Source organism: Streptomyces sp. BK79, assembly GCF_044142145.1.
Classification (GTDB): domain Bacteria; phylum Actinomycetota; class Actinomycetes; order Streptomycetales; family Streptomycetaceae; genus Streptomyces.
The window spans coordinates 111,035-166,341 of the sequence record NZ_JBHVOC010000016.1; the positions used below are offsets into that span (position 1 = coordinate 111,035).

54 protein-coding genes (2 of these 54 running past the window's edge) are annotated in these 55,307 nt (G+C 73.3%); 30 read left to right on the forward strand and 24 right to left on the reverse strand.

All coding sequences use genetic code 11. The features are described from left to right. The 5 genes from ACFIF2_RS21150 to rhaI form a co-directional block, all read right to left on the reverse strand. Positions 1-543: the beginning of a LutB/LldF family L-lactate oxidation iron-sulfur protein gene (locus ACFIF2_RS21150; protein ID WP_395574750.1), read on the reverse strand. Its footprint begins 936 nt before the window's first position; 543 of the gene's 1,479 nt are visible here — the first part of the coding sequence; its start codon is at positions 541-543; the stop codon falls past the left edge of the window. Continuing rightward, positions 540-1,295, reverse strand: coding sequence for a (Fe-S)-binding protein (locus tag ACFIF2_RS21155; RefSeq protein WP_395574751.1), 756 nt, complete (start codon positions 1,293-1,295; stop codon positions 540-542). Before ACFIF2_RS21155 ends, ACFIF2_RS21150 begins: the two co-directional genes overlap by 4 nt. 85 nt (positions 1,296-1,380) lie before the next feature. Then, complete coding sequence (locus ACFIF2_RS21160) at positions 1,381-2,835, reverse strand: rhamnulokinase family protein (RefSeq protein ID WP_395574752.1); 1,455 nt, start codon at positions 2,833-2,835, stop codon at positions 1,381-1,383. Further along, on the reverse strand, positions 2,832-4,871 hold the full coding sequence (locus tag ACFIF2_RS21165; RefSeq protein WP_395574753.1) for a bifunctional aldolase/short-chain dehydrogenase: 2,040 nt from the start codon (positions 4,869-4,871) through the stop codon (positions 2,832-2,834). The genes ACFIF2_RS21160 and ACFIF2_RS21165 overlap by 4 nt, the downstream gene beginning before the upstream one ends. A 135-nt stretch (positions 4,872-5,006) precedes the next feature. Then, positions 5,007-6,167: an L-rhamnose isomerase gene (rhaI, locus tag ACFIF2_RS21170; RefSeq protein ID WP_395574754.1), complete on the reverse strand. Its 1,161-nt coding sequence runs from the start codon at positions 6,165-6,167 to the stop codon at positions 5,007-5,009. A gap of 295 nt (positions 6,168-6,462) precedes the next feature. Here rhaI and ACFIF2_RS21175 point away from each other — a divergent pair, with 295 nt between their 5' ends. The 10 genes from ACFIF2_RS21175 (at position 6,463) to ACFIF2_RS21220 (ending at position 16,748) form a co-directional block, all read left to right on the forward strand. Continuing rightward, positions 6,463-7,980 (forward strand): sugar ABC transporter ATP-binding protein, encoded by a 1,518-nt coding sequence (locus ACFIF2_RS21175; protein WP_395574755.1) that lies wholly within the window; start codon positions 6,463-6,465, stop codon positions 7,978-7,980. A gap of 43 nt (positions 7,981-8,023) precedes the next feature. Then, positions 8,024-9,064, forward strand: a complete 1,041-nt coding sequence (locus ACFIF2_RS21180; protein ID WP_395574756.1) for an ABC transporter permease — start codon at positions 8,024-8,026, stop codon at positions 9,062-9,064. Further along, positions 9,057-10,070, forward strand: coding sequence for an ABC transporter permease (locus ACFIF2_RS21185; RefSeq protein WP_395574757.1), 1,014 nt, complete (start codon positions 9,057-9,059; stop codon positions 10,068-10,070). Before ACFIF2_RS21180 ends, ACFIF2_RS21185 begins: the two co-directional genes overlap by 8 nt. 31 nt (positions 10,071-10,101) lie before the next feature. After that, positions 10,102-11,187, forward strand: coding sequence for a rhamnose ABC transporter substrate-binding protein (rhaS, locus tag ACFIF2_RS21190; protein WP_395574758.1), 1,086 nt, complete (start codon positions 10,102-10,104; stop codon positions 11,185-11,187). Between the two features lie 17 nt (positions 11,188-11,204). Then, the gene (locus tag ACFIF2_RS21195; protein ID WP_395574759.1) at positions 11,205-11,525 is read left to right on the forward strand and encodes an L-rhamnose mutarotase; all 321 of its coding nucleotides are present in this window, start codon (positions 11,205-11,207) and stop codon (positions 11,523-11,525) included. A 122-nt stretch (positions 11,526-11,647) separates the two neighbouring features. Continuing rightward, positions 11,648-12,673, forward strand: coding sequence for a LacI family DNA-binding transcriptional regulator (locus ACFIF2_RS21200; protein WP_395574760.1), 1,026 nt, complete (start codon positions 11,648-11,650; stop codon positions 12,671-12,673). A 114-nt stretch (positions 12,674-12,787) separates the two neighbouring features. Further along, positions 12,788-14,089, forward strand: a complete 1,302-nt coding sequence (locus ACFIF2_RS21205; RefSeq protein ID WP_395574761.1) for an alpha/beta fold hydrolase — start codon at positions 12,788-12,790, stop codon at positions 14,087-14,089. 57 nt (positions 14,090-14,146) lie between these two features. Next, positions 14,147-14,890, forward strand: coding sequence for a PIG-L deacetylase family protein (locus ACFIF2_RS21210; RefSeq protein WP_395574762.1), 744 nt, complete (start codon positions 14,147-14,149; stop codon positions 14,888-14,890). 54 nt (positions 14,891-14,944) lie between these two features. Beyond that, the gene (gene sigJ, locus ACFIF2_RS21215; RefSeq protein WP_395574763.1) at positions 14,945-15,856 is read left to right on the forward strand and encodes an RNA polymerase sigma factor SigJ; all 912 of its coding nucleotides are present in this window, start codon (positions 14,945-14,947) and stop codon (positions 15,854-15,856) included. Between the two features lie 43 nt (positions 15,857-15,899). Beyond that, entirely contained in the window at positions 15,900-16,748 is an 849-nt protein-coding gene (locus tag ACFIF2_RS21220) for a pentapeptide repeat-containing protein (protein ID WP_395574764.1), read from the forward strand. Here ACFIF2_RS21220 and ACFIF2_RS21225 read toward each other — a convergent pair. Continuing rightward, positions 16,710-18,260 (reverse strand): cytochrome P450, encoded by a 1,551-nt coding sequence (locus ACFIF2_RS21225; protein WP_395574765.1) that lies wholly within the window; start codon positions 18,258-18,260, stop codon positions 16,710-16,712. The genes ACFIF2_RS21220 and ACFIF2_RS21225 overlap by 39 nt on opposite strands. Positions 18,261-18,381: 121 nt before the next feature. Between ACFIF2_RS21225 and ACFIF2_RS21230 the strand changes: the two genes are divergently transcribed. Next, positions 18,382-18,990 carry a TetR/AcrR family transcriptional regulator gene (locus tag ACFIF2_RS21230; protein ID WP_395574766.1) on the forward strand — a complete coding sequence of 203 codons (609 nt, stop codon included), beginning with the start codon at positions 18,382-18,384 and terminating at the stop codon, positions 18,988-18,990. 115 nt (positions 18,991-19,105) lie between these two features. Beyond that, complete coding sequence (locus ACFIF2_RS21235; protein ID WP_395574767.1) at positions 19,106-19,831, forward strand: DUF2470 domain-containing protein; 726 nt, start codon at positions 19,106-19,108, stop codon at positions 19,829-19,831. 15 nt (positions 19,832-19,846) lie between these two features. Here the strand turns inward: ACFIF2_RS21235 and ACFIF2_RS21240 are convergent, their stop codons facing one another. Further along, positions 19,847-21,103: an aromatic acid exporter family protein gene (locus ACFIF2_RS21240; protein ID WP_395574768.1), complete on the reverse strand. Its 1,257-nt coding sequence runs from the start codon at positions 21,101-21,103 to the stop codon at positions 19,847-19,849. A 113-nt stretch (positions 21,104-21,216) separates the two neighbouring features. Then, positions 21,217-21,711, reverse strand: a complete 495-nt coding sequence (locus ACFIF2_RS21245; protein ID WP_395574769.1) for an FBP domain-containing protein — start codon at positions 21,709-21,711, stop codon at positions 21,217-21,219. 230 nt (positions 21,712-21,941) lie between these two features. Between ACFIF2_RS21245 and ACFIF2_RS21250 the strand changes: the two genes are divergently transcribed. Both ACFIF2_RS21250 and ACFIF2_RS21255 read left to right on the forward strand, forming a co-directional pair. Next, positions 21,942-23,231: an ROK family protein gene (locus ACFIF2_RS21250; protein ID WP_395574770.1), complete on the forward strand. Its 1,290-nt coding sequence runs from the start codon at positions 21,942-21,944 to the stop codon at positions 23,229-23,231. 72 nt (positions 23,232-23,303) lie between these two features. Next, positions 23,304-23,645, forward strand: a complete 342-nt coding sequence (locus tag ACFIF2_RS21255; RefSeq protein ID WP_395574771.1) for a hypothetical protein — start codon at positions 23,304-23,306, stop codon at positions 23,643-23,645. An 82-nt stretch (positions 23,646-23,727) separates the two neighbouring features. Here ACFIF2_RS21255 and ACFIF2_RS21260 read toward each other — a convergent pair whose 3' ends face one another. The 4 genes from ACFIF2_RS21260 to ACFIF2_RS21275 all read right to left on the reverse strand — a co-directional run bounded on the left by ACFIF2_RS21260 (position 23,728) and on the right by ACFIF2_RS21275 (position 28,079). Next, positions 23,728-24,759 (reverse strand): SDR family oxidoreductase, encoded by a 1,032-nt coding sequence (locus ACFIF2_RS21260; protein ID WP_395574772.1) that lies wholly within the window; start codon positions 24,757-24,759, stop codon positions 23,728-23,730. Between the two features lie 334 nt (positions 24,760-25,093). Then, positions 25,094-26,284, reverse strand: coding sequence for an aromatic acid exporter family protein (locus tag ACFIF2_RS21265; protein ID WP_395574773.1), 1,191 nt, complete (start codon positions 26,282-26,284; stop codon positions 25,094-25,096). 61 nt (positions 26,285-26,345) lie between these two features. Continuing rightward, complete coding sequence (locus ACFIF2_RS21270; protein WP_395574774.1) at positions 26,346-27,002, reverse strand: HAD family hydrolase; 657 nt, start codon at positions 27,000-27,002, stop codon at positions 26,346-26,348. Positions 27,003-27,047: 45 nt separating this feature from the next. Further along, on the reverse strand, positions 27,048-28,079 hold the full coding sequence (locus tag ACFIF2_RS21275; RefSeq protein ID WP_395574775.1) for a PHP domain-containing protein: 1,032 nt from the start codon (positions 28,077-28,079) through the stop codon (positions 27,048-27,050). 201 nt (positions 28,080-28,280) lie between these two features. On the opposite strand from ACFIF2_RS21275, the gene ACFIF2_RS21280 reads away from it, so the two are divergent. Both ACFIF2_RS21280 and ACFIF2_RS21285 read left to right on the forward strand, forming a co-directional pair. Further along, positions 28,281-29,090: an SDR family oxidoreductase gene (locus tag ACFIF2_RS21280; protein WP_395574776.1), complete on the forward strand. Its 810-nt coding sequence runs from the start codon at positions 28,281-28,283 to the stop codon at positions 29,088-29,090. A 67-nt stretch (positions 29,091-29,157) separates the two neighbouring features. Beyond that, positions 29,158-29,394, forward strand: coding sequence for a hypothetical protein (locus tag ACFIF2_RS21285; protein ID WP_019327704.1), 237 nt, complete (start codon positions 29,158-29,160; stop codon positions 29,392-29,394). A 28-nt stretch (positions 29,395-29,422) separates the two neighbouring features. Here ACFIF2_RS21285 and ACFIF2_RS21290 read toward each other — a convergent pair whose 3' ends face one another. The 4 genes from ACFIF2_RS21290 to otr(A) all read right to left on the reverse strand — a co-directional run bounded on the left by ACFIF2_RS21290 (position 29,423) and on the right by otr(A) (position 34,122). Next, on the reverse strand, positions 29,423-30,670 hold the full coding sequence (locus ACFIF2_RS21290; protein ID WP_395574777.1) for a ricin-type beta-trefoil lectin domain protein: 1,248 nt from the start codon (positions 30,668-30,670) through the stop codon (positions 29,423-29,425). A gap of 166 nt (positions 30,671-30,836) precedes the next feature. Continuing rightward, positions 30,837-31,376 carry a VanZ family protein gene (locus ACFIF2_RS21295; RefSeq protein ID WP_395574778.1) on the reverse strand — a complete coding sequence of 180 codons (540 nt, stop codon included), beginning with the start codon at positions 31,374-31,376 and terminating at the stop codon, positions 30,837-30,839. A gap of 87 nt (positions 31,377-31,463) precedes the next feature. Then, positions 31,464-32,126, reverse strand: a complete 663-nt coding sequence (locus ACFIF2_RS21300) for a DUF4230 domain-containing protein (protein ID WP_395574779.1) — start codon at positions 32,124-32,126, stop codon at positions 31,464-31,466. Between the two features lie 106 nt (positions 32,127-32,232). Continuing rightward, complete coding sequence (gene otr(A) / locus ACFIF2_RS21305) at positions 32,233-34,122, reverse strand: tetracycline resistance ribosomal protection protein Otr(A) (RefSeq protein ID WP_395574780.1); 1,890 nt, start codon at positions 34,120-34,122, stop codon at positions 32,233-32,235. Between the two features lie 191 nt (positions 34,123-34,313). Between otr(A) and ACFIF2_RS21310 the strand changes: the two genes are divergently transcribed. Next, positions 34,314-35,267 carry a ribose-phosphate diphosphokinase gene (locus ACFIF2_RS21310; protein ID WP_395574781.1) on the forward strand — a complete coding sequence of 318 codons (954 nt, stop codon included), beginning with the start codon at positions 34,314-34,316 and terminating at the stop codon, positions 35,265-35,267. Here ACFIF2_RS21310 and ACFIF2_RS21315 read toward each other — a convergent pair. Further along, on the reverse strand, positions 35,233-35,622 hold the full coding sequence (locus tag ACFIF2_RS21315) for an anti-sigma factor antagonist (protein WP_395574782.1): 390 nt from the start codon (positions 35,620-35,622) through the stop codon (positions 35,233-35,235). The two genes, ACFIF2_RS21310 and ACFIF2_RS21315, sit on opposite strands and share 35 nt — an antisense overlap. A 178-nt stretch (positions 35,623-35,800) precedes the next feature. Continuing rightward, entirely contained in the window at positions 35,801-36,751 is a 951-nt protein-coding gene (locus ACFIF2_RS21320; RefSeq protein ID WP_395574783.1) for an NADP-dependent oxidoreductase, read from the reverse strand. A 253-nt stretch (positions 36,752-37,004) separates the two neighbouring features. On the opposite strand from ACFIF2_RS21320, the gene ACFIF2_RS21325 reads away from it, so the two are divergent. Genes ACFIF2_RS21325 through ACFIF2_RS21345 form a run of 5 tightly spaced genes read left to right on the forward strand, consistent with a single transcriptional unit; the run spans position 37,005 to position 41,391 of the window. Continuing rightward, a complete protein-coding gene (locus ACFIF2_RS21325; protein WP_395574784.1) occupies positions 37,005-38,777 on the forward strand; it encodes an ATP-binding protein in 1,773 nt (590 codons plus the stop codon). 5 nt (positions 38,778-38,782) lie between these two features. Next, the gene (locus tag ACFIF2_RS21330) at positions 38,783-39,193 is read left to right on the forward strand and encodes a roadblock/LC7 domain-containing protein (protein ID WP_019327713.1); all 411 of its coding nucleotides are present in this window, start codon (positions 38,783-38,785) and stop codon (positions 39,191-39,193) included. Next, positions 39,190-39,561: a DUF742 domain-containing protein gene (locus tag ACFIF2_RS21335; protein ID WP_395574785.1), complete on the forward strand. Its 372-nt coding sequence runs from the start codon at positions 39,190-39,192 to the stop codon at positions 39,559-39,561. Before ACFIF2_RS21330 ends, ACFIF2_RS21335 begins: the two co-directional genes overlap by 4 nt. Beyond that, positions 39,542-40,147, forward strand: a complete 606-nt coding sequence (locus ACFIF2_RS21340; protein ID WP_395574786.1) for a GTP-binding protein — start codon at positions 39,542-39,544, stop codon at positions 40,145-40,147. The genes ACFIF2_RS21335 and ACFIF2_RS21340 overlap by 20 nt, the downstream gene beginning before the upstream one ends. Beyond that, entirely contained in the window at positions 40,144-41,391 is a 1,248-nt protein-coding gene (locus ACFIF2_RS21345; protein WP_395574787.1) for a cytochrome P450, read from the forward strand. The genes ACFIF2_RS21340 and ACFIF2_RS21345 overlap by 4 nt, the downstream gene beginning before the upstream one ends. A gap of 126 nt (positions 41,392-41,517) precedes the next feature. On the opposite strand, the gene ACFIF2_RS21350 is transcribed toward ACFIF2_RS21345, so the two are convergent. After that, on the reverse strand, positions 41,518-42,549 hold the full coding sequence (locus ACFIF2_RS21350; protein ID WP_395574788.1) for a 7-epi-alpha-eudesmol synthase: 1,032 nt from the start codon (positions 42,547-42,549) through the stop codon (positions 41,518-41,520). Between the two features lie 337 nt (positions 42,550-42,886). Here ACFIF2_RS21350 and ACFIF2_RS21355 point away from each other — a divergent pair, with 337 nt between their 5' ends. Continuing rightward, positions 42,887-43,282, forward strand: a complete 396-nt coding sequence (locus ACFIF2_RS21355; RefSeq protein ID WP_395574789.1) for a VOC family protein — start codon at positions 42,887-42,889, stop codon at positions 43,280-43,282. 56 nt (positions 43,283-43,338) lie between these two features. Here the strand turns inward: ACFIF2_RS21355 and ACFIF2_RS21360 are convergent, their stop codons facing one another. Together ACFIF2_RS21360 and ACFIF2_RS21365 are read right to left on the reverse strand one after the other, a co-directional pair. After that, positions 43,339-43,641, reverse strand: coding sequence for a DUF4235 domain-containing protein (locus ACFIF2_RS21360; RefSeq protein ID WP_395574790.1), 303 nt, complete (start codon positions 43,639-43,641; stop codon positions 43,339-43,341). A gap of 77 nt (positions 43,642-43,718) precedes the next feature. After that, on the reverse strand, positions 43,719-44,744 hold the full coding sequence (locus ACFIF2_RS21365; RefSeq protein ID WP_395574791.1) for a glutathione S-transferase family protein: 1,026 nt from the start codon (positions 44,742-44,744) through the stop codon (positions 43,719-43,721). 244 nt (positions 44,745-44,988) lie between these two features. On the opposite strand from ACFIF2_RS21365, the gene ACFIF2_RS21370 reads away from it, so the two are divergent. Then, positions 44,989-45,909, forward strand: a complete 921-nt coding sequence (locus ACFIF2_RS21370) for a cation diffusion facilitator family transporter (protein WP_395574856.1) — start codon at positions 44,989-44,991, stop codon at positions 45,907-45,909. Between the two features lie 64 nt (positions 45,910-45,973). Here ACFIF2_RS21370 and ACFIF2_RS21375 read toward each other — a convergent pair whose 3' ends face one another. Continuing rightward, positions 45,974-46,423 (reverse strand): nitroreductase family deazaflavin-dependent oxidoreductase, encoded by a 450-nt coding sequence (locus tag ACFIF2_RS21375; RefSeq protein ID WP_395574792.1) that lies wholly within the window; start codon positions 46,421-46,423, stop codon positions 45,974-45,976. Positions 46,424-46,569: 146 nt separating this feature from the next. Between ACFIF2_RS21375 and ACFIF2_RS21380 the strand changes: the two genes are divergently transcribed. Both ACFIF2_RS21380 and ACFIF2_RS21385 read left to right on the forward strand, forming a co-directional pair. Then, complete coding sequence (locus tag ACFIF2_RS21380; RefSeq protein WP_395574793.1) at positions 46,570-47,103, forward strand: flavoprotein; 534 nt, start codon at positions 46,570-46,572, stop codon at positions 47,101-47,103. A 76-nt stretch (positions 47,104-47,179) separates the two neighbouring features. Continuing rightward, entirely contained in the window at positions 47,180-48,148 is a 969-nt protein-coding gene (locus tag ACFIF2_RS21385; protein ID WP_395574794.1) for an aldo/keto reductase, read from the forward strand. Between the two features lie 15 nt (positions 48,149-48,163). On the opposite strand, the gene ACFIF2_RS21390 is transcribed toward ACFIF2_RS21385, so the two are convergent. Both ACFIF2_RS21390 and ACFIF2_RS21395 read right to left on the reverse strand, forming a co-directional pair. Next, entirely contained in the window at positions 48,164-48,853 is a 690-nt protein-coding gene (locus tag ACFIF2_RS21390) for a DUF4232 domain-containing protein (RefSeq protein ID WP_395574795.1), read from the reverse strand. Between the two features lie 129 nt (positions 48,854-48,982). Continuing rightward, a complete protein-coding gene (locus ACFIF2_RS21395) occupies positions 48,983-51,361 on the reverse strand; it encodes a SpoIIE family protein phosphatase (RefSeq protein WP_395574796.1) in 2,379 nt (792 codons plus the stop codon). 422 nt (positions 51,362-51,783) lie between these two features. On the opposite strand from ACFIF2_RS21395, the gene ACFIF2_RS21400 reads away from it, so the two are divergent. The 4 genes from ACFIF2_RS21400 to ACFIF2_RS21415 form a co-directional block, all read left to right on the forward strand. Continuing rightward, complete coding sequence (locus tag ACFIF2_RS21400) at positions 51,784-54,027, forward strand: glycoside hydrolase family 9 protein (protein ID WP_395574797.1); 2,244 nt, start codon at positions 51,784-51,786, stop codon at positions 54,025-54,027. A gap of 98 nt (positions 54,028-54,125) precedes the next feature. Further along, a complete protein-coding gene (locus tag ACFIF2_RS21405; protein ID WP_030975726.1) occupies positions 54,126-54,374 on the forward strand; it encodes a hypothetical protein in 249 nt (82 codons plus the stop codon). A gap of 3 nt (positions 54,375-54,377) precedes the next feature. Next, positions 54,378-54,755 carry a toxin Doc gene (locus ACFIF2_RS21410; RefSeq protein WP_395574798.1) on the forward strand — a complete coding sequence of 126 codons (378 nt, stop codon included), beginning with the start codon at positions 54,378-54,380 and terminating at the stop codon, positions 54,753-54,755. A gap of 298 nt (positions 54,756-55,053) precedes the next feature. After that, positions 55,054-55,307 carry the start of an RICIN domain-containing protein gene (locus tag ACFIF2_RS21415; RefSeq protein WP_395574799.1) on the forward strand. It continues 1,354 nt past the right edge of the window, so 254 of the gene's 1,608 nt are visible here — the first part of the coding sequence; its start codon is at positions 55,054-55,056; its stop codon lies beyond the right edge, outside the window.

Genomic DNA, 55,307 nt, shown 5'->3' on the forward strand with positions numbered 1-55,307 from the left:
TGCAGGGCGGCCCCACGCGCCCATCTCGGAGCGGAAGATGTCCCGGATCTCCCCGCGGTTGCGGTGGATCGCCGGCACCAGGATGTGCGAGGGCCGGTCCTTGCCCAACTGCACGATCAGCTCGGCGAGATCGGTCTCGTAGGCATGGATGCCGCGGGCCTCCAGTGCCTCGTTGAGGGCGATCTCCTGAGTCGCCATCGACTTGACCTTCACGACCTCGCGCTCGCCGGTCTCCTCGACCAGCCGGGTGACGATCTCGTTCGCCTCGTCGGCGTCGGCGGCCCAGTGGACGGTCCCGCCGGCCGCCGTGACCGCCTCCTCCACCTGCACCAGGTACCGGTCCAGGTGGCGCAGTGTGTGGTCCTTGATCTGCTTTCCGGCCTCGCGCAGCTGTGCCCAGTCGTCCAGTTCCGCGACCGCGCGGGCCCGCTTGTCGCGGATGGTGTGGGTGGCGTGGCGCAGGTTGCCGCGCAGCGTCGTGTCGCGCACCGCCGTGCGCGCCGCCTCGGGGAAGGCCGGCATCCCCAGATACGTACCGCTCATACGGCCACCGCCTCCCGAGTGCTCGCCAGGATCTCCGCGAGGTGCACCGGCCGCATGCCGGTCCGCAGCCGGGTCATGGTGCCGCCGATGTGCATCAGGCAGGAGTTGTCGGCCGCGCACAGCACGTCCGCGCCCGTCGACTCCGCGTTGCGCACCTTGTCCGCGCCCATCGCCGCCGACACGTCCGCGTTCTTCACCGCGAACGTGCCGCCGAAGCCGCAGCACTCCTGCGCCCCGGGCAGCTCGACCAGCTCAAGCCCCTCGACCGCCTCCAGCAGCCGCCGGGGCCGGTCGCCCAGCCCGAGGCTCCGCAGCCCGTGACAGGTCGGGTGGTACGTCACGGTGTGCGGGTAGTACGCCCCCACGTCCGTCACACCCAGCACGTCCACCAGGAACTCCGTCAGCTCGTACGTCTTCGGCACCACCGGCGCCAGGGCGGCGGCGAGCGTGTCCCCGCGGCCCTCCGCCCGCGCCCGCTCGCCCAGGCGCGGATACAGCTCCCGCACCATCGCCCCGCAGGAACCCGACGGCGTCACGATCGCCTCGTAGTCCTCGAAGACCTCCGCGAAGTGCCGGGCCAGCGGCTCCGCCTCCTGCCGGTAGCCCGTGTTGTAGTGCGCCTGCCCGCAGCAGGTCTGGCCCATCGGGAAGTCGACCTCGACGCCCAGCCGGGTCAGCAGCTTCACCACGGCACGGCCGGTGTCGGGATAGAGCGTGTCGTTGACGCAGGTCAGGAACAGGGCGACACGCATCGCGGCTCCTTGTGATCGGTGGAACTTCTTGATCATCGGGTGAAACGCAGGGTAGTCGGCGGGCGGGGGCCCGGACAGACCCCGTTCACCGGTCGGTGAGCCGGGCCTCGGCCGCCCGCCAGCGGGCCGTCCCGCCGCGCGGCTCGTACCGGGTCAACGACTGGGTCCGCACGAGGAGGGCACGCATCCCGGCGAGGTCGCCGGCCAGTCCGTGGGCGCGGGCCTGCACCAGGACGTTGCCGAGCGCGGCGGCCTCCGTCGGCCCCGCCACCACCGGCAGCCCGCAGGCGTCGGCGGTCAGCTGGCACAGCAGCGCGTTGCGGGTGCCGCCGCCCACGACGTGCACGACGTCGACCGGGTGCCCGGCGAGCCGCTGGGCGTCCTCGACGGCTCTGCGGTGGGCCAGCGCCAGCGAGTCGAGGATGCAGCGCGTCACCTCGGCGGGGGTGTCCGGCACCGGCTGCCCCGAGGCACGGCACGCCTCGGCGATCCGCTCCGGCATCCGGCCCGGCGCGAGGAACGCCGCGTCGCCCGCGTCCACCACCGACCGCAGCGCCGGCACCTTGGCCGCCGCGAGCAGTAGCCCGCCCAGGTCCGGGTCGCCCCACGCCCGTACGCACTCCTGGAGCAGCCACAGCCCCATGATGTTGCGCAGGTAGCGGACGGTGCCGTCCAGCCCCAGCTCGTTGGTGAAGTTGGCGGCCCGGCTCTCCTCCGTCAGCACCGGAGCGGTCAGCTCCAGACCGGCCAGCGACCAGGTGCCGGTGCAGATGTACGCGAACCGCCCGCCCGGAGCCGGGACGGCGGCCACCGCGGACGCGGTGTCGTGCGAACCGACCGCGGTCACCGGCACGGGCCCGGCGAGCCCCGTCTCCTCCAGCACCGCCGGCCGCAGGACACCGGCCGGATCGCCGGGCCGCCGCAGCGGCGCGAACAGGCCGAGGTCGATCCCCAGCCGGTCCGCGACCTCGTGCGACCAGGTGCGGGTGCGGGGGTCGATGAGCTGGGTGGTGGAGGCGTTGGTCAGCTCCGTGCCCTGCTCACCGGTCAGCCAGTACGTCAGCAGGTCCGGGATCAGCAGCAGCCGCCGGGCCTGCGCGAACTGGGCCGTGCCGCGGGCGGCGACGAGCTGGTACAGGGTGTTGAAGGGCGCGTACTGCAACCCCGTCGCCGCGTACAGCTCCTCGGCGGGCAGCGTGGCCCACACCTTCTCCGCGACGCCCTCGGTGCGGGCGTCGCGGTAGTGCGCGGGGTTGCCGAGCAGCGCCCCGTCCGCGTCCAGCAGACCGTGGTCGACGGCCCAGCTGTCGACGCCGACCGAGTCCACCGGTCCCGCCGCCCGCAGCCCGTCCAGGACACCGGCGTACAGCGCCAGGACGTCCCAGCGCAGCCCCTCGGGCGTCCGGACCGGCCGGTTGGGGAAGCGGTGCGCCTCGGCCAGCTCCAGCCGGTCCGGGCCGACGCGGCCGACCATGACGCGCCCGCTGGACGCGCCGAGGTCGACCGCGGCGTACGACTTCACGTCCACGGCCGCGCTCATCGCAGGAACGCGGCGGCGACGCCGGCGTCGACCGGGACGTGCAGGCCGGTGGTGTGGGTCAGGTCGCCGCCGGTCAGCGCGAACACGGCGTTCGCGACGTGCTCGGGCAGCACCTCGCGCTTCAGCAGCGTCCGCTGGGCGTAGAACTCGCCGAGCTTCTCCTCCGGCACCCCGTACACCGCCGCCCGCTTGGCGCCCCAGCCGCCCGCGAAGATCCCCGAACCCCGCACCACGCCGTCCGGGTTGACGCCGTTGACGCGGATGCCGTGCTCGCCCAGTTCGGCGGCGAGGAGGCGCACCTGGTGGGCCTGGTCGGCCTTGGTGGCGGAGTAGGCGATGTTGTTCGGGCCCGCGAACACCGCGTTCTTCGAGACGATGTAGACGATGTCGCCGCCCAGCTCCTGCGCGGTCATCACCCGGGCGGCCTCCCGCGAGACGAGGAAGGAGCCGCGGGCCATGATGTCGTGCTGGAGGTCCCAGTCCCCGGCGGTGGTCTCCAGCAGCGGCTTGGAGACGGAGACGCCCGCGTTGTTGACCACCAGGTCGACCCCGCCGAAGGCGAGGACGGCCGCCCGGAACGCCTCGGCGATCTGCTCCTCGGACGTCACGTCGACGGTCACGGCGACCGCCTTGTCCGGTCCGCCCAGCTCCTCGGCGACCCGTGCGGCGTTCTCCGCGTTCAGGTCGGCCACGACCACACACGCGCCCTCGGCGGACAGCCGCCCCGCGATCGCCTTCCCGATGCCGCTGCCGGCGCCGGTGACGAGCGCGACCCGCGTCGCCAGCGGCTTGGGCCTCGGCATCCGCTGGAGCTTGGCCTCCTCCAGCGCCCAGTACTCGATGCGGAACTTCTCCGACTCCTCGATCGGCGCGTACGAGGAGACCGCCTCGGCGCCGCGCATCACGTTGATCGCGTTGACGTAGAACTCGCCGGCCACCCGGGCGGTCTGCTTGTCCTTGCCGAAGCTGAACATGCCCACGCCCGGCACCAGCACGATCGCCGGGTCGGCACCGCGCATCGCCGGGGAGCCGGGCTCGGCATGCCGCTCGTAGTAGGCGGCGTACTCCTCGCGGTACGCGGCGTGCAGCTCCTTCAGCCGGGCGATCGTCTCGTCCAGGGGCGCGGTCGGCGGCAGGTCCAGGACCAGCGGCCGGACCTTGGTGCGCAGGAAGTGATCCGGGCAGGAGGTGCCGAGCGCGGCGAGCCGCGGGTGCTCGGCGCGCGCCAGGAAGTCCAGCACCACGTCGGAGTCGGTGAAGTGCCCGACCTGCGCCCGGTCCTGGGAGGCGAGGCCGCGGACGTACGGTGCCAGCGCCGCGGCGCGCTCCCGCCGCTCGGCCTCGGGCAGCGCCGCGTAACCGTCGATCACCGCGCCGAACGGCTCCGGCCTGCCGCGCTCGGCGAGGAAGGCCTCCGCCGTGCGGATGATGTGCAGCGAGTTGCGCTCGCACTCCTCGGAGGTGTCGCCCCACGCGGTGATGCCGTGGCCGCCCAGCACACACCCGATCGCCTGCGGGTTCGCCGCCTGCACGGCCGCGATGTCCAGGCCCAGCTGGAAACCGGGCCGCCGCCACGGCACCCACACCACGGTGTCGCCGAAGCACTCGGCGGTCAGCTTCTCACCGTCCGCCGCGCAGGCCAGCGCGATCCCGGAGTCGGGGTGCAGGTGGTCGACGTGCGCGGCCTCGACGAGACCGTGCATCGCCGTGTCGATGGAGGGCGCGGCGCCGCCCTTGCCGTGCAGGCAGTAGTCGAAGGCGGCGACCATCTCGTCCTCGCGCTCGACGCCCGGGTAGACGTCCCTGAGCGCCCGCATCCGGTCCAGCCGCAGCACGGCGAGCCCCGCCTCGGTGAGCGTACCCAGGTCGCCCCCGGACCCCTTGACCCACATCAGCTCCACGTCACCGCCGGTGACGGGATCGGTGGCGGTTCCTTTGGCGGACGCGTTGCCGCCCGCGTAGTTGGTGTTCCGGGGATCGGAGCCGAGCCGATGGGAACGGGCGAGGAGTGCGGAGGCCTCAGGGTGAGATGCCATGACGGTGCCCTTTCGATGGAGGGGGGTGAAGTGCCTTCAGGGGCGCGGGGTTGCATGAAGGTGCGGCTTCGCCGCTTGGGCGCGACCAGCCACAACCGGCCCGCGGCCGCGGAACGACGGGAACTGGGCGGACGCCTACGCCCCCCACCCGGCCTGCTGACCACCGACGCGCTCGGCGACGACCTTCTCGCCGTACCCGGACGCCGCGTACGCCTTGAGGGGCTCGGGGTGCAACCCCATCTCCTGACGCACCTCACGAAGAAGCGGCCGCACGTCCGTGTCGTACGCGTCCATCAGCACCGCGTTGGCCTCCAGCACATCCCCTGAAGCCTGCGCGGCGGACAGCGCCTCCGCGTCGACCAGCAGCGCCTTCGCCGTCGCCTCCTGCACGTTCATCACCGACCGGATGATCGCCGGGATCTTCGCCTCGATGTTGTGGCACTGGTCGAGCATGAACGCCACGTCGGCGGTGAACCCGCCGCCGCGCACCACCTCGTACATGATCCGGAACAGCTGGAACGGATCGGCGGCCCCCACCATCAGGTCGTCGTCCGCGTAGAACCGCGAGTTGAAGTCGAAGCCGCCGAGCCTGCCCTCCCGCAGCAGCGTCGCCACGATGAACTCGATGTTCGTGCCCGGCGCGTGGTGCCCGGTGTCGACCACGACCCGCGCCTTGTCACCGAGCTTCAGGCAGTGCGCGTACGCCGTGCCCCAGTCCGGCACGTCCGTGGTGTAGAACGCCGGCTCGAAGAGCTTGTACTCAAGGAGCATCCGCTGCTCCTCGCCGAGCCGCTCGTACACCTCGGCCAGCGCCTCGGCCAGCCGGTCCTGCCGGGACCGCACGTCGTCCTGCCCGGGGTAGTTGGTCCCGTCGGCGAACCACAGCTTGAGGTCCCGCGACCCGGTGGCGTCCATGATGTCGACGCACTCCAGCAGGTGGTCCACGGCCTTCCTGCGCACCGCCGCGTCGGGATGGCAGACGCTGCCCAGCTTGTAGTCGTCGTCCTGGAAGGTGTTGGAGTTGATCGCGCCGATCCGCACGCCCCGCTTCTCGGCGTGCTCGGCCAGCGCGGCGTAGTCCTCGACCCTGTCCCACGGGATGTGCAGGGCGACGGTCGGGGCCACGCCGGTGAACTCGTGCACCTTCGCCGCGTCGTCCAGCTTCTCGAACGGATCGCGCGGCACGCCCGCTTGGGCGAACACCTTGAACCGGGTGCCGGAGTTCCCGTACGCCCACGACGGCGTCTCGACTGCCTGGGTCCTGAGCGCGGCCTTCACCGCGGCGAGCTCGGTCACTTCGGCGCTCCTGTGACATCGGGTCGCGACCAGCGCTGAGCACGGCTGAGCACGGCTGGACGCGACCATGTGTGAAACGATTCAGAACGTGAAGCTATGAGCCGCCTGAAGGGGTGTCAACCCTTCTGCCGGACCCCGTTCTCCGTGACTCGGTCGTGACCATCGGCTTTCGAAAGTTTTTCGATCCGGACCCATTGACGTGACATGCCCTGCCTGCCTAACGTCCCGGCAACCCAGTTGAAACCTTTCACGATGCCGTGAGGGCCGTCCCGCCCGGTGTCGTCGAGGAGCCCCCATGACCCACCCGTCCGACACGGGTACGGCCCCGGTTCTGGCGCTCAGGGACGTCTCCAAGTCCTTCGGCGCGGTCCGCGCCCTGCGGGACGTCTCCCTGGAGCTGTTCCCCGGCGAGGTGCACGCCCTCGCCGGCGAGAACGGCGCCGGAAAGTCGACCCTCATCAAGACGCTCGCCGGAGTGCACCGGCCGGACGCCGGCCAGGTCCTGCTCGACGGCGCGCCGGTCGTCTTCCACGGCCCCGGCGACGCCCGCGACGCCGGCATCGCCGTGATCTACCAGGAGCCGACCCTCTTCCCCGACCTGTCGATCACCGAGAACATCTTCATGGGCCGGCAGCCCCGGCGCGCCCTCGGCCGCATCGACCACAAGGCGACCCGCGCCGCCACGGCCGCGCTGATGCGGCGCCTCGGCGTCGAACTCGACCCCGACCGCCCCGCGCGCGGCCTGTCCATCGCGGACCAGCAGATCGTGGAGATCGCCAAGGCCCTCTCCTTCGACGCCCGCGTCCTGATCATGGACGAGCCGACCGCCGCCCTCACCGGCAGCGAGGTGGCCCGCCTCTTCGGCGTCGTACGCACGCTGCGCGAACAGGGCGCCGCCGTGCTGTTCATCTCCCACCGCCTGGAGGAGATCTTCGAGATCTGCGGGCGGGTCACCACCCTGCGCGACGGCGCCCGGATCGCCAGTGAACCCCTGGCGGGCATGACCGAGGACGACCTGGTCCGCCGCATGGTCGGCCGCGACCTCGACGAGCTGTACCCCAAGCAGGAGGTCACGCCCGGCGAGATCGTCCTCAGCGTGCGCCGGCTGACCCGGGAGGGCGTCTTCACCGACGTCTCCTTCGACGTACGGCGCGGCGAGATCGTCGCCCTCGCCGGACTCGTCGGCGCCGGGCGCACCGAGGTGGCCCGCGCCGTGTTCGGCGTTGACCGCCATGACGCCGGGGAGGTCGAGGTCGACGGACACAAGCTCGTCAACGGCGCCCCGTCCGCCGCGATGGCCGCGGGCCTCGCCCTCGTCCCCGAGGACCGGCGCGCCCAGGGTCTGGTGATGGACATGTCCATCGAGCGCAACATCGGCCTCACCGGACTGCGGACGACCGTGCGGGCCGGCCTGATGGACCGGGGCGCCGAGCGCAGCCGCGCCCTCGACTGGGCCGTCAGGCTCCAGGTCAAGTACGCCCGCGTCGCCGACGCCGTCTCCACCCTCTCCGGCGGCAACCAGCAGAAGGTCGTCCTCGCCAAGTGGCTCGCCACCGGCCCCAAGGTGCTGATCGTCGACGAGCCGACCCGCGGCATCGACGTCGGCACCAAGGCCGAGGTGCACCGGCTGCTGAGCGAACTGGCCGCCGACGGCGTGGCCGTCCTGATGATCTCCTCCGACCTGCCCGAGGTCCTCGGCATGGCCGACCGCGTGCTGGTGATGCACGAGGGCCGGCTGACCGCGCAGATCGACCGCACCGACGCCACCGAGGAGACCGTGATGGCCGCAGCCACGGGGAGGGCAGCCGCATGACCGCCGCCCCCACGCCCCCGCACGTCACCGGGAGGGCTGCCGCATGACGGTCACCGCACCCGACCAGGCCCCCGTCGCCGGCGTACCGAAGGCCGGCGCCACCCGGCTCGTCGACCGCGTCTTCAAGATGCGCGAACTGGCCATCCTGCTCGTCTTCCTGGTGATGATCGCCGTCACCCAGGCCGGCAACAGCGAGTTCCTGTCCGAGCAGGGCATCAAGGACCTGCTGCTCAACGCGACCATCCTCGTCCTGGTCGCCACCGGCCAGTCCCTCGTCGTCCTCACCCGCAACGTCGACCTGTCGGTCGGCTCCACGCTCGGCATCAGCGCCTTCGCCGCCGGTACCTACCTCCAGGGCGGCGGCGACGGTGCCGTGGCCGTCCTCCTCGCGGTGCTGATGGGCGTCGGCTTCGGCCTGCTCAACGGCCTGCTGGTCAGCCTCGGCCAGGTGCCCGCGCTGGTCGTCACCCTCGGCACCCTCTACGTCATCCGCGGCATCGACTCCATCTGGGTCGGCTCCCGCCAGATCACCGCCGCCGACCTGCCGGGCGGCTTCGTCGACTTCGGCTCGGGCGGGATCTCGGCCGTGCCGTGGCCGGCGATGATCGCCCTCGCGGTGCTCGTCGCCACGGCGTACTACCTGAAGCACTTCCGCAGCGGACGCGAGCTGTACGCGCTCGGCTCCAATCCGGAGGCCGCGCGCCTGGCCGGCATCCCGGTCCGCAAGCGGATCCTCACCGCCTACACCTTCTGCGGCGCCCTCGCCGGACTCGCCGGCGCCCTGTACCTGGCCCGGTTCGGCAACGTCGACTCCGGGACCGGGAACGGCTACGAACTGACCGTCGTCAGCGCCGTCGTGGTCGGCGGCGTCGTCTTCACCGGCGGCTCCGGCAGCGTCTACGGCGCCGCCCTCGGCGCGCTGCTGCTGACCTCGATCAACAGCGTGCTGCCCGCCCTCGGCGTCAGCTCCGTGTGGGTGCTCGCCATCAACGGCATCCTGCTCATCCTCGCCATCGCCGTCGACCGGATCGTCGCGCTGCGCGTGGCCGACGCCCTGAAGAAGAGGAACGCCCGCCATGGCTGACCGCTCCCTGACGCGCGCCGTCCGCTGGGACACGGTGGTGGGCGCCCTCCTCGTCGTCGTCCTGCTCCTGTCCTTCGGCTTCGTCGACGGCTTCGGCAACGCCCTGAACCTGTCCTTCCTGATCGGCAACACCCTCCCCATCGCGCTCATCGCCCTGCCGATGACCCTGCTGGTCGTCTCCGGCGAGATCGACCTCTCGGTCGCCTCCACCGCGGGCCTGTCCGGCGCGGTGATGGGCGCCCTGTGGAACCAGGGCATGGCCATCGAGGCGATCATCCCGGTCTGCCTGCTGCTCGGCGTCGTGTGCGGTCTGGTCAACGGCCTGCTCGTCACCCGGCTCGGCCTGCCCTCCCTCGCCGTCACCATCGGCACCATGGCCGCCTACCGGGGCATCGCGCAGATCGTGCTCGGCTCCGACGCGGTGACCGACTTCCCCGCCCAGTACCTGGACTTCGCGGCCGGACGCCTCGACGGCACCTTCGTGCCGTACGCCTTCCCGCCGTTCCTCGTGCTGCTCCTCATCGCCGTGGTCGCCCTGCACGCCATGCCGCTGGGCCGGTCGCTGTTCGCCATCGGCGCCAACGAGGAGGCGGCGCGCTTCGCCGGCATCCGGGTCAGGCGGCAGAAGCTGATCCTGTTCACGCTGACCGGCCTGATGTCGGCGCTCACCGGCGTCTTCTGGGCCCTGCACTACGCCAGCGCCCGCTACGACAACGCCACCGGCCTCGAACTCTCCGTCGTCGCCGCCGTACTGCTGGGCGGCATCGACTTCGACGGCGGCAAGGGCACGCTCGGCGGCGCGATCGCCGGGGTGTTCCTGCTCGGCACGCTGCAGAACGTGATGAGCCTCCAGGACGTGTCCGCGCAGTCCCAGATCGTCGTGACCGGCGTGCTGCTCGTGCTGTCCGTGCTCGGCCCCCGGGTCGCCCGGCAGATCTCCGCCGCCCGGGCCGGACGCCGGGCCGCACCCCCACCCCTGCCCAAGACGCCCGCGCCGGCGCCGTAACCACTCCGCCCACCCTCCTAAGGAACCCACCATGCGCAAGTCGTCGCTCCGCCACACCTGCGCGGCCCTCGCCGCCGTCACCTCGCTCGCCCTGGCCGCCACCGCCTGCGGCGGCACCACCAAGGAGGACGTCAAGGAGGAGGGCGGCGGCGCCGCCGCGTCCGCCGGCAAGGCCGACCCGAACGCCGAGACCAAGAAGGGCCTCACCGTCGGCTTCCTGCCCAAGCAGGTCAACAACCCCTACTTCACGGTCGCCGACAAGGGCGGCGAGAAGGCCCTGAAGGAGCTGGGCTCCAGCTACAAGGAGGTCGGCCCCTCCAGCGGCACCGACACCGCCGGCCAGGTCTCCTACGTCAACACGCTCACCCAGCAGCAGGTCGACGCCATGGCCGTCTCCGCGCAGGACCCGGGCGCCCTGTGCACCGCGCTCAAGCAGGCCATGAAGAACGGTGTCAAGGTCGTCACCTACGACTCCGACACCAACCCCGAGTGCCGCAACGCCTTCGTCTCCCAGGCGTCCGCCGACGCCCTCGGCCGCACCCAGGTGCGGCTGCTCGCCGAGCAGATCGGCAACAAGGGCGAGATCGCGATCCTGTCCGCCGCGCAGACCGCGACGAACCAGAACGCCTGGATCGAGATCATGAAGGACGAGCTGAAGGACCCGAAGTACAAGGACGTCAAGCTGGTCAAGGTCGCCTACGGGGACGACGACGCCCAGAAGTCCTTCCAGCAGACCCAGGGCCTGCTCCAGGAGTACCCGAACCTGAAGGGGATCATCTCCCCGACCACCGTCGGCATCAAGGCCGCCGCCCAGTACCTGTCCGGCTCCAAGTACAAGGGCAAGGTCAGCCTGACCGGCCTCGGCACCCCCAACGACATGCGCAAGTACGTCAAGAACGGCACCGTCGAGGCGTTCGAGCTGTGGGACCCGGCCAAGCTCGGCGAACTGGCCGCGCGCACCGCCGTGGCGCTGGCCTCCGGGCAGATCACCGGCAAGGAGGGCGAGACGTTCGAGGCCGGTGCCATGGGCGAGTACACCATCGGCGAGGACGGCGTGATCGACCTCGGCGAGCCCACCGTCTTCAACGCGAAGAACATCGACCAGTTCAACTTCTAGTGGGGGAGCGGTACTTCATGCAACGCGTCTGTTTCCTGCTCAAGGTCCGCCGGGACCGGATCGCGGAGTACCGCGAACGCCACGCCGCCGTGTGGCCGCAGATGTGCGAGGCGCTCTCCGCCACCGGCTGGCACAACTACTCGCTCTTCCTGCGCGACGACGGCCTGCTCGTCGGCTACCTGGAGACCGAGGACTTCGCCGCCGCCCGGGCCGGCATGGAGGCCACCGAGGTCAACGCCCGCTGGCAGGCGTGGATGGGCCCCCTGTTCGAGTCCCTGGACGGGGAGCGCCCCGACGAGGCGATGAAGCCGCTCACCGAGGTGTTCCACCTCGCCTGAGGACCGGGCCACCGTCGCCCCGGGCTCCCCGCCGTCCTGGGGCGGCGCGGGTAATGTGAAGGTCTCCCGCCGCCCGCGTCCCTGGCGCCCGCTCCCGTCCCGACCCTGGAGGTCCCTGCCCGATGGCCCATTCGGTGGGTATCAAGGACGTCGCCCGCGCCGCCGGAGTCTCCGTGGGCACGGTCTCCAACGTCATCAACCGTCCCGACACCGTCGCGACCGAGACCCGCGCGCGCGTGCTGTCCGCGATCGACCGGCTCGGCTACGTCCGCAGCGAGTCCGCGCGCCAGTTGCGCGCGGGCCGCAGCCGGATCATGGGGCTGCTCGTCCTGGACATGGGCAACCCCTTCTTCGTCGACGTCGCGCGCGGCGCCGAGCGGGCCGCGCGCGACGCCGGACTCGGCGTGATGGTCTGCAACAGCGCCCAGAACCCGGGGGAGGAGGCCGAGTACCTCTCGCTCTTCGCCGAGCAGCGGGTCCGGGGCGTCCTGCTGACCCCGGCCGACGCCACCGGCCGCAACATCGAGGGCTTCCGGCGCCACAACATCCCCTTCGTGCTGGTCGACCGGGTCGCCGAGGGCACCACCGAATGCTCCGTCTCCGTCGACGACGTCGCCGGCGGCGCGCTGGCCGTGCGCCACCTGGTGGACGCCGGGCACCGCTCCCTCGCCTACGTCAGCGGACCGCCCGGCCTCAACCAGGTCCGCGACCGCCGCACCGGCGCCCTGAACGCGCTCGCCGAGGCCGGGCTCGGCCCCGACGCGCTGCGCGAGCTGCCCACCGAACGCCTCGACGTCGCCGCCGGCCGCGACGCCGGCGCCCGCCTGCTCGGCCTCGCCGACCGGCCCACCGCCGTCTTCTGCGCCAACGACCTGCTCGCCCTCGGTGTCCTCCAGGCCATGTACGCGGCCGGGGTCGGCGTCCCCGACGACCTCGCGATCGTCGGCTACGACGACATCGAGTTCGCCGCCGCCGCGGCCGTCCCCCTCACCTCCGTGCGCCAGCCCGCCGTCACCATGGGCGCCCTGGCCGCCGAACTCCTCCTGGAGGAGACGGAGCCGCAGGGCCCGGACCGGCCCCACACGCACCGGCGGGTCGTGCTCCAGCCCGAACTGGTGGTGCGGCGCTCCAGCCTCGCCGCCCGCTGAGCGGCCGTTCAGCACGATCTTCCGATCCCGGGGCCCTCCGGCCGAGGGACCATGTGCTGAACTGGGGCCCGGCCGAAAACACGACCGCAGGATCCGTCCGTCCCGGGAGCCCCGTTGAGCGTCACCTACCGTCAGCCCGGCGTCGTCCTCACCGACCGCCGCTTCACCGTGCCCCTCGACCACGCCGATCCCGGCGGCGAGACCATCGAGCTGTACGCACGCGAAGCCGTCGCGAGCGACAAGGCGCACCAGGACCTGCCGTGGCTGGTCTACCTCCAGGGCGGCCCCGGCTTCGGGGCGAACCGTTTCGTCGGCCGTCCCGCCTGGCTCGGCCGGGCCCTCAAGGAGTTCCGCGTCCTGCTCCTGGACCAGCGCGGCACCGGCGCCTCCACGCCGGCCAACCGCCAGACGCTCCCGCTGCGCGGCGGCCCGGCCGAGCAGGCCGACTACCTCACGCACTTCCGCGCCGACGCCATCGTCCGCGACTGCGAGGCGATCCGCCCCCAGGTCACCGGCGGCGCCCCCTGGACCGTCCTCGGCCAGAGCTTCGGCGGCTTCTGCACCGTCGCCTACCTGTCCCTGGCCCCCGAGGGCGTCGCCACCGCCCTGATCACCGGCGGCCTGCCCTCCCTGGACGCCCACGCCGACGACGTCTACCGAGCCGCCTACCCCCGCATCGCACGCAAGGTCGCCGCGCACTACGCCCGTTACCCGCAGGACGTCGAACGCGCCCGGCGCATCGCCGACCACCTGCTCACCCACGACGTGGTCCTGCCGAACGGCTACCGGCTCACCGTCGAGGCCTTCCAGTCCCTCGGCGCGATGCTCGGCAGCGGCGACGGCAGCCACCGCCTGCACTTCCTGCTGGAGGACGCCTTCGTCCCCACCCCGCACGGGCCCGAACTGTCCGACGCGTTCCAGGAGCAGGCGCAGAACCTCCTCTCCTACGCCGGCCACCCGCTGTACGCCCTCGTCCACGAGGCCATCTACGGCCGGGACACGCGCCCCACGGACTGGTCGGCCGAGCGGGTCCGCGCCGAGTTCCCGCGCTTCGACGCCGCCAAGGCCCTCGCCGGCGACGAACCGCTCCTGTTCACCGGCGAGTCGGTCCACCCCTGGATGTTCGACTGCGACCCGGCGCTGCGCCCGCTGCGCGAGACCGCCGAACTGCTCGCCGCCCGCACCGACTGGACCCCCCTGTACGACCCGGCCCGGCTCGCCGCCAACGAGGTGCCCGCCGCCGCGGCCGTCTACCACGACGACATGTACGTCGACACCGCCCACGCGCTCACCACCGCCCGCGCGATCCGCGGCCTGCGCACCTGGGTCACCGACGAGTTCGAGCACGACGGCGTACGGACCGGCGGGCCGCGCGTGCTGGACCGGCTGCTCGCGCTCGCCCGCGACGAGGCCTGAAGGACGCCGTGCCGAATACCGGGTGAGATGTCGGTGGCGCGGGGTTAGTGTGCGGTCATGACCGAGCCGACGATCACCCCCCTGGAGCCCATGCCCGGCGACTGGCGGCGCGCCCTGGCCGTCGTCGCCCACCCGGACGACCTGGAGTACGGCTGCTCGGCGGCGATCGCGGCCTGGACCGACGAGGGCCGCGAGGTCGCCTACGTGCTGGCGACGCGGGGCGAGGCGGGCATCGACACCGTGGAGCCCGGCGAGTGCGCCGCCCTGCGCGAGCGGGAACAGCGGGCGAGCGCCGCCGTCGTCGGGGTGAGCGAGGTCGAGTTCCTCGACCACCGGGACGGCGTCGTCGAGTACGGCGTCGCCCTGCGCCGCGACATCGCCGCCGCCATCCGCCGGCACCGGCCCGAGCTGGTCATCACCCTCAACCACCGCGACACGTGGGGCGGCGCCGCCTGGAACACCCCGGACCACGTCGCCGTCGGCCGGGCCACCCTCGACGCGGCGGGCGACGCGGGCAACCGCTGGATCTTCCCCGAGCTGGCCGAGCAGGGCCTCGAACCCTGGGACGGCGTGCGCTGGGTCGCGATCGCCGGCTCCTCCTCGCCCACGCACGCCGTGGACGCCGCACCGGGACTGGAGCGCGCGGTCCGCTCCCTGCTCGAACACCGCACGTACATCGAGGCGCTGACCGACGAGGACCCGGAGACGTACGTGCGCGGGTTCCTCGTCGGGTACGCCGAGGCCGCCGGCGAGCGGTTCGGCGGGAAGCCGGCGGTGGCCTTCGAACTCTTCGCACGGTAGCGGCGGGACGGGACGGGGCGGGGCGGACGGGTGCGGCGGAACGGGGAGCGGGAGATGCGGGAGCGGCAGGGGGACCAGCGGCTGGCGGAGCGCTTCGAGGAGCACCGCGGGCAGCTGAGGGCGGTGGCCTACCGCATGCTCGGTTCACTGACCGAGGCGGAGGACGCGGTGCAGGAGGCGTGGCTGCGGCTCGACCGCACCGGCGCGGACGGCATCGCGAACCTCGGCGCCTGGCTGACCACGGTGACCGGCCGCGTCTGCCTGGACCTGCTGCGCTCGCGCACCGCGCGCCGCGAGGAACCGATGGCCGAGGGCTTCGACACCTTCGTACCGGACCCGGTGCTGCGGGCGCTGCCGCAGGGCGACCCGGAGGCGGCGGCCCTGCACACCGACTCGGTGGGGGTGGCCCTGCTGGTCGTCCTGGAGGCCCTGGAACCCGCCGAGCGGCTGGCGTTCGTGCTGCACGACATGTTCGCCGTGCCCTTCGACGACATCGCGCCGATCGTGGAGCGCAGCCCCGCCGCCACCCGGCAGCTGGCCAGCCGGGCCCGGCGCCGGGTGCGGGACGCGACCCCGGCGGCCGACCCCGACCTCGGCCGGCAGCGCCGGGCGGTCGAGGCGTTCCTGGCCGCGAGCCGCGCCGGGGACTTCGAGGCCCTGGTGGCCGTCCTGCACCCGGACGTGGTGCTGCGGGCCGACGCCGGCGCACTGGCCTCGGGCCTGGCGGCGTCGAAGGTGGTCCGGGGGGCGCGGACGGTCGCCACGGGCGCCTTCCACTTCCGTCACCTCGCCCCGCTCGCGCGCCTCGTCCTGGTCAACGGCTCGGTCGGCACCGTCGCCGTGTCCGGGGGACGGCCGCGGTCGGTCACGTACGTCACCGTCGAGGACGGGCTCATCACCGGCCTGTACATCCTCTCCGACCCCGACCGGCTGGCCCGCCTGGACCTGTCCGCCCTGGAGCCCTGACCGGCGCCCGCCCGGTGCGCCGGCGGTCCGTATGCTCGACGGCATGCGAGAACGAACGGCGGACCAGGTGGACCAGGCGGACCAGGCGGAACTGCGCGGCGACTGCGAGCGGTGCTTCGGCCTGTGCTGCGTGGCCCTGCCCTTCGCCCGCTCGGCGGACTTCGCCCTCGACAAGGACGCCGGTGAACCCTGCCCGAACCTGCGGACCGACCACCGCTGCGGCATCCACGCCGGCCTGCGGCAGCGCGGCTTCTCCGGGTGCACGGTCTACGACTGCTTCGGCGCCGGACAGAAGGTCTCCCAGGTCACCTTCGGCGGCCAGGACTGGCGCACCGGTCCGCCGGAGCGCACCCGCCGGGTGTTCGAGGTGTTCCCCATCGTGCGCCAGCTGCACGAACTGCTCTGGTACCTGACCGAGGCACTGGCCCTGCCCGCCGCCCGCCCCGTCCACGCCGAGCTGCGCCGCGCCCTGTCCGACACCGAGCGGCTCACCCGTCAGACACCCGACGAGCTGGCCGCCCTGGACGTGCCCGCGCACCGGCAGCGGGTCAACGCGCTCCTGCTGCGCACCAGCGAGCTGGCGCGGGCAGGTACCCGAGGCAGGAAGAAGAACCGCCGGGGCGCCGACCTGATGGGCGCCCGCCTCAGGGGCGCCGACCTCGCCGGAGCCGACCTGCGCGGGGCCTACCTCATCGCCGCCGACCTCACCGGCGCGGATCTGCGGGGCGCCGACCTGATCGGCGCGGATCTGCGCGACGCCGACCTGACCGACGCGGACCTCACGGGCGCGTTCTTCCTCACCCAGCCGCAGCTCACCGCGGCCCGGGGCAGCGCCGGCACCCGGCTGCCGGAGTCAGTCACCCGCCCGGCGCACTGGACAGCCGGCCCCTGAGGGGGCGTCCTCGGCGAGGGACGCGCCGTCCGCTGCCGTACCGGGCCGGCCTGCCGTGGTCCGCCGGTCCAGGCGCAGCCGCAGCCCCTCCGGCATGAGCGTCAGCCGCTCGGTCACCCGCAGCCGGTAGTCCGGCTCCGGCCGCAGCTCGTAGCGGCGCAGCAGCAGCCCGAGGACCAGCGTCGCCTCGTGCAGCGCGAACTGCCGTCCGATGCACGCCCGCGCGCCCGTCCCGAACGGCTTGAAGGTGTGCGGGGCCCGCGACCGTACGGCCTTGGCGTCGAAGCGGTCCGGGTCGAACCGCTCGGCGTGCGGCCCCCAGACCTCCGGGTCGCGGTGCAGCATCCCCGTGAGCACCAGCGCCCAGGCGCCCCGCCGCATCGGATACGTCCCGTCCAGCACCGTGTCCCGCCGGGCCTCCCGGGCGAAGGCCGGCGCGGTCGGCCACAGCCGCAGCGACTCGTCCAGCACTCGGCGCACGTAACGGAGCTTGGCCACCTGCTCGTATCCCGGCGCCTCGGTGTCGCCCCAGACGCGGTCCACCTCGGCGCGGGCCCGGGCCGCGACCTCGGGGTGCCGGGCGAGGTAGTGCAGGGCGAAGGAGAGCGCGCCCGAGGTGGTCTCGTGCCCGGCCACCAGGAAGGTGATGACCTGACGGCGGACGTTCCGTGGGGACAGCCGCTCGCCCGTCCCGGGGTGGGCCGTCTCCAGCATCCGGTCGAGCAGGTCGCCCGCACCGCCCCCGCCGCCCTTCTCGCGGCGGGCGCGGACCAGGTCGCCGACCGTGCGGTTGAGGTAGGCGATGTCGGCGGTGTTGCGCCGGCTCGCGCCGCGCAGCAGCCACGGGGCGAGCGGCGCCGGCACGGTGTTCAGGCGCTGCGCATAGGTGAGCGTGCCCACCATCGCGGTGACGAAGGGGTGCGGGCGGGGGCGCTCGAAGGAACCGAAGTCGTGGCCGAACCCGGTGCGCGCGATCGTCTCCAGCGTCAGCTTGGTCATGTCGCCGGGGACGTCCACGGCCCGGCCGGCCCGCTGCGCCCGGTCCCAGTGGTCGGTGAGCCGTCCGGCCACGTCCAGCATCATCACGTGGTAGCCCGCCATGGCCTCCCGGCTGAACCCGGGCGCCAGCACGTCGTGCGCGAGCTGCCAGTTGGGCTCGTGGTTGTACGCCGTGAACAGCCCGTCCCCGGCGACCGGCCGCAGGTTGGCCACGCCGAGCCCCACGTGCTTGGCGAAGCGCTCCTCGTCCGCGAGGTCGGCGGCGAGCTGGGCACCCCACACGAAGACGAACTCCTTGCCGAACGCCCGCCGCCGGAATATCGGCCCCAGCCGGCGCGCGTACCGCAGCGAGTCCTGCATCGGCGTGCTCCGGCTCGCCCCGACCACGTCCCCGAGCAGGGGGAGCCGGTAGGGCGGGCGGGGTATGCGGTGCAGCTCCGGCCAGCCCAGCTCGGCGCTGCGCAGTCCTTTCGGCAGCCCGTCCGGGGCCAGGTCCTTCGTCGTCTCCGCCATGACGCGATCTCCCTCGACGCAGCGGCGTGTCGCCCGCGCGGAACCAGCGTGTTGTACATGGATTCAATAACGCGCCTCAGTCTCGTCCCGTTGCTGAACCGGCGTCAAGTAAGGTGCGGGCATGGCCGCGGACCAGGGTGAGCGCACGCGCCGCCGGCTCAGTACCGGGGAGCGCCGGGAGCAGTTGCTGTCGGTGGGCGCGCGGCTCTTCTCGGAGAGCCCGTACGACGACGTGTGGATCGAGCGGGTCGCCGAGATCGCCGGGGTGTCCCGCGGGCTGCTGTACCACTACTTCCCGAACAAGCGGGACTTCTTCGCGGCGGTCGTCGAGCGCGAGAGCGAGCGCATGCTGCGGATGACCGCGGCCGTGCCCGGTGTCCCGGTCCGCGAACAGCTCACCGCCGGCCTCGACGCCTACCTGGAGTACGTCCGGGCCCACGCCCACGGTTACCGCGCCTTCCACCGCGCCGACGCGGCCGGGGACCGGGAGGTGCGCCGGGTCTACCGGCAGGCGCTGGCCGCCCAGGAGCGGCAGATCCTCGCGGCCCTGGCCGCCGACCCGGAGTTCGGCCCGGCCTTCGGTGAGCGGACCGACGTGCGGCTGGCGGTGCGCGGCTGGCTGGCGTTCACCACCGCGGTCTGCCTGGAGTGGCTGCGGGATCCGGAGCCGGCCCGGGAGCAGGTGCGCGACCTGTGCGCACGGACGCTGCTGGGTGCCCTCGCGCCCTGAGTCCCGCGAAGACCACGCGTCCTGGTTGGCGCACGCCCTGATCTCCGATAGGTTAGGTGAGCCTTACCTAATGAGCCTGTTGGGCTCGCCCCTTGAATGACGACGGAGGTTGGGGATGGGTGACAGCCACACCTGGACGGCCGCGCCTGCCGCGGCGGAGCGGGCCCGCTCCGTACTCGCCGCCGCCTGGTCCTGCGCGGTGACCGCGGAGGGCGGCCGCGAGGAACTGGTCGGCGCGCACACCGTGTCCGACGACGGCCGGGTGCTGCTGGACGTGCCCGAGGACAGCGTCCTGGCTACGGCGGCCGTGTGCGCGCCGCGCGGAGAGCCGTCCGCCGTGCTGGAGTTCGCCGACGTGGCACCCGTCCCGGTGCGGGAGCGGATCAGGGCCCGGCTCTGGATCGCGGGCTGGTTCGCCCCCGAGGACGGACGTCTGGCGTTCACGCCCACGCGCGTGGTGCTGCGCCTGCCGTCCGGTGCCGTGGTGGTCGACCGCGACGAGTTCGCCGCCGCGCGGCCCGACCCGCTGGCCCTGGCCGAGGCCCGGCTGCTGACCCATCTCGCCGACTGCCACGGCGACGCGGTGGAGCGGCTGACCCGGCTCGTCGACGCCGACAGCCTGCACGGCGCGGTACGGGTCCGGCCCCTCGCCGTCGACCGCCACGGACTGACGCTGCGCATCGAACGCGCCCGCGCCCACGGCGACGTACGGCTGCCCTTCCACGCGCCCGCCGACGACATCGGCCGGCTCACCGAGCGCATGCACGTCCTGCTGGCGCAGGCGGGCACGGCCTCCTGCCCCCGGGCCCTGCAGCGGCAGCGCACGGACGGCGAGGGCTGACGCGCGAGGGACCCGTCAGCGGGAGCGATGGGCGGCGGCGCCCCGGCCGCGCCGCCGGCGCAGGGACCGCAGCCGGTCCCGCAACTCGGTCAGCCGCGGCATGCGTTCGCGCTGCTCGCGGGTGTGGCGGTCCAGCTCCTCCAGGAGCCGGCGTGAACGGTGCTCGGTGTCCATCTCGTCGATGATGCGGTTGACCTCGGTCAGCACCGCCCCGTTCAACTGCCAGTGCAGGGGGTGGCGTTCGACCTCCGCCAGGAGCAACTGCGCCAGCCGGTCCCGGGTGATCGCGGCCTGCCGCAGCTCGGCGGTGAGGCGTTCCTCGGCGGACTCGGCGTCGTCGCTGACGCTGGTGGTGACCAGCACCGAGAAGCTGACCACGGCGTCGGCGATCTCGGCGAGCAGCTGCTGGATGGCGGCGCCGGTCTCCGGCGGGAACAGGGGATCCGGCTCACGTTCCTTCGCGAGGTCGGTGAAGGTGCGGGCGAGGACCCGCAGCACCACCGTGCAGATCTCCAGGGTGTCCAGACCGGTGCGCAGCACCACCCGGTGCAGCAGCCCCTCGCGGACCCGGGGGTTGAGCCGCAGGCTGTCCTCGGCCTGGCGGAGTTCCTCGTCCACCTCGGCGATGTCGTGGTCGAGCCGGCGGGCCTCGTGCAGCCGGGCCGCCGCCTCGTGGAACGGTGTGCTGTCGGCGGCCTCCTCGCCGACGCGCAGCATCAGCTGCCGCACCCGGCGGGCCAGTCCCTGGATCGCCTCACCGGCCTGCTCCACCCACACCGGCGGGGCGAACAGCAGGTTGAAGGCCAGTCCGACGATCGCCCCGATCAGGGTCTCGACCACCCGCGCCCACGCCAGGGACCCGTGCGAGGTCACGCCCAGCACCAGCATGGCGCTGATCGCCACCTCCGCCACGAACTCGTGCGCCCGCACCAGATGCCCGACGCCCAGCGCCGCCAGGATCACCAGGGCCAGGCTCCACCAGCTGAGCCCCACCAACTGGCTGAACGCGATGGCGACCAGGACACCGGCCACCACGGCGTTCACCCGGCGGAAGCTCATCTTGAGCGTGGCGTACAGGGTGACCTGGACGACCAGCAGCGCCGTCAGGGGCGCGGTGAGCGGCGCCGCCGACTTGTCGGGGGTCAGCCGCACCGCGATGACATAGGCGATCGAGGCCGCGGCGGCCGAGCGGAGTGCCTGCACGACCATGGGGTCCCTGAGCCACTTCACCCGCCGCACCGCCGAAGCCGCAGTCCTCAGTACTTGCCGCATCCTCGGGCTGTTCCCTTCGCCGGGCGCCTCGAACGTATCCGGACAGGACGGTAACCGGACGAAGGGGGTGGAATGGTGCGCACGCGCCGTACGCCGGCGGGCATCCGCGATCGTCAGGCGGCGACCTTGGCGAGGAAGGCGGACAGGTTCCCGAGGGTGCGGGCGATCTGCTCCTCCAGGGTGAGGCTCTCCTCGAACCGGGCGCCGCTCTCCGACACCTTCCTGCCCCGCAGGTACAGGGAACAGGCCAGGTCGGTGCACATGTACAGGCCGACCGAGTTGCCCTCGCGGCCGGCCGGGCCCGCCTTGCGCGCGGTCATCAGGGACACCCCGCCCCGGGGGTGGGTCGTCAGGCACAGGGCGCACAGACTGCGCTGGAAGAAGCCGCGCCGGGCCGGCTGGAACCGCAGCGCCACACCGGTCGGCCGCTCCTCGTGCCCGGTGACCAGATAGCTGCGGTCGGGTGCCCCGGGATCCCGCCAGCCGAGGAAGTCGAGGTCGTCCCAGGGGCGCTCGTCGAGATCGCGGGGGACGGCCAGGCGCTTGGCCTCGCCCTTGGAGCAGTTGATGAAGGAGTTGCGGATGTCCTGCTCGGTGAGTGCTCTCATGGGTGTGTCCCGGTGCGTGTCGAGGGCGGATGAGCGAGCCCGGGGCGCTCGGCCCGAGGCTCGGAACCTAGGGTGTCTAGGTTTCCGCCTAGCGTAGATATACGGGGTGGAGAGGGCCAACGGATTTCCGGCGGCCGAGTTCATAGCATGAATTAAGGAGCGAAGGAAGTCGCGGCCGGCGACCCGGCAGAGGTAATGTTGCAGATCGGGCACGGCAGGGGAGGAGCCACATGACGGGGCGGAACGGGCGCACGGTGCGCGACCTCAGGAGGGCCAACCGAACGGCCGTGCTCCAGCGGCTCTACTTCGACGGCCCGCTCAGCCGCTTCGAGCTGGGCCCGGCGACCGGCCTCAGCTCGGGCTCCGTCAGCAACGTGGTCGCCGACCTGGTCGCCGACGGCCTGGTGGAGGAGGCCGGCAGCGTCGACTCCGACGGCGGCAGGCCCCGCACCCTGCTGCGGGTGGCCCCCGCCAGCGGCCACATGATCGGCGTGGACGTCGGCGAGACCCGGGTGCGCGTCGAACTGTTCGACCTGACGCTCACCGAACTGGCCCGCGCCGAACGCCCGCTGACCGGGCAGCGGTACGACGTCGACACGATCGTCGGACACATCCAGGACGGCGTCACCGAGGTCCTGGCCGCGGCCCCGCTCGCCCCCGAGCGGCTGCTCGGCGCCGGGATCGGCGTCCCCGGCATCGTCGAGCACACCCCGGACCGGGGCGCCGTCGTGCACGGCCAGACCATCGGCTGGGACGCGGTCCCGCTGGAGGCCCTGCTGCGCGCGGGCTCCCCGCTGCCCGACACCGTTCCCTACCTCATCGACAACGGGGCCAAGACCCTCGGCCAGGCCGAGATGTGGTTCGGCGCCGGACGCGGCGCGCGCAACGCGGTCGTGGTCCTCTTCGGCTCCGGCGTCGGCGCCAGCCTCGTGACCCACGAGGCCGAGCAGGGCCGGGCGGTCGAATGGGGGCACCTGACGGTCCGGGTCAGGGGCCGCCGCTGCCGCTGCGGCGCCCTCGGCTGCCTGGAGGCCTACGCGGGCGCCGAGTCGCTGCTGGCCCGCTGGCGGGAGGAGGGCGGCCGGGTGCCGGCGGGCACCGACGAGGAGACCGCCCTGACCGCGATGCTCGCCGCCGCCCACCCGGCCGACGGCACGGCGGCCGACCCGGTCGCGCTCGCCGTCCTGGAGGAGACCGCCGAGTACCTGGGCGCCGGCCTCTCCGACCTGATCAACCTCTTCCAGCCCGAGCGCATCCTCATCGGCGGCTGGGCCGGGCTCCAGCTCGGCACCCGCTTCCTGCCCGCCGTACGGCGGCACGCGATGTCGTACGCGCTGCGTCATCCCGCCGGGAAGGTGACCGTCGAGCTGGGCCGGCTCGGGCCCGACGCGGTCACCGTCGGCGCCGCGATCCTGCCGCTGGCCGACTTCTTCGCGCGCGGGGGCCGGCGCCCCGAACCGGCGCCCGCGTACCCGGTCCCGGCCTGGCGCACGGCACTACAGGAGCGGTCGCCGCACTGAGGTTTCGCCAGGCCGGCGGACGGTACCCGACGTCGCTCGGAGACCAGGAGAACCGCCGGAAGGGAGCGCGCCGTGACCGACCACCGCCTCGAAGGACCGGGCGAGAGCGGCCACCCCGTGCCGCGGGACCTGCCGGACCAGCAGGCGGGCCCCGGCGACGACCCGTGGGAGGCCGCCGCCCCCACCCGCGAGCAGCTCGAACAGGGCCAGCGTCCCGACAGCGACGAGGACGACGACGAGGCGGACGGGTCCGACGAGGCCCGCGACGACGGAGGCGGTGCGGGGCCGGAGCCGGCGACCGCGCCGGACGCCGACGTCCCCGACACGGACGAGGCGGGCACGGGCCGGCAGGGCGCGCCCCACTCGGGCAACGTCCACCCGGAACACCCGGTCCCCGACGAGTCGCCCGGCTGACGGGCGCGGCGCCGGACGCAGGTACGGACACGTGGGGGCGGGACGGGCCTGGGCCCGCCCCGCCCCCACGTGTCCGCGGTGCTCAGCCGACCTTGCGCCCCCGCAGGGGTTCCGTGGCCGCGCCCGCGCCCTGCCGAAGGCCCTCCAGGAACTCCTCCAGCACCTCCGTCGCCGTGTGCTCCGGACGCCAGCCCAGCACCGCCCGCGCCCGTGTGCAGTCCATCAGCGGCAGCCGCAGCACCGCGTCGAACAGGTGCGGGGAGGCGGGGAGCAGGTGCAGCCCCCAGGCGGCGGCGATCGCCGAGCGGGCCGCGGTGCGGGGCAGCCGCACCGGACGCGCACCGGTCATCTCCCCGAGGAGTCCGGCGTCGACCGGCGGCTCGGCCGCGAGGTTGAACGGCCCCCGGGCGTCCTCGGAACGCACCGCCAGCCGGTAGGCGCCCGCCGCGTCGTCGGTGTGCAGGGCCTGCACCCGCAGACCGGGAACGTCCGGCAGGAACGGAAGGAGTTCCGGGCGCGCCAGCGGACCAGGCAGGAACCTGCCGCCGAAGATCCGGCGCTGCTCACTGGCCGACTCCCGCTTGAAGAGGAAGGCCGGCCGCATACGGACCACCCGGATGCCCGGGTGATCGCGTTCGAAGGTGTCCAGGGCGCGTTCCAGATACGCCTTCTCCCGGCAGTACGCGGCGTCCGGCCAGCCGTGCGTGGGCCAGGACTCGTCCACCGCGTGGTCCTTGGGGCCCGGCGAGTACGCGCCCACCGACGAGGCGTGCACCAGCGCCGGCACCCCGGCCGCGGCCACCGCCTCGAAGACCCGGATGGAGCCGAGCACGTTCGTCCGCCAGGTCGTCGCCGGGTCGTGCGTCGGCTGGAACGCCCAGGCGAGATGCACCACCGCGTCGGCGCCGGCGAACTGCCCGGTCAGGTCGGCCCGCTCCGAGGCCAGGTCGACCGCGGCCCACTCCGTCTTCGGCGGCGACCAGTCGGGGATCCGCCGGGCCAGCCCCCGTACGGAGGCGACCTCCGGATCCTCCGACAGAAGCCGCACCACGCTGGTGCCCACGTTGCCGGTGGCACCCGTGACCACGATCCTGCTGCCCGTCTCGCTGCTCACCTCGTGCTCCTCTCGGCCGCTTGCCGGTGCGGAGGCCACCGGGTACCCGTCCGGTGGGGGAGGCACGCGGGAACCGGCCGGGCACGTGCGTACCGGGTCGGCGGGCATGAAGAAGCCCCGACCGTGACGGGGGAATCACGGCCGGGGCGGACCGAGGTGGATACGGATGGCGGTCGCCTCTCGGCGGAACGCTCCACAGGGCTTCAGCCGAACGATCGTCCCTGTGGGCAGAAGGTGAGGCCCGGGGACACTGTCCCATCCGTACCCACGCCCTCTTCAACGGGGAAGCGCCCGCCGGTGTTCCGCCCTCCGTCGCGTCGCGCGGTGATGTCCCTCACTCCGGCTGGGCGTCCGGCACGATCTCGGCCCACAGGTTCTCCGCCTGCAGCAGCAGCGTTCCCAGGACCGCCGTCCGCGCGGCGCCCTGTCCGGCGTGCTCCCGCAGCCCCTCCTGCAACCGCCGGTGCAGTTCCTCCATCGTCGCCTCCGTGGCCTCCTCCGGACGGGCCTCGACGGCCTCGCCCAGCAGCCGGCCGGCCTCCGCGTGGCAGGAGTCGCCGAGCAGCTTCAGCAGACGGGCGTACAGGTCCAGAGCCGGTCCCTCGGGCGGTGCGGGGGTGCGGTGCTCGTCGGCCGCCACCACCAGCGTCCGGGTCAGCGCCGTGATGTTCCCGGTGACGCGGCCCCACCGCTGGTCCTCCTCCTCCGGCGGGACGGCGGCCGGCGCGCGGTGCAGCCTGCGCAGCGGACCGGACGTCAGCCGCAGGCTCTCCCGGCTCCAGGACCGGGCCGACTCCAGCGCCTCCACCCGCCGCTGCAGCCGCGCGGAGTCGCTCGTCCAGCCGGTCGTGGTCTGCGCGTCCCACTCGGCCTCCCGCAGGCCGGCGGCGACGGAGTGCAGGACGTCACCCGCCTCCCGGGCCAGCGCCGCGAGGTTCTCGCGCACGTCCCGCAGGTGGATCGGCGGCAGCACGAAGGCGTTGACCGCGACGCCGATCACCGCGCCGAGGGCCGCCTGCCCCACCCGGTGCCCGACCGCTGAGGCCGAGACCGCCGTGCCGGAGGCCAGGACGAACACCGCCGTGGTGGCCGTGTAGATGCCCTGTGGACCGAAGCGCGGCCAGTTCGCCATCAGCATCAGCACCGGCAGGGACAGCGCCAGCGCCCCCGTGGTGTCGTCCGTGATCGCCTGCGCCGCCGACGCCACCAGGGCACCGGTGCAGATCGCCGCGAACTGCTGCCCCGCCTGCCGCACCGAGCTGTACACGGTGGCCTGCACGAGGACCAGCGCCACCCAGGGCGCCATCAGCGCCATCGGGTCGTCCATCCACACGCCCGCCACGGCCCAGGCGATCAGCGCGGCACCCGCGGCCTTCAGCGACTGCACGACCAGGTCGCGCTCCCGCCCGGGCCCCCGCCACGCGGACCGCACGGCCCGCCCGACGGCAGCCGCCTCCCGCCCCACCGCGGCCACCGGCCGCCGTCCCCGGAGCGCCTCCCGGGCCGTACGCGTCACAGCGGTCATACGGCTGCGAGGGTCCGCGCGCGGCCCCGGCGCGCCCCGTACTCCGGCACGTCCGGGCGGCTCATGCGAACGGGCTCCGCTCCAGCGAGGCCAGCAGGTCGGCCGGGTCGGCGTAGACCGCGCCGGCGCCCGCCTCCTCCAGGTCGGCGCGGGGCAGACCGCCGCACAGTACCGCCACGCAGCGCACCCCGGCCCGGCTGCCCGCCCGCATGTCCCAGACGGTGTCACCGACGAACACGGCCCGCTCGGCCGGCACCCCGGCCAGCTCCAGGGCGTGCTCGACCGGCTCGGGGGCCGGCTTGCCCGCGTCGACGTCGTCGGCGCTCGCGGTGGCGCTGATCGCGTCGTCCGCGTCGATCGCGCGCCGCAGCGCGCCCAGCTCCGCGCCGCCCGCCGAGGTGGCGAGCACCACCTTCCACCCGTCGCCGGCCAGCCGGCGCAGCAGGTCCCCGGCGCCGGGCAGCGCCGGCAGGCGGTCGAAGTACTGCCCGTACAGCGCCTTGTGGGCGGCACTGAGCCGCGCGTCCTGGCCGGTGTCCCGGTCCTCGCCCAGCAGGTGCCCGACGAGGTCGGAGGAGGCCAGGCCGACGGCCCGGTGGACGGCGTGCATCGGCACCCGGTGTCCCGCCTGCCGGAATGCCTCCCACCAGGCCGTCACATGCAGGTGATTGGTGTCGACGAGGGTTCCGTCGACGTCGAACACGGCCGCCCGTTCCATGCGGAGTTCCTTTCCTGGTCCGTGGATCGTCCGCCGGGTACCACGTCAGCCGCTCGCCACTCCGGACGGTGTGCGGCCCTCCCGGGTCCAGGCCAGCAGCTCGTCCAGCGACCACGTCGTGATCACGCGGTCGGCGGGGATCCCGCACTCCTCGGCCCGTGCGCACCCGTGGATCTGCCAGTCCAGCTGGCCCGGCGCGTGCGCGTCGGTGTCGACGGAGAACAGCACCCCCGCGTCCACCGCCCGGCGCAGCAGCCGGCGGGGCGGGTCGAGCCGCTCCGGCCGGCTGTTGATCTCCACGGCCGTACCGGACTGGGCGCAGGCGGCGAACACCTCGTCCGCGTCGAACTCCGACTCCGGCCGCCCCCGCCCGGTGAGCAGCCGCCCGGTGCAGTGCCCGAGGACGTCCGCGTGCGGGTCGCGTACGGCGGCCACCATGCGACGGGTCATCGAGCGGGCGTCCATCCGCAGCTTGGAGTGCACGGACACCACGACGACGTCGAGCCGCTCCAGCAGCTCCGGCTCCTGGTCCAGCGAGCCGTCCTCGAGGATGTCGCACTCGATGCCGGTCAGCAGCCTGAACGGCGCCCAGGTCTCGTTCAGCTCCGCCACCACGTCCAGTTGCTCGCGCAGCCGCTCGGGGGACAGGCCGCGCGCCACCGTCAGGCGCGGCGAGTGGTCGGTCAGCGCCGCCCACTCGTGCCCGAGCGCCGCCGCGGCGCGGCCCATCTCCTCGATCGGGCTGCCGCCGTCGGACCAGTCGGAGTGCAGATGGCAGTCGCCGCGCAGCTTCTGCCGCAGCTCCTCACCGCCGGGTGCCAGGGGCGCCTCCGCCTCGCCCTCCAGCTTCTCCAGGTAGCCGGGCACCTCCCCGGCCAGCGCCTCGCGCGCGACCTGGGCCGTCTTGGGCCCGACGCCCTTGAGCGACTCCAGCGACGCGGCCCGCGCCCGCAGCTCGTCGGCGGGCAGCTCGCCGAGCACCCGGGCGGCGGTGCGGAACGCACGGACCCGGTACGTCGGTGCCTGGGACCGCTCCAGCAGGAACGCGATCCGCTCCAGCGCCTCCACGGGCTCCATCAGCAACCGCCTCCTCACCTGCGTCGCCGGCGCGTCCTCCTGTGGCACTCCAGAGTTCCCCAGCGTCCCGGGGCCCGCACCACGGGCCGGGCGGTTTGTCCGCGCCCCGGCCGGGTACTGCGACGCCCCGCACGGCGCTCCTGCGCGGCCGGCCGTACGGCCGCGCGTCCCGGGGAGCCGAGAACGCCGAAGGAGGCCGTCATGCCCACCCCCAGCCAGTCCGACGCCCGGGTGGCCGTCGTCACCGGCGCCGACTCCGGAATCGGCCGCGCCACCGCCGTACGCCTGGCCGAGGCGGGGATGGACGTCGGCATCACCTGGCACACCGACGAGGAGGGCGCCGAGCGGACCGCCGAGGAGGTCCGCGCCCTGGGCCGCCGGGCCGAGACCGCCCGCGTGGACCTGACCCGGCTGCCCGCGGCCGCGGACACCGTCGACGGGCTGTGCGAGCGGCTCGGCCGGATCGACGTCCTGGTCAACAACGCCGGTACGGGCACGGCCACGCCCTTCCTCGACCTGGGCCTGGACGACCTGCGGCACGTCCTGGACGTCGACCTGGCCGGACCCTTCCTGTGCGGGCAGAACGCGGCCCGGCGCATGATCCGGCAGGGCGGCGGCGGCCGGATCGTCAACGTGACCTCCGTCCACGAGCACCAGCCCCGGGTGGGCGCCGCCCCGTACTGCGCGGCCAAGGGCGGCCTCGGCCTGCTCACCCAGGTCATGGCGATCGAGCTGGCCGAGCACGGCATCACCGTCAACGCGGTGGCGCCGGGCGAGATCGCCACGCCCATGACCGGCCAGGAGGACACCGATCCGCACACCGAGCGCCGGCCGGGCGTGCCCCTCGGCCGGCCCGGCGACGCCCGCGAGGTCGCCGCGGTGATCGCCTTCCTCGCCGGGCCCGACGCCTCGTACGTCACCGGCGCGTCCTGGAGCGTGGACGGCGGCATGCTCCGGATGGGCCCGATGGCCGGATCCCATCTGACGGGTGACGACTGGCGGCGGCCCTGACGGGCCGTACCGCCCGGTGGGTCCGCTCGCCCAGCGGTCAGCGGGTCTTGCGGCCTACCCTCGATGCATGACCGAAATCGACAGCCCGCACATCGGCAGTCCGCGGATTCTCGTGCTCCGGGTCCAGCCGGGCACTCCGCCGTTCCGGATCGTGGAGATCGACGGCCAGGTGGTCGGTGAGGCCAGGGCGGTCACCGACGTACTGGAGGCCGCCGCGGCCTTCGGCATCACGGTCCACGACCTCGACGACCCGGACGTGGTCCGCTGGGTGGGCGGGGACAAGTTCACCTGGACGCTGCACTAGCCCGTGCGCCCGCCCCCGCCCGGGTGCCTCAGCCGACCGTCCACTTCTGGTTGGCGCCGCCCGTGCACGTCCAGATCTGCAGGCGGGTGCCGTTGGCCGAGCTGTTGCCGGTGGCGTCGAGGCACTTGTCGGCCTGCGGATTGACGAGGTCGCGCGCCGCGGTGAGGACCCAGCGCTGGGCGGCGCTGCCGTTGCAGTCCCACAGCTGGACGGCCGTGCCGTCCGCCGTCCCGCCGCCGCTCACGTCCAGGCACTTGCCGAGCGCCCGGACCGTGCCGTCGGCGCCCACCGTCCACCGCTGGGCGGCGGTGCCGTTGCAGTCGTAGAGCTGGACGGGGGTGCCGTTGGCGGAGTTCGCCGCGGCGACGTCCACGCACTTGCCGGCCAGGCCGCGGATGGCGCCGCCCGCTCCCGAGTCGCTCGTCGTCACCGACACGTGGTCGACCACCAGCGACTGCGGGAAGACCGTGGAGGCGTCCGGGTCGCCGGGCCAGTAGCCGCCGACCGCGAGGTTGAGGATCAGGAAGTACGGCCGGTTGAACACCCACTGCTTCCCGCCCAGGTCGGCCGGGGTGCGCCGCTGGTAGACCGTGCCGTCCACCGACCAGGTGATCGAGTCGGGCGCCCAGTCGACGGCGAAGGTGTGGAAGTCGTCCGCGAAGGCCCGGCCCCCCGGCAGGGTGTAGCCGGCGCCGATGCCGCCCGCGCCGGAATAGCCGGGGCCGTGGAGCGTGCCGTGCACGGTGGAGGGCTCGAACCCGACGTTCTCCATGATGTCGATCTCGCCGGAGTCCGGCCAGTTCACCGGGGTGCCGAGCATCCAGAACGCGGGCCACATGCCCTGCCCGCGCGGCACCTTCATCCGCGCCTCGACGTGCCCGTACTGGGCGGTGAACTTCCCGGAGGTGTTGAGCCGGGCGGAGGTGTACTGGCAGGTGCCGTACCAGCACTGGTAGCCGGCCGGGTTCTCCTTGCGGGCCGTGATGACCAGGTGGCCCTGGCCGTCCAGGGCGGCGTTCCGGTTGCCGGCGGTGTAGTACTGCCGTTCGTGGTTGTTGACGTTGTCGCCGGTCTCGATCTGCCACTTCGAGGAGTCGACGGCCGCGCCGGCCGGACCGTCGAAGGTGTCGGAGAACGCCACGGCGGCGGCAGCGGCGGGGGCGGCTTCGGCAGGTGCCGGTTGTGCCCGGGCGGGACCGGTCACGAGGGACGCGGCCAGCCCGGCGGACAGGGCGGCGGCGAGGAGACATCTGCGGAGCAGGCGTGGACGGGCCACGGCTCTCCCTTCCGTACGGCGTCCCGGACAAGGGAGCGCCGACCGAGGTGGGGGGTAAGGGCGTCTCCTCTTGATTCAAGTAGTGAAGTAAGGGGTGGTCAATACCTTGGTACGGACCACTCCTCACTTCACTCGGTGCCGGGCCCGTCCCGGGCGCCGACCCGTCTCAGGCGCGGGGCTTGCGTGCGTGCACCGCGCGGCTCATCCGCCGGCCCAGCAGCAGGTAACCGATCAGCGCGCCCGTGGTGTTGAGGATGACGTCGTCGATGTCGAAGGCCCGCCCGGTGACCAGGGCGCCCTGCGCGAACTCGACCAGCAGCATCACCACGGCCGTCAGGAGCAGTACCTTCAGCAGTCCCCGGGTGCGCGGGGCGACGACCGGGACGAGCACCCCGAACGGGACGCCCAGCAGGATGTTCCCGCCGATCTGCTTGACGGCGTCCCGCAGGGCCGGCTGGTCCAGATAGGCCTTCAGCGAACGCCCGGGATGCATGTTGGTGTGCGTCAGCGCCTCCGACGCGGGGGAGGGGTTCAGCGTCAGCCGCGCCAGCACCACCGCGAAGGCCACCATGAAGACGAACACGCACAGCGTGGCCAGCAGGCGCAGCGGCAGGGGGAGCGGACGCCGCTCGTCGGCGTCGGGCTTCTCGGTACGGGCGGTGCGTGGGCGCAGTAGGGAGCGCGACCCCGAGGCGGTGCGTGTCATGCGGTTCTCCAGTCGTCGACTTCCCGGCGTGGCGGAGCGGTTACCCGCGGAACGGGCGAGGATGCCCGGGTGGGCGGCCCCGGCCCTTCAGGACCCGTAGGTCACGCGCACCTCCTCGAAGCCGAGGGAGTGCAGCAGGCCCTTGAGCATCGCCGTGGTGTTGCCCTCGGCCCGCGCCTTGAGCTCGCTGTCCTTCGCCGCGTCGCCGATGTGCCGGGCGGCGAGCTTCTGCACGGCCTGTTCGCCGTTCGGGTTGTCGGAGAACAGGTCGCCGAGGCGGTCGAGGAGCCCGCGCTGCTTGGACACGGCGTAGGAGCGCTCCGGGTCGAGGGCCGGTTCGCCGAGCGCCGCGTGCGGCAGCCGGAGCGTGGCCGAGGTGCGGTCGCCGTTGACGGTCACGTCGTCCTCGCCCACCTTGCCGAGGTCCACGTAGGCGTCGACGGTGCCCGCCCCGACGTAGAGCGTGCGGGTGCCGCGGATGGCGTCGGGCAGCAGCTTGGCGTCCTTCTCCAGGTCCACGACGACCTGGAAGTTGCCGGAGGCGGCCTCGTAACGGCTGATGTCCTGGACGGACTTGAGCAGCGCGGGGCCCGAACGGTCCTGGGTCTCGGTGCCGAACAGGTCCTTCAGCCCCGGGACGACGCTCAGCCGGAGCCCCGCGAACAGTACGACGAGGACCAGCACGAGCGCGCCCAGCGCCTTCGCCCAGCCGGGCACGCGCCCGGGGAGCTTCCTGACGGGAGTCGTCATGGCGACGGCCCTCCTTCCTAGAGTCCGCATGCCCCCCATCTCCCGGGCCAGACGCAGCAGTTGGCGCCGGGGCCTGGGGAGGGGCACGGAGGGCGCGGGCGGCGGTTCAGCGCGGCGGCTTCAGCGGACGGTCCGCACAGGGCCGGGACGACCAGACCGCCTCCCCGCGGGTGAGCCCCGGCAGCACCAGCTCGGCCTCCCGCACCCGCCGGGCGGGCAGTTCGCCGGTGACCAGCCACGCGGGGCCGCCGCCAGTCGTACCGGTGACGTCCGCGCCCAGCGCGGCGAGCCGGGCGGTCACCGCGGCCAGCGCGTCCGCCGGGACCTCCGCCTCGAAGGCGTGGTACGGCTCGTACAGCAGGGTCCCGGCGCGCCGCAGGGCCCGGCGCAGCACGATCGGGGTCAGCCCCCGGAAGTCGGCGGCGGTGCTCACCGGGGAGCTGAACCCGGAACGGGTCAGGGTGACCCGCCAGTCCGTGACCTCGGCGCCGGTCAGACCGGTCAGCAGCGTGGCGTGGACCGTCTCCTCGACGGCCTGGTGGAAGGCGCGGGGCAGGGCGCCCAGCTCCGTCTCGTAGGCGAAGACGCCGCCCGATCCGCGCGGCCCCGGCTCGACGCGCAGCCCGACCGTCGCCCAGTACCTGGTGCGGTCCAGCCACGGCATCTCCTCCCACGCCTCGCCGGTGCCGGCCGGACGCTCCAGGAACCGGACGCGGCCCGGCGCGAACTCGGCCTCGATGCCGAAGTCCTCGGCCAGCGTCGCCGCGAGCACCTCCATCTGGACCTCGCCGTACAGGAGCAGGGACGTGGCGCCGGACGCCGCCGGGCGGGCGTGCAGCAGCGGGTCCTGGTCGGCCAGCGCGAGCAGGGCGGAGCGCAGCGGCGCCGCCTGTTCCGGGCGCCGGGCGCGGACCAGGGTCTCGAGCGTCGGCGGCGCGAACTGCGGGGCGCGGTCGGTCAGCCCGCCGAGCCGGTCGCCGACGCGCGCGCCGCCGGACAGGGTGAGCGCCGCGATGTTCCCGGCGGTGAGCGTCCCGGACCGCCCGACCACGTCGAGGCGCGTCACCCGGCCGGAGACCTCGGTGACCCGTCCGTCGGCCTCGCGCCGCAGGAAGGTCAGCCGCTGACGCGGGCGCACCTCACCGTCGTACAGCCGCAGGTACGCCGTCCGCTCGCCGCCCGGGCCGGGGCGCACGGCGAACACCGTGCCGCGCGGCTGGGACGGGTGTCCCGCTCCCGGCGCGGCGGGCGGGACCAGCCGGACGAGGTCCTCCACCAGCTCCGCGACGCCCTGGCCGCCGAGTGCGGAGCCGTGGTGGAGCGGGTGGAAGGAGCCGTCGGCGGTACGGGCGGCGAGCGCGGCGGCGAGGTCCGCGGCGGTCGGTCCGGGACCGTCCACGAGAGCGGCGAGGATGCCGGGGTCCACCTCGGCCAGCGCCTGCGCGGTCCCTTCGTCCGGCGGGCGGCGCGTGACCCGGGCGTGCGCGGTGCCGGCGCCCGTGACCTCGGTGAGCGGTGCGACGTGCGGCGTCAGCAGGCGCCGGACGTCGGCGAGCAGGGCGTCGGGACGCGCGCCCGCCCGGTCGACCTTGTTGACGAACACCAGCGTGGGCAGCCGCAGCCGGCGCAGGGTGCGCATCAGCACCCGGGTGCGCGCCTGTACGCCCTCCACGGCGGACAGCAGGAGCACCGCGCCGTCCAGGACCTCCAGGGCGCGTTCGACCTCGGCGATGAAGTCGGAGTGGCCCGGCGTGTCGATCAGGTTGACCTGGGTGTCGCCGACGGTGAACGCGGCGACGGCGGAGCGGATGGTGATGCCCCGGCGGCGCTCGATCCCGCCGTCGTCCGTCCGGGTGTCGCCGGCGTCGACGCTGCCGAGCCGGTCGACGGCGCCGTGGTCGAACAGGAGCCGTTCGGTGAGGCTGGTCTTACCGGCGTCGACGTGGGCCAGGATGCCGATGTTCAGGGTGTGCGGGGCGTGCGGGGTCTGCTGCATGCGGGGGCGAGTCCTCGATGACCGTGGGCCGGAAGGGGCACTGGGTGATGTCGAGGAGTCGGCGCATGGGAGGGATCCTGACCTGAGGGACGACGGACGCCGTCATCATGGCGCCCGGCCCCGCCGGGGCCGCAACCGGTTTTCCGTAAGCTGGAGGCCCCGGCCGGACACGATCACGCGAGGAGCGGTCCGTGCGAGACATCGCCGTGTTCAGCGGTAGTGCCCACCCCGAGCTGGCCGAGGAGGTCTGCGCGCAGCTGGGTGTGCCCCTCAGCCCCACCCGGGTCAGCCGGTTCGCCAACGACTGCCTGGAGGTGCAGCTGAAGGCCAACTGCCGGGAGCGTGACGTCTTCCTGGTCCAGCCCCTGGTCAAGCCGGTCCAGGAACACCTCGTCGAGCTGCTGCTGATGTGCGACGCGGCCCGCGGGGCGTCGGCCGGCCGCATCACCGTCGTCATGCCGCACTACTCCTACGCCCGCTCCGACAAGAAGGACGCGCCCCGCATCTCGCTCGGCGGTCGCCTGGTGGCGGACCTGCTGGTGGCGGCGGGCGCGAGCCGGGTCCTCGCCATGACCCTGCACTCGCCGCAGGTGCACGGGTTCTTCCCGGTGCCGGTCGACCACCTGCACGCGCTGCGCGAACTGGCCGCGCACTTCGGGCGCTACGACCTGTCCCGCACCACCGTGGTCTCCCCGGACCTCGGCAACGCCAAGGAGGCCGCCGCCTTCGCCCGGATGCTGGGCGCCCGGGTCGCGGCCGGCGCCAAGCAGCGGTACGCCGACGACCGGGTCAGCATCAGCGCCGTGATCGGGGACGTCGCCGGGCGCGACGTCATCGTGCTCGACGACGAGATCGCCAAGGGCAGCACGGTGCTGGAACTCCTCGACCGGCTGCGGGAGGCCGGGCCGCGCACCATCCGCCTCGCGTGCACGCACGGGTTGTTCGCGGCCGGAGCCCTCGCGCGGCTCAGTGAGCAGCCGGACGTGCTGGAGATCGTGTGCACCAACACCGTGCCGGTGCCGGCCGGCGACCACACGGACAAGCTGCGGATCCTGTCCATCGCCCCCGCGCTCGCCGAGGCCGTGCGCCGCATCCACAACGGCGAGTCGGTCAGCGCCCTGTTCGACGCCCCGCCGGCGGGCTGACGGCGCCGAGCGCCTCCTCCAGGGTCGGCCGGGGCGGCAGGAGCCGGGCCAGGCCGGCGATCCGGATCATGCGCAGGGTGAGCGGGTGGGCGCACACCAGGTGCACCCGCCCGCCCCGGTCGAGCACCCGGCTGCGGGCCCGGTACAGCAGCCGCAGGCCGGAGCAGTCGAAGAACTCGATCCCGCTCAGGTCGAGGACGACCAGGGCGTCGGGGCGCTCCGTCTCCCGGTCCAGGAGCGGGGCGATCTCCGCGGCCGAGGCGATGTCGATCTCGCCGTGGAACTCCAGCACCGTGTGCCCGCGGTCGCGGCGCACGCGCAGGTGCCGGGTGGGCGACGCGGATTCCTGCCGCACGACGACCTCGCTTCCAGCCTGTTCCGAGTGCTCGACCGCGCCTGCTCGACCGCGCGTGCCCGGCTGCCCGTCTTCGACTACCTGCCGAACTGCCACCACTGCTCGGGAAGTTACCCCGATCGAGCGAATTTGAGCATGTTCATTTGACATATGTCATCGAAATCTCACACCCGATTACTCAGTCGACCACGAGGACCAGCTTGCCCGTGGTGCGGCCGGTCTCGCCGAGCGCGTGCGCCTCGGCCGCGTCGGCCAGCGGGAACGTCCGGGCGATCGTCGCCCGCAGCTTCCCCGCCTCGACCAGGGCGGAGATCTCCCGCAGGTCCGCCCGGTCGGCGTCGACCAGCATCCGCACCGCCCGCACGCCGAGCCGCTCGGCCTCCTCGTAGAAGTCGTCCGGCCCGACCGGCAGGATCGACACCACCACCCCGCCCGGGCGCAGCACCCGCAGCGAGCGCAGGGAGGTGTCGCCGCCGATCGTGTCCAGGACGACGTCGACGTCCTTCACCGCCTCGGCGAAGTCGGTCTCCCGGTAGTCCACCGTCTCGTCCGCGCCGAGGGACCGCAGGAACTCGTGCTTCCCGGCGCTCGCGGTGCCGATCACGTGGGCTCCCCGGGCCTTGGCGATCTGCACCGCCACGTGGCCCACACCGCCGGCCGCCGCGTGGATCAGCACCCGCTGTCCCGGCCGTACCTCGGCCCGCTCCACCAGCGCCTGCCACGCGGTCAGCGAGACCAGCGGCAGCGCGCCCGCCTGGACGTGGTCGACGCCGGCCGGCTTGTGCGTGAAGGTGCGCGCGGGAGCCGTCACGAACTGCGCGTGGGAGCCGTGGCCGAAGGGATAGGAGAGCATGCCGAAGACCTCGTCGCCGGGCCGGAACGCGGCGACGCCGATGCCCACGGCCTCGACCACCCCCGAGACGTCCCACCCCAGCACGAAGGGCGGCTCGCCGAGGAAGCCGCCGTTGGCCCGGTGCTTCCAGTCGGTCGGGTTGACCCCGGCCGCATGCACCCGCACGAGCACCTCGTTGGGGCGCGGATCAGGGCGCTCGACCCGTACTTCTCTCAGGACCTCGGGACCGCCGAGGGCGTCCTGGCTGATGGCTCGCATGGTGTTCACGTCGCTCATGGTCACCCAGCCTGCCGTGCTCCGCCACGTCGGGGAAACCGTGCGTCCGCCCCCTGGCGGAGCGTGACGGAATCCTCACTTCCGCCGGGCCGCGAAATTGATCTTTTAGCCTTCCCAACGGATAAGCTCCTTGGCGGCGCTGCGAGTTGACACGATCGCGTCGGGTCGCTCGCGGTGCGTACTCATGAGTGCGGTCCCCATGCACACCTCCCCCGGTTGCACACCCCCCGTTCGATTGCTTCGAAGGATGCAGATGGAACTCGCCACTCCGCCACCGGCGGCGCGGGCCCCCGTCGCCTGGTACAGCTGGTGGCTGATGCCACTGGGCCTGGGAGGCGGGACGGTGGCCGCCACGTTCATGAGCACGGAGCGAATAACCGTGGCCGTCGCCGGTGCGGCGGCGACGGCGGCCGGCACCCTGTGCGTACGCCTCCTGCTGCGCACCCGGACCCGGTTGGACCGGGCGGAGCAGGCCCACCGCGCCGGGCAGACCGAGCACTCCCAGCAGTGGCAGCGGCACGTGGCCGGCCTGGAGCGGACGTTCGCCGCCGAGCGCGCCGCCCTGGAGGCACGGCTCACCGAGCAGGCGCAGGCGTACGAGGACCGGCTGGCGGAGCAGACCCGGACCTGCGAGGACCGTCTGGCCGAGCAGGCCAGGATCGGTGAGGACCGCCTCGCCGAGCAGAGCGAGGCCTGGCAGGAGCGGCTGAGCCACCAGTCGGCGGCGGTCGCCCGGCTCGCCGACGAACAGCTGCCCGACGCCATGCGCAGGCTGCGCGCCGGTGACGCCATCGACGACATCCTGCCGACCGTCGAGCAGTGCGCGAAGGTCGGCGCCGACCTCCAGGCGGAACTGCGCAAGGTCCTCAGGACCGCCCTGATCGGGATCGAGGCGGAGTTCGACCGCTCGACCTCCGCGGAGCAGGCCGTCATCGGTGTGGGCAACCGCATCCACGTGCTGACCAGCAAACTCCGTGGCCGTCTGCACGAGCTGCAGGGCGAGCACGGACGGCTGCCCGCCGTCGCCCGGGGCCTGATGGAACTCGACCAGGCCATCGGCCCCGCCGACTGCCTCGCCGCCAGCATCGGCGTGCTCGGCGGCTCCGACCGTCCGGGCCGGCAGTGGCAGGAACCCCAGCGCCTGCTGAGCGTGATGCGCGGCGGCATCGGCCGGATCAAGGACTTCCACCGCGTCCAGGTGCGCCACCTGCCCGAACTGGGCGTCGACGGCGGTCTGGTGGACCACCTCACGCTGGTCTTCGCCCATCTGCTGGACAACGCGGCGCGCTACTCGCCGCCCACCGAGCCGGTGGTCGTCTCCGGCAAGGAGGTCCCCAACGGTGTCGGCATCGAGATCCAGGACTCCGGCAAGGGCCTGAGCGAGGAGAAGAAGCGCGAGGCCCAACACGCCCTCGCGGGCACCTCGCCGGGCGCGGGACTCGGCGGCATCTCGGAGGACGCCAACATCGGCCTGCGCGTCGTCGGCGCGCTCGCCCGCCGCTACGGCATCCGGGTGACCTTCGCCGACTCGCCGTGGCTGGGCACCTCCGTCGTGGTCGTCGTACCCCACAAGTACTTCAGCCCGCTGCCGGCCGCCACGAGCGGCCCGCAGGCTCCTGAGGCCCCCGTGACACCGCCCGCCACCGAGGCTCCGGCACCCGGACCGGGCCAGGCCCCGCACCCGGCCGGCGCCCCGGCACCCGAGGGCGGCGACGGCGGTGAGACCACCCCGGGCGGCCTGCCCCGGCGCCGCAGCAGGCGCGACGAGCCGGCCGCTCCTCCCCGCCCCGCCACCCCCTCCCGCCCCGCCGGGTCCGACCCGTACGCCGACCGGGCCCGCCCGGCGGACCGGGGCGCCGTCGCCGCCGTACCGCCCGACGCCTCCTTCGCCGGCCTCGCCGCGTTCGCCACCGCCGGACGCGAGCCGGGCGCGGCGGCCGGCGCGTCCCCGCCCGGGACCGCCGACGCCCCTGACACGACCACCGGTGGCGCGTCCACCGAGCACCGCACTGAAGAGAGCGACTAGTCCCCATGACGCACCAGGGAACCGACGTGAGCTGGGCGCTCCGCGACCTTGTGGAGAGCATCCAGGAGATCCGCTTCGCCCTCGTGGCCTCCAGCGACGGCAAGGCCATCACCTCCTACGGCGCCGAAGACCCCGACGACGTGGACCGTTTCGCCGCCGTGGTGGCCGGACTGCAGGCGCTGGCCCAGCCGGTCGCGGAGCAGTTCCCGCAGCACGCGGGGCAACTGCGGCTGGCGATGATCGAGGTCGACGGCGGGCACCTCTTCGTCGTGCGCGCGGGCCTGGAGACGTACCTCGGCGTCCTCGCCCGCGAGGGTCTCGACCAGGGCCTGCTGGGCCATCAGATGCGCGACCTGGCCCGCAGGATGGGTGAACTCCTCGGCACCACTCCGCGCCAGGAGGAGCACTCTGGATGAGTGCTCCCCGCCGGCCGGCCGATCCGTCCGGTCTCGAGCGCTACTACGTCCTCACCGGAGGGCGCAGCGGGCCGGGCGGTCCGGCGGCGACCCTCGACGTGGCGACCCTCGTCGTCTCCCGTGCCGCTCCCTCACCGGGCATGCAGCACGAGCACGAGGAGATCCTGAGGCGTTGCCGCGAGCCGCTGTCGGTGGCCGAGCTCGGCGCCCATCTCGACCTGCCGTTCAACATTCTCGCGGTGCTGCTGTCCGACCTGCTCCAGGCGGGCAGCGTCGAAGCCCGTGATCCCATCCCGGCGCACGACGCCGGCCGCGGGCCCGACCTCGCGCTCCTTGAGGAGGTACTCAGTGGACTTGAAAGGCTTTGACCGACCGGGGTCACCGACGTCCGGGGACACCCGCTCGGTGAAGGTGATGATCGCCGGCGGCTTCGGCACGGGCAAGACCACCATGGTCCGGTCCGTCAGCGACATCAAGCCGCTGACCACCGAGGAGACCCTCACCCAGGCCAGCGCCGACGTCGACCGCCTCATCGGCGTCGCCGACAAGACGCAGACCACGGTCAGCCTGGACTTCGGCAAGATCAGTCTCAACGACACGCTGATGCTGTACCTGTTCGGCACCCCGGGGCAGGAACGGTTCTGGTTCCTGTGGAACGGCCTGTTCAAGGGTGCGCTCGGCGCGGTCGTCCTGGTGGACACCCGGCGGCTGGCCTCCAGTTTCCGGGCGATCGAGGAGATGGAGCGGCAGAAGGTCCCCTTCGTCATCGCCCTCAACGTCTTCCCCGACTCCCGCGACTACCCCGTCGAGGAGATCCGGGACGCCCTGGACATCCCCCCGCACACGCCGGTCGTCGCCTTCGACGCGCGCGACCGCGCCGCCAGCCGCGATGTGCTCGTCACCCTGATACGGCATCTGAAGGACCGCTCGGCCGCCGCCCTGGAGCCCCGATGAACGACGACCCCACCCCGTCCGGCGCCCCCGGAGGCGGGTGCCCCGTCGCCCGGGGCGGGGGAGCCACCCGGCTCTACGGACCCGACGCGGCGACCGACCCGCACGCCATCTACGCGCGGCTGCGCGAGGAACACGGGTCCGTCGCGCCGGTGCTGCTCGAAGGGGACGTGCCCGCCTGGCTGGTGCTCGGGTACCGGGAGAACCGGCGGGTGCTGGACAACCCCCTCCAGTTCAGCCGCGACTCGCGGATCTGGCGGGACTTCCGGGACGGCCGCGTCGAGGCGACGTCGCCGCTGACGCAGATGGTGGGCTGGCGCCCCGACTGCGTCTCCCAGGACGGCGAACCGCACCGCCGGCTGCGGGGGGCGGTGACCGACAACCTGTACGCCGTGGCCGGCCGGGGCATCCGCCGGCACGTCACGCACTTCGCGAACAAGCAGATCGACGCCTTCGCCGACGCGGGCCGCGCCGACCTGGTGGCCGACTTCGCCGAGTACCTGCCCATGCTGGTCCTCACCCGGGTCTTCGGCCTCGCCGAGCGGGAAGGGCGCACCCTCGCCGAGTCCAGCAACCAGGTGATCAAGGGCGGCGCGGACGCCCTCGCGCACAACGAGCGCATCATGGGCATCCTCGGCGAACTCGCCGAGCGCAAGCGCGCGGAGCCCGGCTCCGACTTCGCCTCCGGTCTCATCGGGCACCCCGCCGGCCTGGACGAGGACGAGATCGTCAACCACCTGCGTCTGGTGCTGATCACCGCCCACACCACGACCAGCAACCTGCTGGCCCGCACGCTCCAACTGGTCCTGGCCGACACGTCCTGGCTCTCCGGACTGGTCAGCGGGCAGCTGAACCTGTCCACGGTCGTGGAGGAGGTGATGTGGAACTCCCCGCCGCTCGCCGTGCTGCCGGGCCGCTTCGCCACCGCCGACCTGGAACTCGGCGGCTGCCCGGTCAAGGAGGGCGACCTGCTGGTGCTGGGCCTCGCGGCCGGCAACCGCGACCCCGACATCCGCCCCGACACCGGCGTCTCGGTCCAGGGCAACGCCTCGCACCTCGCCTTCAGTTCCGGCCCGCACGAGTGCCCGGGCCAGAACATCGGCCAGGCCATCATCGAGACCGCCGTCGACGTCCTGCTGCACCGCCTCCCGGGCCTGCGCCTGGCCGTGCCGCCGGCCGACCTCACCTCCACGGCCTCCACCTGGGAGTCACGGCTGGACAGCCTGCCGGTGGAGTTCACGGTCTGAGGCACGGACGGCTGCGGCACGGACGGCTGTGGCGCGGCACGGAGGTGGGAGAAGCGGGCCGGGAGGTGCGGAGCCGCACCGCGTCGTCGCCCGGCCGGAGCACTCCGGCCGGGCGACGCGCCCGTCTCACACGGCGAGCAGGTCGTCCACCGAACCCCGCCCGGCCAGTTCCGCCGTGGCCACCGGACCCTCCTTGTCCGCCGCGTAGCGGCCGGTGGTCAGCGCCCACTCGTAGTTGCCGCTGATCCAGTGCTGGATGGCCTCCACCCCCATCGCCACCCGCGCCCGCTCGTCCGCGTCCAGCCCCAGCTCGTCGCACATCCGCGGCACCCGGGCCTCCAGGGCGAGGTACTCGTCGAGACGGGCGGTGGTCATCCGGTGCGCCTCGGCGGCGGCCTCCCGCCACGAGCAGCCCCGCTCCCGGTGCAGTACCGCGATGAGGTTGTGTCCGTCCCCGCGGCGGCGCTCGCGCTCGAAGGAGTGGACGTCGTTCATGAACCCGATGGTGTCCGCGGCCAGGTCCCGCATCCGCTCCATCAGCGGATGCGCCATCGCCGCGGCGGGCACCTCGAAGCCACGGCTGCGCTCGCCCGCGTCGATGCTGTGGTGGATGCCGACCGTACGGCGCCGGAAGACCGTGTACGCGTCCAGTCCGAGGCTCCCCGCCCGGCCGCGGGCAGCCAGGTCGACCTCCTCGCAGTGCGCGACCAGGAAACGCCCCCAGGACGCGGCGAACCGCGACGTCCAGGTCAGGGACATGCCATCCGAGAGGCGCTTCCAGACCTCGGCCCAGGCCAGCGTGATGGGGCACTCCACCCTCGGCGGCGTCCCGGCCGGGCGCAGCGGGGTGGCGATGAGCTCCCGCGCCACCTCCGCTATGCGTTCCGCGCGGTCCGGGCGGGCGGCGTCGAACTGGTCGTCGAAGAGGAAGGCCAGGGAGAACCAGTTCATCAGCACGACCATGTCGTCCGCCGACGCGTGGGGATAGGTGCGGGCCGCCGCCTGCGCGAGGTCCCAGGACTCGTACTCCTCGAAACCGGCCCGGCTGCGCACCAGCCCCCGCTCGCGCACCCAGCGCAGGTGCCGGGCGCGGGCCTGGGCCAGATACGGGCTGACGGGGGTGTCGAAGGGGAGGTCGAACCGGACGTCCTGAGGCATGTGCTTCCTTTCGGGGAGCGGAACGCAGAGTCCCCCCGCCCTGCGAGCGGGCGGCCGCGACCGCCCGCACACTCGAACTGGGCTTCCCGGTCCGAAAGTCGAACCGAGAGGCGTTACGAGGCTGCCCCGGCCCCAAATGATCTACACGGCGGCCGTTCGTGATCTTGGTTACGGCTCGCGCCCCGTCGGCCGCGTACACTCCCGGCCCGCTGTCCAGCCGAACTGACGCGTGACGGACGGTGGTTGGCGGCCGACTGATTCCGCCTGACCGGGATATCCGCAAGGACAGAGGGCACGGGGCACGACGGCCCAGCGCCCGGAATCCTTCGGAGGAGACATGGCACTGGTCAACGCGGGCGTCGTGGTGCTCGACTGCGCCGAGCCCGAGAAGCTCGCCGAGTTCTACAAGAGTCTGCTCGGCGCGGAAGAGACCGAGGTGACCGCGAACCGGGTCGAGATCGAAGGGCCCAGCGGGATGCGCATGGCGTTCCGGCGGGACGTCAACGCGACCCCGCCGAGCTGGCCCCGCCCCGAGAACTCGCTCCAGGTCCACCTGGACTTCGTGGTGGACGACCTGGACGCGGCCGAGCGCGGGATCGTGGGCCTCGGCGGACGCCCGCTGGAGGCCAAGGACCCCGCCGGGCCGCACGAGGAGCGCGGCTTCTCCGACCCGGCCGGCCACTCCTTCACCGTCCGCGGCGCCCTCACACCGACGGCACCCAAGCAGGGGTAGGGCCCGCTGCCGGGTGCCGTCGGGGGGCGTCGGGGCGGGGGCGCCGCCCCGTGCGGTCAGTCGCGTCCGCCCTTTTCGCCCACCGGCCAGACGCCGGTCGAACGCTCGATGGCCTTGGCGCCCGTCCGGTCCACGGCGCTGCGCACGGCGGCGAAGATGGCCCCCTGGATCGCGGCGGCCAGCAGGATCTCACCCCAGCCGCGGTCCGGGTCCAGCGCGTCGGGCGCGTCGTCCTCGTGCCGGATCACCTTCCAGGTCTTCTGGAAGGCCATTCCGGCCAGCGCGCCGCCCGCCCAGCCCAGCACGAAGCCGACGGGCTTGTAGGCGAGGGGGAGCGTCTTCTTCTTTTTCTTGCCCACGGATGTCTCCTTGCGTTCGATGATGTGAATCGGCGACCGGCCGGCCCGCGGATGCGGTGTCCGGCCCGGTCGTACGGTCAGGGCCTGCCCCGCCCCGGGACCGCCTCGTCGGCGCGGACCGGCTGAGGGGGTGTCCCGTCGCCGAACGGCCGGCCGCCCAGTTCCTGCCGGTGATGGGGCGTGAGCCAGCCGGACAGGTCGGGTCCCAGGGGTACGACGGCGGTCGGGTTGATGCCGGTGTGCACCTGGTAGTAGTGGCGCTTGATGTGGTCGAAGTCGACGGTGTCGCCGAAGCCGGGCGTCTGGAACAGGTCGCGCACGTACCCCCACAGCACCGCGTTCTCCGTCAGCTTCCAGCGGTTGCACTTGAAGTGGCCGTGATAGACGGCGTCGAAACGGACCAGGGTGGTGAACAACCGGATGTCCGCCTCCGTGATCGTGTCACCGACCAGGTACCGCTGCCGTTCCAGTCGGGGTGCCAACTGCTCCAGACGGCGGAACACGCCCGCGCACGCGGCCTCGTACTCCTCCTGGCCGGTGGCGAAGCCGGCCCGGTACACGCCGTTGTTGACGTCCTCGTAGACGCCCGCCATCACCTCGTCGATCTCGTCGCGCAGGGCGTCCGGATACAGGTCGGGGGCGCCGGGACGGTGCAGGGACGTCCACTCGGTCGCGAGGTCCAGGGTGATCTGCTGGTAGTCGTTGGTGACCAGCTTCCCGCTCGGCACGTCCACGACCGCGGGCACGCTCACCCCGCCCGGGTAGCCGGTCTCCCGCCGGTCGTAGGCCTCACTGAGGTAGCGGATGCCGAGCACCGGGTCGCGGCCGTCGGGGTCCAGCGTGAAACGCCAGCTGCGGTCGTCCTGGATCGGATCGGCGACGGCCAGGGACAGGGCGTCCTCCAGGCCGAGCAGCCGGCGGGAGACCAGGGCGCGGCTGGCCCAGGGACAGGCCCGGCTCACCACCAGCCGGTAGCGGCCCGGCTCCACCGGCCAGCCGTCCCGGCCGTCCGCGGTGATCCGGTCCGCGAAGTGGCTCTTGGACCGCTTGAACGCCTTCCTGCCGTAACCGCTGTTCCCGGGCGTTCCGCCGTCGCCGCTCATGGGCCCGCCTTCCCGTTGTGCGTGTGTCTTCAGGGACGCGTTCCCCGTTTTCGGCCGTCGGCACTGGTGGGCCACCCACAAGGCGGGTGTGAGCCACGCGGGCGGGGGCAGTCGGCCCCTCGTGAGTGGGACAGTGTCGAAGGACCAGCCGGACCGGACCACCGGGGAGCCGGAAGCGCGTACGACCGAGGAGAACGCGGAGGAGAACGCCGAGGACGCGGCGGACCGCCGTACCCGCGTCACCGTGCTGGTGGCCCTGGCGGCCAACCTGGTGATCGCCGTGGCCAAGGCGGTGGGCGGCCTGCTCGCGGGATCGCCGGCGCTGCTGTCGGAGGCGGCGCACTCGGTGGCCGACAGCATGAACGAGGTCTTCCTCCTCGCCGCGCTGCGCCGCAGCCGCCGCCCCGCCGACCGCAAACACCCCTTCGGCTACGGCAAGGAACGGTTCTTCTGGTCGTTGCTGGCGGCCGTCGGCATCTTCGTCATGGGCGGCTGCTTCTCCTTCTACCAAGGTGTCGAGGCCCTGCGCACCGGCGCCCAGGAGGAACTCGGCGGCTACGTGGCCGGGCTGATCGTGCTCGGCGTCGCCCTGCTCGCCGAGGGCGGCTCCCTGCTGCGCGCCCTGCACCAGGTGCGGGGCCAGGGCGGACTCTCCGCCGGTCTGCGCGACCCGGCCCTGCGCACGGTCGTCGCCGAGGACGGCACCGCGGTGCTCGGCGTGACCCTCGCCATGACCGGCATGGTCCTGCACATGGTCACCGGTCAGGTGGTCTGGGAGGCCTGCGCGTCACTCGCGATCGGCGCACTGCTCGTGTACGTGGCCTACCGGCTGGGCCGCGAGGCCCGGGACCAGCTGATCGGCGAGGCCGCCGACGCGGAGTCCAGCGGACGGATCCGGTCGCTGCTGCGGGCCCAGCCGGAGATCGACAGCGTCGAGGCGCTGTTCACGATGAAGACGGGCCTCGACTCCACCCTCGTGGCCGCCCGCGTCGATCTGGTGCCGGGCCTGGACAGCGAGCGGGTGGAGGAGGTCGCCGTGCGCATCAAGAGGTCGATCGCGCGCACCGTTCCCGAGGCGGACCAGATCTTCCTCGACGTCACCGACCGGCTCGCGCGGGAGACGGCACGAAGCCCCGCCGCGACGGGGGAACGCGGCGGGGCCTGACCCACGTGTTCCCGGCCCGCGTCGGTCCATGCACGCGGATCCGGGAGACTTCCCGGCGCCCGGTTCAGCCGGCGTCGGCCGGTTCCAGGACGAAGACCGGGATCTCCCGGTCCGTCTTCTCCTGGTAGTCCGCGTACGGCGGATAGGCCGCCACGGCACGCTCCCACCACTCGGCCTTCTCCGGGCCCGTCACCTCACGGGCCGTCATGTCCTGTTTCACCGGGCCGTCCTGGAGCTCGACGTGGGGGTCGGACTTCACGTTGTGGTACCAGACGGGGTGCTTGGGCGCCCCGCCCAGGGACGCCACCACGGCGTACCGGCCCTCGTGCTCGACGCGCATCAGCGGCGTCTTGCGGATCTTCCCGCTGCGCGCGCCGCGGGTGGTCAGCACGATCACCGGCATGCCGGTGTCCAACAGGGTCGTGCCCTTCGTGCCGCCCGAGCTCTCGTACAGCTCGACCTGTTCGCGCACCCACTGCGTCGGGCTGGGTTCGTACTCGCCCTCAAGAGGCATGGCATCCGTCCCATCTCGCGTCGTACGACTGACTCGCACCGTGCTCGCACCGGCCGGTGCGAGATCCATCCTTACCGTTCCCCCGCGGATCACACGGATACGCCGGTCCTTCCCGCGGGCCGCGCCCACCCGAGTAGGGTTCCCGGGTGAGCGAACAGGCGGAGAAACCCTTCCTCTACGTCGTCGTCTGCGCCGCAGGCGTGGCCGCCGGGGTGGACGAGCTGATCACCGCCGCGCAGGAGCGCGGCTGGGAGGCCGGCGTCTTCGCGACACCGGTCGCCATGGACGGCTTCTTCGACGTCGCCGCCGTCGAGGCGCGGACCGGCCGTGTCGTCCGCTCCGCCTGGCGCCGTCCCGGCGACCCGCGGCCCTTCCCGGCGCCGGACGCCGTCGTGGTCGCCCCCGCCACCTTCAACACCGTCAACAAGTGGGCCGCCGGCCTGGCCGACACCCTCGCCGTGGCCACCCTGTGCGAGGCGTGCGGACTCGGCGTCCCCGTCGCCGTCCTGCCGTGCGTGGCCGACGCGCTGGCGTCCCACCCCGCGTACCGGGAGAGCCTGGCGCGGCTGAGCGCGATGGGCGTGCGCTTCGGCGACCCGTACGCCGGGCAGGAGCAGCAGGGCGGCACCGGCCCGGAGTTCGGCTGGGAGCGGGCGCTGGACCTGCTCGGACCGCGCTGACCGCCCCGGCTTCGAGTCCGCGCGAAGACGTACGCTCGCCCTGGCAGCGATGATCCCGAAGACAGGAGCAGCAACGATGCAGTACGTGAAGCTCGGTTCGACGGGCCTGGACGTGTCACGGGTCTGCCTGGGCTGCATGACGTACGGGGCTCCCGACCGCGGCACGCACGAGTGGACCCTCGACGAGGAGGCGTCGCGTCCGCTGATCCGGCAGGCGCTGGAGGCCGGCGTCACCTTCTTCGACACGGCCAACGTCTACTCCGACGGCACCAGCGAGGAGATCGTCGGCAAGGCGCTCGGCGACTTCGCCCGCCGGGACGACGTCGTGCTCGCGACCAAGGTGAACGGCCGGATGCGCCCGGGGCCGAACGGTGCCGGACTCTCCCGCAAGGCGATCATGACCGAGATCGACCACAGCCTCAGGCGGCTGGGCACCGACTACGTCGACCTCTACCAGATCCACCGCTTCGACCCGCACACGCCGGTCGAGGAGACGATGGAGGCCCTGCACGACCTGGTCAGGGCGGGCAAGGTCCGCTACATCGGGGCCAGTTCGATGTACGCGTGGCAGTTCTCCAAGATGCAGTACACCGCCGAGCGGCACGGCTGGACGAAGTTCGTGTCGATGCAGAACCACTACAACCTCCTCTACCGCGAGGAGGAGCGCGAGATGCTGCCCCTGTGCGCGGACCAGGGCGTCGGAGTGCTGCCCTGGAGCCCGCTCGCCCGCGGCCGGCTCACCCGCGACTGGGACACCGCCACCGAGCGCAGCGCCGCCGACGACTTCGGCAGCACGCTGTACCAGGAGGGCGACCGCGCGGTGGTCGACGCCGTCACCCGCATCGCCGGCGAGCGCGGGGTGCCGCGGGCCCAGGTGGCCCTCGCCTGGCTGCTGCACCAGGACACCGTGAGCGCGCCGATCGTCGGGGCGTCGAGGCCCGGGCACCTCGAGGACGCCGTGGCGGCCGTCGAACTGACCCTCACCGACAAGGAGACCGAGGAACTGGAGCGGCCCTACACGCCGCACCCGATCGCCGGCCACTGATCACCGGCCGCCCGCTCAGGGGCCGGTCCCGGGTTCCAGGGCGGTGACGGACACCGACGACGCGTCGCCGCCGCCCACCGGGACCTCACCGGCCGTCCACCGCACCTCGATCGGGTCGTGCTCGTCCGGGGGCGTGACGAGCAGCGCGGCCGGGGTGGCGGTGCGGGCACCGCTGATCTGCGGACTGGAGAACGACAGCCCCGCCCACGCGCTCGACCCCGGCGTCAGCGTGACCGTCCCGGGGGAGGAGGGCGCGCGGTCGGGGTCCGGGCCCAGCTGCCCGCCGGACGCGTCCACGAAGGCGGCGCCCGGATAGCCGTACAGGGTGCAGGTGCGGTCGGAGGTGTTGGTCAGCACGACGGGGAAGTTGCGCTGCCCGGCCCCCGGGTCGACGCGGCCGACGGCGGCGCGCAGTTCGGCGGTGCGGCAGCGGCCGTCGGTGCGGGCGGAGGCGGAGGCGGAACCGGCGGTGTCGCTGGGCGCGGTGGTGACCGCGGGCGCGGTCGGGGCGCGGGTGCCGTCGCCCGGAGGGCTCGTGCGCGGGGTTTTGGTGCCGTCGCCCGGGGCGGTCGTGCGCGGTGCCTCGGTGGGCCGCGGGGCGCTCGACGTACCGTTCTCGGTGCCGCAGGCGCCCAGCAGGCCGAGCAGCGCGACGCCGCTCGCGAACAGGGCCGTGCGGCGTACGGGCTGGGACGTGTTCGCCATCGCTTCTCCACACTCCCGTCGGGTCTCGCGCACGGACCGGCGCGCGGGGCGGCGCCGTACGCCGTGAGCTTCGAGTGTCCCGCCCCACGGGCCGGGAAACGAGGGGCGCGCGCCCGTCCGCCTCCGGGCTCACTCCTCGTCGAGCAGGCCCAGCTCCGCCCAGATCGTCTTGCCCTCGGCCGTGTGCCTGCTGCCCCAGCGCTGGGTGAGCTGGGCCACCAGCAGCAGACCGCGGCCGCCCTCGTCCCAGGTCCTGGCCCGGCGCAGGTGCGGCGCGGTGTGACTGGTGTCGGAGACCTCGCAGATCAGCGTCGACGCGTCGTGGATCAGCCGCAGCCGGATGGGCGGGGAGCCGTACCGGATGGCGTTCGTCACCAGCTCGCTCACCACCAGCTCGGCGGTGAAGGACGCCTCCAGCAGGGCCCACGAGGACAGCTGCTCGACGACCTGCTTGCGGACGGGCGCGACCAGCGACGGGTCGGCCGGGATGTCCCAGGTGGCGACCTGGCCGGCGGGCAGCCCCCGGGAACGCGCCAGCAGCAGGGCCACGTCGTCGGCGGCGCCGCCCGAGGGGAGCAGGGCGTGCAGCACCCGGTCGCACAGCGCGTCCAGGGACCGGCCGGGCGCCGCCAGCGCCTCGCGGAGCAGTGCCTGACCTGCCTCGGCGTCCCGGTCCCGGCTCTCGACCAGCCCGTCGGTGTAGAACGCCAGCACGCTGCCCTCGCGCAGTTCCAGCTCGGCCGACTCGAACGGCAGCCCGCCCACGCCCAGCGGGGGTGCCGAGGGCAGCTCGACCAGCGCGGGCGGCCCGTCGGGCGGGAGCAGGACGGGCGGCGGATGCCCGGCCCTGGCCAGGGAGCAGCGCCGCGACACCGGGTCGTACACCGCGTACAGGCAGGTGGCGCCGACCTCGCCCGTGCCCTCGTCGCCGGACTCCTCGGAGAGGCGGACCACCAGGTCGTCGAGGTGGGTGAGCAGCTCGTCGGGCGGCAGGTCGATGTCGGCGAGGGTGCGGACGGCGGTGCGCAGCCGGCCCATGGTGGCCGAGGCCTGGATGCCGTGGCCGACGACGTCCCCGACGACCATGGCGACCCGCATCCCGGACAGCGGGATGACGTCGAACCAGTCGCCGCCGACGCCCGAGCGCGCCGCCGGGAGGTAGCGGGAGGCGGCCTCCACCGCGGCGGTGGGCGGCAGCCAGCGGGGGAGCAGGCTGCGCTGGAGGGTCAGGGTCGTCTCGCGCTCGCGGGAGTAGCGGCGGGCGTTGTCGATGCAGACGGCGGCGCGGGCGGTGACCTCCTCGGCCAGCAGCCGGTCGTCGTCCGTGAAGGGGTACGGCCGCCGGAACCGGGTGAAGACCGCGACGCCGAGGGTGGTGCCGCGGGCCTGGAGGGGGACGGACATCGTGGCGTGGATGCCGTACTCCTCCACCCGCCGGACGCGTACGGGGTCCCACGCGCGCCACCGCTCCAGGTCCCCGGAGGGCACCGCGGCGACGATCGCGCGGCCCGCGACCAGGCAGTCGGCCTGGGGCGAGCCCGCGGGGTAGAAGTCCAGCTGCCCCGGCCGGGCCACCGCCTCCGGGGCGCCCGCGTTGACCGACCGGTGGGCGGCGCGGCGCAGGCCGACCGGCGGCGCGGGCACGGCGGGGGGCTCGTCGCCGTGCTCCTGGGGGTCCAGCAGGTCGACGCTCACGAAGTCGGCGAGCGTAGGGACGCACACGTCCGCCAGTTCCTGGGCCGTGCGGGTCACGTCGAGCGTGGTGCCGATGCGCACGCTGGCCTCGTTGACCAGGTGCAGCCGCTCCCGGGCGAGGTGCTGCTCGGTGAAGTCGTGGGCGCTCACACAGACCCCGCGCACCCGGCCCTCGGCGTCCGTGAGGGGCGCGATACGGGCGTGCCAGGCGTGGGCGCGGCTCTCGCCGGTGGCCTGGAGGTGGGTGTGCATGTCGTACCCGCGGCCGGTGTCGAGCACCTGCCGCAGGCGCTGCTCCAGCTCGGCGTTGCGGGGCCGGCTGCCGAGGTCGGTGGGCCGCAGACCCCTCAGGCGGTCGGCCGGCAGTCCGATGAGCCGGGCCATGGCGTCGTTGGCACCGCGCAGCCGGAGCCGGTCGTCGAAGATCATCGTGGCGCACGGGGACTGGGTGAGGGCCGCTCTGACCAGCGGGTCGTCCGGGTGGTCGGGGCCTCGGTCCAGCGGCGCGACGGCGAGCCAGGTGCCCGGGCCGTCGTCCGGCGCCGGTCTGCGGTGGGCGAGCACCCACACGGTCACGGTGTGCCCGTCGCGGTGGCGCAGAGCCAGGGTGCCGTTCCACCGGTCCTCGCCGGGTCCGGGAGGGGTGCCCCCGTGGCCGTCGGCCAGCAGACCGGCGGCGGGCCGTCCCACGACCTCGGCGGACGGGTGGCCCAGCAGCAGGCGGGCGCCCTCGTTCCACTCCCGCAGGGTGCCGGACGCGTCGACGACCGCGCGGGCGGTGGCGGCATCGTCGAACGGGTTGACCGGACTCATCGTCGCCACTCCATTGCGCACACCCACAGTGAACAGCGCGTCACCTGGATCCCAGCCTAGTGCGTCCGGGCTCCGCGCGGACCCGATCGACCGGGTCCGGGTAGGCGAGGGCGGCGCGTAAGACGCCGGACTGCCGTGCCACCCGGGACGGAAAGGGCTTTCTGCGGCGTTGCCGGGCTCGTGTGGCGGGACGTCAGAAGCTGTCTGTCGGCGATCGGTTGTGATTGTTTCCGGGTCACGAGGGGGTCATGAGGGGGGCCGCGAAGGGCTCGCGGAGGGGGAATCAGTCGTGTCCGGACCGTTGACGGGGTGTCATGTCTGCCACAAGCATGGCGGGCGACCGCGTTTGGGAGCGCTCCCATTCACCCGGAGCGCTCCTGTCGACGTGAGCGCCACCCGTCCCTCCCCCGAGGAGCCCAGACGTGAACAGACGCAGAACCGCGCTCGTCTCCCTGACGGCCCTGCTGGCGGCGGCCGTCACCGCGCTGCCCGCGGCACCCGCCGGGGCCGAGGAGACCGAGCAGGTCAGGAACGGCACCTTCGACAACGGCCTCGAGTCCTGGTGGGCCAGCGGCAACGTCACCGCCGGCGTGTCCGACGGCCGGCTGTGCGCCGACGCGCCCGGCGGCACCGCCAACCGCTGGGACGCGGCCGTCGGCCAGAACGACGTCACCCTGGCGGCGGGGGAGACGTACCGGTTCTCCTTCAGCGCGACCGGCACACCCGCCGACCACGTGGTCCGGGCGATCGTGGGCCTGTCGGTGTCCCCGTACGACACCTACTACGAGGTGAGCCCGCAGCTCAGCGTGTCCGGCAACACCTACTCGTACACCTTCACCTCGCCCGTCGACACGACCCAGGGGCAGGTCGGCTTCCAGCTCGGCGGCACGCCGGAGGCATGGCGCTTCTGCGTGGACGACGTGTCCCTGCTGGGCGGGGTGGAGCCCGAGCCGTACGTGCCGGACACGGGGCCGCGGGTGCGGGTGAACCAGGTCGGCTACCTGCCGTCCGGTCCCAAGAACGCCACCCTCGTCACCGACGCGACCTCGCGCCTGCGCTGGCAGCTCAAGGACGCGGGCGGCCGGACCGTCGCCGACGGCTGGAGCGTGCCGCGCGGCGTGGACGCCTCCTCCGGGCAGAACGTCCACTCGATCGACTTCGGCCGCTTCAAGGCGCGCGGCGAGGGCTACACCCTGGTCGCCGACGGGGAGACCAGCCGTCCCTTCGACCTGGGCACCGCCGCCTACGAGCGGCTGCGCACCGACTCCGCGAAGTACTACTACACGCAGCGCAGCGGCACCCCCATCAGCGGGGACCTGCGCCCGGGCTACGCCCGCTCCGCCGGACACGTGGGTGTGGCGCCCAACCGGGGCGACACCGAGGTGCCGTGCCAGCCCGGTGTCTGCGACTACACCCTCGACGTCTCCGGCGGCTGGTACGACGCGGGCGACCACGGCAAGTACGTCGTCAACGGCGGCATCTCCACGTGGGAGCTGCTCAGCACCTACGAGCGCTCGCTGCACGCCCGTACGGGCGAGCCGTCCAAGCTCGGCGACGGCACCCTCGCCATCCCAGAGAGCGGCAACAAGGTGCCGGACATCCTCGACGAGGTCCGCTGGGAGCTGGACTTCCTGCTGAAGATGCAGGTGCCTCAGGGTAAGCCGCTGGCCGGCATGGCCCACCACAAGATCCACGACGAGGCGTGGACCGGTCTGCCGCTGCTGCCCAGCGACGACCCGCAGAAGCGCGAGCTGCACCCGCCGACCACCGCGGCGACCCTCAACCTGGCGGCCACGGCGGCGCAGGCGGCCCGCCTCTACCGCCCCTACGACCGGCAGTTCGCCGACAAGGCGCTCGACGCGGCCCGCACGGCCTGGGCGGCCGCCCGGGCCCACCCGGACGTGCTCGCCGACGAGACCGACGGAATCGGCGGTGGCGCCTACCCCGACAGCGATGTCGCCGACGAGTTCTACTGGGCGGCGGCCGAGCTGTACCTGACCACGGGGGAGCGGGACTTCAAGGACTTCGTGCTGAACTCCCCGGTCCACACCGCCGACATCTTCGGCCCGCTCGGCTTCGACTGGGCGCGCACCGCGGCGGCGGCCCGGCTGGACCTGGCGACCGTGCCCAACCGGCTCCCCGGCCGGGACCAGGTCCGCCGCTCCGTCGTCCAGGGCGCCGACACCTACCTCGCCACCCTGAAGGCGCACCCCTACGGCATGCCCTACGCCCCCGAGGACAACGTGTACGACTGGGGCTCCAGCCACCAGATCCTCAACAACGCGGTCGTCCTCGCCACCGCCTACGACATCACCGGCGGCGCCAAGTACCGTGACGGCGCGCTCCAGAGCATGGACTACATCCTGGGCCGCAACGCGCTGAACATGTCGTACGTCACCGGCTACGGCGAGGTCAACGCGCACAACCAGCACAGCCGCTGGTACGCCAAGCAGCTCGACCCGGCGCTGCCCGCCCCGCCGGACGGCACCCTGTCCGGCGGACCCAACTCGAACATCCAGGACCCCTACGCGCAGAGCAAGCTCCAGGGCTGCGTCGCCCAGTTCTGCTTCATCGACGACATCCAGTCCTGGTCGACCAACGAGCACACCATCAACTGGAACGCCGCACTGGCCCGGATGGCCTCCTTCGTGGCGGACCAGAGCTGACCGCGCCACCACCCCGCTCGCCTCCCGCGGTACCGCCGGATCACCGCTCTGACCTGGTGCTATTTACTGGTCAGTACCCGCGCGGTACCGTGGGAGGCATGCCAGCTCTGAACGTGGAGTTCAGCGACCGCGAGCTCGAGGACCTGCGGCAGATCGCCAAGGAACGCGGTACGTCGATGAAGGCGCTCGTGCGGGAGGCCGCCGCCGCCGACATAGCCCGGCACCGGGCGCTGCAGGAGGGGGCGGAGGCCTTCCGCCGGTTCTTCTCGGCCCACGCCGACGAGTTCGCCGCCGCCTTCCCCGACGACGAACCACCGCCCGTCAGGGGCGAGGGGCGGGCCGCCTGACCCATGGCACCGGTCCTGCACATCGACGTGCCCTGGCTGCTCCAGCGTCATGAGGAAGTACTGCCGGAGCAGCCCACGATCAACGACTTCTCCGCCCTGGTCGCCGCCGTCGCCCGGCACCGGGTCGACCCGCCCCGCCTCGGCGTCGACTCCGACCCGGCCTGGCGGGCCGCCGCCCTGCTGCACACCCTCGCCGTGCTCAAGCCGCTGCCCTCGGCCAACGCCCGCTTCGCCTGCGCGACGGCCGTGGCCTACATGTACGCCAGCGACGTCGGCATCGACCCGCCCTACGGAGCCCTGGTCGACCTCGCGCGCGACCTCATGTCCGGCAAGGCCGACGTCTACGGCGCGGCCGACCGGCTGCGTTCCTGGCAGATCTGAACGCCGAATACCGAAAGCCGGTGCCGTCCGCGAGAGTTGTAGCGGAATCTGACCTTTCTTCAAAGGCGGCCGAGGTTGTCCGGTCGCCTTGTTGACCATGAGCTGCTTGTGCGAGAGTGAAGCACCCGTGCGGGGGGTAAAGGCCGGGTCTCGCGCGCGTCTTGATGAACCAGGTCCGAATTTCGCCGTGGCGAATTCGCGCTCCCCACACCGCGCCCAAAAGGTATACACCAATCGGGGTTCCCTTTTCGGCGACCAGGACTTCTGAGTCAGCTGCGCGTGGGAAGGAACCGTCTCAGTGCCCACCCCCCACCCCCCTCGACCCGCGTACCCGCCCTCCGGCGGGGTTCCCGGGGAGTCCGACGAGCTGCTCGCCGCGCGGTTGAGGGACAGTCCGGAGAGCGTGGCGGCCCAGGCCGCCGCGCTGCTGATGGCGCGCCACTGGCGGCCCGCCCACGACTACGCGACCCTCTGCCTCGCCGCGTCGGGGCAGGCTGCGGCCATGGTCACCGCCGCGGCGTGGCACCGGGTCCTGGACCGGCTCGCCCAGGG

What these genes read in the sequence shown, in the direction of transcription:
- ACFIF2_RS21160 (WP_395574752.1), bottom strand. Translation starts at nt 2,835, where the DNA reads ATGAGCGCGGCCGTGGACGTGAAGTCGTACGCCGCGGTCGACCTCGGC.
- ACFIF2_RS21165 (WP_395574753.1), bottom strand. Translation starts at nt 4,871, where the DNA reads ATGGCATCTCACCCTGAGGCCTCCGCACTCCTCGCCCGTTCCCATCGG.
- ACFIF2_RS21240 (WP_395574768.1), bottom strand. Translation starts at nt 21,103, where the DNA reads ATGCGGCAAGTACTGAGGACTGCGGCTTCGGCGGTGCGGCGGGTGAAG.
- ACFIF2_RS21175 (WP_395574755.1), top strand. Translation starts at nt 6,463, where the DNA reads ATGACCCACCCGTCCGACACGGGTACGGCCCCGGTTCTGGCGCTCAGG.
- ACFIF2_RS21230 (WP_395574766.1), top strand. Translation starts at nt 18,382, where the DNA reads ATGGCCGCGGACCAGGGTGAGCGCACGCGCCGCCGGCTCAGTACCGGG.
- ACFIF2_RS21210 (WP_395574762.1), top strand. Translation starts at nt 14,147, where the DNA reads ATGACCGAGCCGACGATCACCCCCCTGGAGCCCATGCCCGGCGACTGG.
- sigJ (WP_395574763.1), top strand. Translation starts at nt 14,945, where the DNA reads ATGCGGGAGCGGCAGGGGGACCAGCGGCTGGCGGAGCGCTTCGAGGAG.
- ACFIF2_RS21365 (WP_395574791.1), bottom strand. Translation starts at nt 44,744, where the DNA reads ATGAGCGGCGACGGCGGAACGCCCGGGAACAGCGGTTACGGCAGGAAG.
- ACFIF2_RS21280 (WP_395574776.1), top strand. Translation starts at nt 28,281, where the DNA reads ATGCCCACCCCCAGCCAGTCCGACGCCCGGGTGGCCGTCGTCACCGGC.
- ACFIF2_RS21235 (WP_395574767.1), top strand. Translation starts at nt 19,106, where the DNA reads ATGGGTGACAGCCACACCTGGACGGCCGCGCCTGCCGCGGCGGAGCGG.
- ACFIF2_RS21405 (WP_030975726.1), top strand. Translation starts at nt 54,126, where the DNA reads ATGCCAGCTCTGAACGTGGAGTTCAGCGACCGCGAGCTCGAGGACCTG.
- ACFIF2_RS21410 (WP_395574798.1), top strand. Translation starts at nt 54,378, where the DNA reads ATGGCACCGGTCCTGCACATCGACGTGCCCTGGCTGCTCCAGCGTCAT.
- ACFIF2_RS21220 (WP_395574764.1), top strand. Translation starts at nt 15,900, where the DNA reads ATGCGAGAACGAACGGCGGACCAGGTGGACCAGGCGGACCAGGCGGAA.
- ACFIF2_RS21155 (WP_395574751.1), bottom strand. Translation starts at nt 1,295, where the DNA reads ATGCGTGTCGCCCTGTTCCTGACCTGCGTCAACGACACGCTCTATCCC.
- ACFIF2_RS21375 (WP_395574792.1), bottom strand. Translation starts at nt 46,423, where the DNA reads ATGCCTCTTGAGGGCGAGTACGAACCCAGCCCGACGCAGTGGGTGCGC.
- ACFIF2_RS21270 (WP_395574774.1), bottom strand. Translation starts at nt 27,002, where the DNA reads ATGGAACGGGCGGCCGTGTTCGACGTCGACGGAACCCTCGTCGACACC.
- ACFIF2_RS21295 (WP_395574778.1), bottom strand. Translation starts at nt 31,376, where the DNA reads ATGACACGCACCGCCTCGGGGTCGCGCTCCCTACTGCGCCCACGCACC.
- ACFIF2_RS21285 (WP_019327704.1), top strand. Translation starts at nt 29,158, where the DNA reads ATGACCGAAATCGACAGCCCGCACATCGGCAGTCCGCGGATTCTCGTG.
- ACFIF2_RS21320 (WP_395574783.1), bottom strand. Translation starts at nt 36,751, where the DNA reads ATGAGCGACGTGAACACCATGCGAGCCATCAGCCAGGACGCCCTCGGC.
- ACFIF2_RS21225 (WP_395574765.1), bottom strand. Translation starts at nt 18,260, where the DNA reads ATGGCGGAGACGACGAAGGACCTGGCCCCGGACGGGCTGCCGAAAGGA.
- ACFIF2_RS21395 (WP_395574796.1), bottom strand. Translation starts at nt 51,361, where the DNA reads ATGAGTCCGGTCAACCCGTTCGACGATGCCGCCACCGCCCGCGCGGTC.
- ACFIF2_RS21200 (WP_395574760.1), top strand. Translation starts at nt 11,648, where the DNA reads ATGGCCCATTCGGTGGGTATCAAGGACGTCGCCCGCGCCGCCGGAGTC.
- ACFIF2_RS21275 (WP_395574775.1), bottom strand. Translation starts at nt 28,079, where the DNA reads ATGGAGCCCGTGGAGGCGCTGGAGCGGATCGCGTTCCTGCTGGAGCGG.
- ACFIF2_RS21335 (WP_395574785.1), top strand. Translation starts at nt 39,190, where the DNA reads ATGAGTGCTCCCCGCCGGCCGGCCGATCCGTCCGGTCTCGAGCGCTAC.
- rhaS (WP_395574758.1), top strand. Translation starts at nt 10,102, where the DNA reads ATGCGCAAGTCGTCGCTCCGCCACACCTGCGCGGCCCTCGCCGCCGTC.
- ACFIF2_RS21195 (WP_395574759.1), top strand. Translation starts at nt 11,205, where the DNA reads ATGCAACGCGTCTGTTTCCTGCTCAAGGTCCGCCGGGACCGGATCGCG.
- ACFIF2_RS21300 (WP_395574779.1), bottom strand. Translation starts at nt 32,126, where the DNA reads ATGACGACTCCCGTCAGGAAGCTCCCCGGGCGCGTGCCCGGCTGGGCG.
- ACFIF2_RS21350 (WP_395574788.1), bottom strand. Translation starts at nt 42,549, where the DNA reads ATGCCTCAGGACGTCCGGTTCGACCTCCCCTTCGACACCCCCGTCAGC.
- ACFIF2_RS21245 (WP_395574769.1), bottom strand. Translation starts at nt 21,711, where the DNA reads ATGAGAGCACTCACCGAGCAGGACATCCGCAACTCCTTCATCAACTGC.
- ACFIF2_RS21330 (WP_019327713.1), top strand. Translation starts at nt 38,783, where the DNA reads ATGACGCACCAGGGAACCGACGTGAGCTGGGCGCTCCGCGACCTTGTG.
- ACFIF2_RS21180 (WP_395574756.1), top strand. Translation starts at nt 8,024, where the DNA reads ATGACGGTCACCGCACCCGACCAGGCCCCCGTCGCCGGCGTACCGAAG.
- ACFIF2_RS21265 (WP_395574773.1), bottom strand. Translation starts at nt 26,284, where the DNA reads ATGACCGCTGTGACGCGTACGGCCCGGGAGGCGCTCCGGGGACGGCGG.
- ACFIF2_RS21185 (WP_395574757.1), top strand. Translation starts at nt 9,057, where the DNA reads ATGGCTGACCGCTCCCTGACGCGCGCCGTCCGCTGGGACACGGTGGTG.
- ACFIF2_RS21345 (WP_395574787.1), top strand. Translation starts at nt 40,144, where the DNA reads ATGAACGACGACCCCACCCCGTCCGGCGCCCCCGGAGGCGGGTGCCCC.
- ACFIF2_RS21390 (WP_395574795.1), bottom strand. Translation starts at nt 48,853, where the DNA reads ATGGCGAACACGTCCCAGCCCGTACGCCGCACGGCCCTGTTCGCGAGC.
- ACFIF2_RS21385 (WP_395574794.1), top strand. Translation starts at nt 47,180, where the DNA reads ATGCAGTACGTGAAGCTCGGTTCGACGGGCCTGGACGTGTCACGGGTC.
- ACFIF2_RS21250 (WP_395574770.1), top strand. Translation starts at nt 21,942, where the DNA reads ATGACGGGGCGGAACGGGCGCACGGTGCGCGACCTCAGGAGGGCCAAC.
- ACFIF2_RS21325 (WP_395574784.1), top strand. Translation starts at nt 37,005, where the DNA reads ATGGAACTCGCCACTCCGCCACCGGCGGCGCGGGCCCCCGTCGCCTGG.
- ACFIF2_RS21355 (WP_395574789.1), top strand. Translation starts at nt 42,887, where the DNA reads ATGGCACTGGTCAACGCGGGCGTCGTGGTGCTCGACTGCGCCGAGCCC.